Raw genomic sequence first — 56949 nt, forward strand, 5'->3', positions numbered from 1 at the left:
CGTCACCAGTGGCAGCACCGCATCCGTCCGTACCACCCGGTCGCCGCGCCACCGCGCGCCGACGCCGAACAGCGCGTCCGTCACCGGGTTGTCCAGGCTCTGCAGATTGCGCCCCCGCGAGGTCCAGCCGCCGCCGAGCGCGGCCAGCGTCTCCGTCAGCACCGTGGGCGTGTGGCTGCTGTAGTACGCGGCGCCCTGGCCGCCGAAGAGCATCGGCTCGTTGCCGGTGATCTGCTCACGGCCGGAGTCGGTGCGGTACGCGGGCCAGCCGTCGGCCTCGGCGAGTGCCTCCGTGCGCTTCCGCTGCTCCGCGCCCCACGCCGGATAGTCGTCGAGCCGCCCGAGCCGCTCCCGGTCCGCGTACGCCGTGGTCGCGGCCGCCTGCCCGACGAGCGCCGCGGCCAGCAGCGCCGCCGCCACGACGGGGACCTTCCCCCGCGCGGCCAGCCACAGGCCCCCGCAGGCTCCCGCGAGACCGAGGGCGAACAGCGGGTACGACCAGCCGGTCACCAGCTCGCTGGCGATCGCGCCGACCCCGACCGCCGCCACCACGCCTACTCCGCCGAGCAGCGCCCGTCGCCCGGGCCAGCCGTACGAGAGGACGGTCCAGGCGACGAGCACCAGGACGCCGGAGAAGACGAACGTCTGCCGGAACGGGCTGCCGTTCGGAGTGGCGAAGACATGCCACACCAGATGCGTCGGCCCCCACTGCAGCGACGCCCCGACCGCGACCGCGAACCCGGCCCACAGCCACCGCTCCCGGCGCGGCACCTTCCGGTGGAAGAGCAGCGCCCCGGCGAGCAGCAGGGTTCCGGTGCCCAGGAACGCGGCGGGGGTGTAGAAGCCGTACGTCGCCGGGAGCAGCCGCGCGAGGAAGTCCGGCCAGCCGGCGGGCCGGAAGGTGTTCGTCCAGCCCGGGTACGCGTGCGTGGAGCCGAGGAACACCGGCACGAGGACCGGGGCGGCGAGCCCGATTCCCAGCAGCACGGTCGCCGCCCCCCGTACCACCACGCGGACACGCAGTTCGCGAGCCGCCGCGAGCCGGACCAGGAGCACGAGCGCCGCCCCGATGGTGGCCATGTATGCGGTGTAGAAGTTGCCTACCCAGCAGAGCGCGACGACCAGCGGACCGAGCAGCGGCCGGCGGGCCTGCCGTGCCCACTCGCCGACCAGGACCAGCAGCGGGAAGGCGATCAGACCGTCGAGCCACATCGGGTTGTAGGTGGCCTCGATGACCGACCATCCGCACAGCCCGTACGAGGCGCCGAGCACCGCCGCCGCCCACCAGGGGCCGGGCCGCAGCCGCAGCAGCGTCACGGTCATGGCGGCCGCCGCGGCCGCCGTCTTCAGGAGCGTGACGGCGTAGACCGCGTACTCGATGTCGTCGCGCGGGAAGAGCGCCACGAGGAGGGCGAACGGGCTGCCGAGGTAGGTCCCGAGGTCGGGCAGGAAGCTGGTGCCCCAGCCGGACTGCCAGTTGAGGAGCAGCCCGCCGTCCCCCCGTCCGTGCAGCAGGTCCCACAGGTGGGCGTGGTACGGGACGAACTGGTTGGCCAGGTCGTTGACGCTGCGGCGCTCCGGACCGAAGGGGAAGGTGCGGGCGACCGCGTCTCCCGCGCAGACCGCGAGGACGGTGAGGAACGAGGCGAGGCCGGCGGAACGGCCCACGGCCGGTCTGGTCTGAGCAGGCATGATGGTGCGAATATGCCAGTACGGAACACGAATTGGTGATCGAGCGGGGCCAGTTCACCGAATGGTCGCCTGTCGGTCATGTTTCGAATCGGCCGGGGACATCCACGTCGGCTGTCGTGTCCTTCGTGCTGCTCTCGATCGTGGTTCCGTGTTTCAACGAAGAGGAGATCATCGGTCGCTTCCACGACCATGTGACCGCAGAACTCTCCGGTTTCGACGGAGAATTCGAGCTGGTCTACGTGGACGACGGAAGCCATGACCGGACCCTCCCTCTCCTGGAGGAGATCGCCGCCTCCGACCCCCGTGCCCGCTACGTCTCCTTCAGCCGGAACTTCGGCAAGGAGGCCGCGATGCTGGCCGGCCTCCAGCACGCGGAGGGCGACGCGGTCGTCATCATGGACGCCGACCTCCAGCATCCGCCGGAGCTCGTGCACCGCATGGTGGCCCTGCACCGTGAGGGGTACGACCAGGTCATCGCGCGGCGCACCCGCAAGGGCGACCGGGTCACCCGCACCATGACCGCGCGCCTCTACTACTGGGCGATCAACCGGCTGGTGGACGTCGAGCTGGTGGACGGAGTCGGCGACTTCCGGCTGCTCTCGCGCCGTACCGTCGACGCGATCCTCGAACTCACCGAGTACAACCGCTTCTCCAAGGGCCTTTTCGCCTGGGTCGGATTCCGCACCACCACATTCGAGTACGAGAATGCGGTGCGTGAGCAGGGCCGCTCGAAATGGACGTTCGGAAAGCTGCTCAACTACGGGCTCGACGGGCTGCTCTCCTTCAACAACAAGCCGCTGCGGGCCGCCGTCTATCTGGGAATGATCCTGGTCTCCGTGGCGCTGGCGTACGCGGCGTGGATCGTCGGCGACGCGCTGGTGAACGGCGTGGACACCCCCGGATACGTCACGCTGCTCGTCATCGTGACGGCGCTCGCCGGCGTCCAGATGGTGATGCTCGGGCTCGTCGGCGAGTACGTCGGGCGCATCTACTACGAGGTGAAGCGGCGCCCGCACTTCCTGGTGAAGGCCACGAACGCCGATCTTCCGCGGCCCAGGACCGACACCAGCCGAACCGTTCCGTCGTTGGTCGAGACAGTCACGACGAAGTAGTGGCCGCGAAGGAGTGGCCCCGGCTCCGGTGACTGCCTAACATCGATCACCGCAAGGTCGTTCTACTGACGCACGACCCACGCCGGGAGGCTCCTTTGCACCGCCGCACTGCGCTCTCCGTCTCCGCCGCGCTCCTCGCCGCGGCCCCGTTGCTCACCGCCTGCGGTGGTGAGGCCCACCCAGGGGCGGCGGCCGTCGTCGGCGGCGAACGGATCGAGGTGTCCAGCCTCCAGGCGCAGGTGGCCGACGTACGGGCCGCGCAGCAGGCCTCGCCGCAGGCGGAGCAGCTGATCCAGGCGACCGGCGACCTCAGCCGCGAGAAGCTCAACGTGATGATCTTCGACCGGGTGGTGGACCGGGTCGCCGAGGACAACGGCATCACGGCCACGCGCGGCGAGATCCAGCAGGCCAGGGACGAGTTCACCCAGCAGAGCGGCGGCGCGGAGCAGCTCGCCGCCACCCTGCTCCAGCAGCAGGGCGTCGCCCCGGACCAGATCGACGGGGTCGTCCGCCGTACGGTCCTGATGAACAAGATCGCCGCCAAGCTGGGCATCGCGAACACCCCCGAGGGCCAGAAGAAGCTCACGGAGGTCTTCACCGCCGCGTCCAAGGACCTCGGCATCGACGTGAACCCGCGCTTCGGCACGTGGGACGACGCCAAGATCCAGCTCGGCACCTTCCAGGCTCCCTGGCTGCGCCAGATCACCCAGGACCCCGCCTCCGCCGAAGCGGGTGCGTAGCCCGTTCCCCCGGCCACGTAAGGTCGAAGGGTGAACGCTGAATCACCCGTCGACCCCGGCCGTGTCGTCCTGCTCACCGCCAGCCACCGCGTGGCCCCCGGGCTGCTGTCCTGGCCCGCGTGGCAGGCGCTGCACGGCGCCGACCGGGTGCTGTGCGCCGACGAGCACCACCCGCAGCTGCCCTACCTCCGCGAGGCCGGGGTCGCCGTCGAGCACACCAGGCCCGCCGCGCAGGACCTCCTCGACGCGTGCGCCGGGGGACGGACCGTCGTCGTGCTGCCCTCCGGCGAGGGCGACCGGGCGCTCACCGACGGGCTCGCGCGGCTGGCCGGGTCGGGCCGCGTCACGATGCCCGACCTGGAGCTGCTGCCCGGCTCGTACGACCTGCCCGGCGCCCGTCTCCTCGACCTGGTGCAGGTCATGGACCGGATCAGGCGCGAGTGCCCCTGGTCCTCGCGCCAGACCCACAAGGGGCTCGCCAAGTACGGCATCGAGGAGGCGTACGAACTCGTCGAGGCGATCGAGACCGGCGACCGCACCGAGCTGCGCGAGGAGCTCGGGGACGTCCTGCTCCAGGTCGTCTTCCACGCCCGGATCGCGGAGGAGGACGAGGAGGAGCCGTTCTCCGTCGACGACGTCGCCGGGACGATCGTGGAGAAGCTGATCCACCGCCACCCGCACGTCTTCGGCGACGCCGAGGCCGAGACGCCGGAGGAGGTCAAGGAGCACTGGATGCGCACCAAGGCGATCGAGAAGCAGCGCGACTCGGTCACCGAAGGGGTGCCGCTCGGCCAGCCCGGTCTCGCGCTCGCCGCCAAGCTGGCGGGCCGGGTGCGGACGGCCGGCCTGGACGTGGAGCTGCCGAAGGGCGAGGGGATCGGGTACGAGCTGCTCGGCCTCGCGGCACGGGCCGAGGCGGCCGGCGTCGACGCGGAGGCCGCCCTGCGCGCCGCCGCCCGCGTCTACCGCGACTCGATCCTCGCGGCGGAGAACGCGGCGAAGCAGGACACCGGGACCGCGCCGGACCCGACGGGGTCCTGATCAGGGGCGGTGCGGAGCCCGGGCCGCCGGATCGTGCCAGGGGACTTCCGGCGGGTCGATGAACCACTCCGCCGGGCCGGACGGACGGCCGCGCAGGCCGGCCGGCGCCGGCAGCCGGTCGTGGTGGACACGGGCGGCGCCCAGGTGGTCCAGGACCGGGAGACACTCGGCGAGGAAGCCGGGCGGACCCGCCAGATACACCTCGTGGGCCCGCCAGTTGCCACAGGTGTACAGCGCGTGGAGCAGGCGCTCGGTCGCCTGGTCGCGGGGGTGGCGGGGCGCGGAGGTGATGTACGTGACGCGGAGCCCGGGTATCCGTTCCCGCAGGCGCTCGGCGTCCACCCTCCCGTACAGGTACTGCTTCGCGCGCGCGACGAGGAAGAGCCGGGCATCGACGCCCTCCGGGCTCTCCGCCAGCTCTTCGAGGAGTGCCTTGACGGGCGCCCAGCCGGTCCCGGCGGCGATGTAGCTGCGCGGGGCGCCCGGCGCGGTCCGCGCGGTCAGCGCGCCGCCGGGCGCGCTCATGCGCAGCGACTCGCCCTCCCGCGTCCCGTCGACGAGCGCCGTGCTCAGCGCACCGCCCGGGATCCGGCTGACGTGCAGGTCCACCGTCCCGTCCGCGCGAACGGCGTTGGCCAGGGAGTACGTCCGCCACACCCGGGGGACCCGCAGCGAGCTGACGCCGGCGTACTGCCCGGGCAGATGGGCGAAGGGCCTGCGCGGTTTGAGGGTCAGGACCGCCAGGTCCTCGCCGAGCCGCTCGTGGCGGACGACGACGGCGTCCCACCAGGCCGGCTGCCCGTCCGCCTCGGCCTCGCCGGCGCCCCGCATCATGAGCTCGGCGACGTACCCGTACGCCTCGGTCCACGCCTTCTCGGCCTCGATGGTCCAGGCGGCTCCGGCGGCGTGCGCGAGCGCGGCGCCGAGGCTCGACCCGACGGCGGCGTAGAGCGCGGGCGTGGCCATGAACTTGCGGTGGTCACGCCCCAGATGGGCGAGGTACGCGGGCAGCGCCGGGTCCTCCAGGTGGGTCACGACATGGGTGAGCGCGGCGAAGAGACGGTCGCGCTGGGCCCGCATGTCCTCGGGGAAGAGCTCACGGACGCCCGGGTTGTGCCAGAACAGATGGGAGTAGAAGAAGGTGACGGCGTGTTCGGCCCGTCTCTCGACGACGGCGAACAGGCTTCTGAGTAACTGGGCGTCCACGCGGAAGAATCTAGGCCACGCGTCTTCACAGGACGATCACATTCGGGACGGTCGCGGGCCCGGAGGCCGGTGCGGCGGTGACCTTGTACCGTCTCAGGGTGAGCACGACCCCCGCCGACCAGCCCGCCGAGCCCCCGGCCCGGACCCCCGCTCCCGAGCTCTTCACCTGGGAGTTCGCGACCGATCCGTACCCCGCCTACGCCTGGCTGCGCGAGCACGCGCCCGTGCACCGGGCGAAGCTCCCCAGCGGGGTCGAGGCCTGGCTGGTGACCCGGTACGCCGACGCCCGGCAGGCCCTCGCCGACCAGCGGCTGTCGAAGAACCCCGCGCACCACGACGAGCCCGCGCACGCCAAGGGGAAGACGGGGATCCCGGGGGAGCGCAAGGCCGAGCTGATGACACATCTGCTCAACATCGACCCACCCGACCACACCCGGCTGCGCCGGCTGGTCTCCAAGGCGTTCACCCCGCGCCGGGTCGCCGAGTTCGCCCCCCGGGTCCAGGAGCTCACGGACCGGCTGATCGACGCCTTCGCGGCGAAGGGCGAGGCCGACCTCATCCACGAGTTCGCCTTCCCGCTGCCCATCTACGCGATCTGCGACCTGCTCGGCGTGCCGCCCGAGGACCAGGACGACTTCCGGGACTGGGCAGGGATGATGATCCGGCACGGCGGAGGGCCGCGCGGCGGGGTGGCACGCTCGGTCAAGAAGATGCGCGGGTATCTGGCGGAGCTGATCCACCGCAAGCGGCTCGACCCCGGCGACGACCTGATCTCCGGGCTCATCAAGGCCTCCGACCACGGCGAGCACCTCACCGAGAACGAGGCCGCCGCGATGGCCTTCATCCTGCTCTTCGCCGGCTTCGAGACGACGGTCAACCTGGTGGGCAACGGGGTCTACGCCCTGCTGCGCAACCCAGGACAGCGCGAGCGTCTCCAGGCCTCGCTCGCGGCGGGGGAGCGGGGACTCCTGGAGACCGGCGTCGAGGAGCTGCTGCGCTACGACGGGCCGGTGGAGCTGGCGACCTGGCGGTACGCCATGGAGCCGCTGACGATCGGCGGACAGCGGATCCCGGCGGGCGACCCGGTCCTCGTCGTGCTCGCCGCCGCCGACCGCGACCCGGCGCGCTTCGACGAGCCGGACACGCTCGACCTCTCCCGTCGTGACAACCAGCACCTCGGCTACGGGCACGGCATCCACTACTGCATCGGCGCGCCGCTCGCCCGGCTCGAAGGGCAGATCGCGCTCGCGACGCTGCTGACTCGCCTTCCGGACCTGCGACTTGCCGTGGATCCGGCCGACCTGCGGTGGCGCGGAGGGCTCATCATGCGCGGATTGCGCACACTTCCGGTGGAGTTCTCCCCTTTGGGTGACTGACAGACCGTCAATATTGTGACTTTCGCGTGATCTCCGCTGCATCGACTTGTTACTGACGTTCGAATGCCGCTACGTTCACCGTCACCTCAGCAGTCACGCGAAAGGCCCTCCCCATGCGCTCCGGGAACGGACGACACCGCAGACCCCGCCAGGCCCCCGCCATCGTTGTCGCCGCAGGCGTGACGGGATCGGCCCTGGCGCTTCCCCTCCTCGGTGCGGGCTCGGCGTCCGCCGCCGACGCCGCCACCTGGGACCGGGTGGCCGAGTGCGAGTCGGGCGGCCTGTGGAGCGCCCACTTCGGCAACGGGCTCTACGGAGGTCTGCAGTTCACCCAGGAGAGCTGGGAGCGTCACGGCGGTCTCGACTACGCGACCAGTGCGGACCTCGCCAGCCGCGCCCAGCAGATCGCGGTGGCGGAGAAGGCGTTCGCCGCGGGCGACACGCAGTGGGCGACCTGCGCCCCGATCGCCGGCCTGACGAAGGACGGCGCCAAGCCGGACGTCGACCCGGGCCCGGCGGTGAAGCCGGTGGAGCCCACGGGCCCCCTCCCCGAGTCGAACCGGACCGCGGGCCTGCCGACCGGTTCCGAGACGACGTCGCCCGACGCCGACGCCTCCGAGACCGCCACGCCGGGCAGGGGCAACGGGAAGGGGAACGGAAGCGGTGACGGGGCGGGTGAGCCGTCCGCCACACCCGAGACGTCCACCACGCCCACCGCGCCGAGCACGTCGGAGACCCCGGGCACGGGGAAGCACCGCGGTGACGCGGCTCCGGAGGAATCGGTCAATCCGGGCGAGAGTGGCGAAAAGGGTCGCCACGCCGCGCCGACTGACACCCCGACATCCGACGCGGACGCCGAGGCGGGCGTGCCGGAGCAGGGCAACAAGGGCGAGAAGGGCAACAAGGGCGAGAAGGGCAATAAGGGCTCTTCCGGCAGTTTGGACAACACCGCTGCTCAGGACATATCCGGGGCGATCGGTGAATACACCGTCAAGTCGGGCGACAGTCTCTCCGAGATCGCCCAGCAGAACGAACTCCCGGGCGGCTGGGGCGCCCTCTACGACGCCAACCGTTCGACGGTCGGTGCCGATCCGGACCTGATCCTCCCTGGCCAGAGCCTCGACCTCGGCCTCGGTTCGGCTGCGAACCAGGGGTAGTTCAGGGCCGTATGTCCGGTTCTGCGCCAGTGAGACATGGGTCTCTTTGTCTCAACTGGCGCGTCCCGTCCATAAACTCGGCTTCCGTCACCTCTCACCTGCGTAAACACCCTTCGTCCCCTGGCGAGTAGGGGTGAAATGTCCGACCTGGGCCTCTTTGAACTTCCCCCGGGTCTGTGTCTACGGTCAGGACCGCTCGCCACCGCGGGCCCCGTCGACCGAAACGCCGAATCCTGCCGTCGGCCGATGGGAACAGTCGTCGCGTCAAGCGCCGTAGGCAGGAGCGGGGGACCCAAGGTAAGTGCCGCCCCCGGCCGTTGAGACAGACGGCCGGAGGACCGGCTTGGGGTGAAGCCGCGCGCAAGGTCGCGCGGCCGGGCAACTCACATGGCCCGAACCCGACAGCTCACCTCGCAGGCGTCGGTGAGGAGAAGTTCCATGCTGTTTTCCGCCAAGGGCAAACACCGTCGTGCCTCCAAGGCCACCCGCGCCGTCGCTCTCGCCGGTATCGCCGGTGTCGCCGTCGCCGCCCCGCTGATGACCGCCGGTTCGGCCTCGGCCGCCACGGCCTCCGAGTGGGACAAGGTCGCCCAGTGCGAGTCCGGTGGCAACTGGTCCATCAACACCGGCAACGGCTACTACGGCGGCCTGCAGTTCTCCGCCTCCACCTGGGCCGCCTACGGTGGCACCGCCTACGCCGCCACCGCCGACCAGGCCTCGAAGTCGCAGCAGATCACCATCGCCGAGAAGGTCCTCGCCGGACAGGGCAAGGGTGCCTGGCCGAGCTGCGGCGTCGGCCTCTCCGGTGCCGCCTACACCGGTGGTGCCGCCGAGAGCGCGCCGGCCGAGCCGGCCGCCCCGAAGCAGGAGCGTCAGGCCGAGCAGCCGACGACCCGCAGCGAGACCCGGACCGCGCCGAAGAAGGCCGAGTCCAAGAAGACCGTCACCACCCCGACCGGCAAGAAGGTCAAGAAGGGCGACGGCGAGTACAAGGTCGCCGCCGGCGACACCCTGAGCACCATCGCCGCCGCCCACGACGTCAAGGGCGGCTGGGCGAAGCTCTTCGAGCTCAACAAGGACGTCGTCGAGGACGCCGACCTGATCTACCCGGGCCAGCAGCTTCACCTGAAGTGAGGCCCGCGGCCCGCGTGAGTCCGGCGGCTCACACGGGTCCGACGACCCTCCCGCGGTGACCACCCCGGTCCGGAGCGCTCTTCCCCCGTGCGCTCCGGGCCGGGGTTCCGCGTTCCCGGGCCCGGGGGCGGGGCCCCGCGGAGTTACCGCCGAGTAGTTCTGGGGCGCTTTGGCCGTGGATGCGTGCCCTTGGGTCCTTTTTCGTCCCACGGGGCGGGCGCCCGGCGGGCGGGAGCCCCGGAGCCGGTTAGGCTCTTGTCGCAAGGCCAAAGCGACCCTGCACCGCAAGCGTCACATCTAGCGTCACATCCCAGAAGGAGATGCTCGTGCCGTCCATCGACGTCGTCGTAGCCCGGGAAATCCTGGACTCCCGAGGCAACCCCACGGTCGAGGTCGAGGTCGGCCTCGACGACGGCAGCACCGGCCGTGCTGCCGTTCCGTCCGGTGCCTCCACCGGTGCGTTCGAGGCCATTGAGCTCCGTGACGGAGACAAGAACCGCTACCAGGGCAAGGGCGTCGAGAAGGCCGTCCTCGCCGTGATCGAGCAGATCGGCCCGGAGCTCGTCGGCTACGACGCCACCGAGCAGCGCCTCATCGACCAGGCCATGTTCGACCTGGACGCCACGGACAACAAGGCCTCCCTCGGCGCCAACGCCATCCTCGGCGTCTCCCTCGCCGTCGCGCACGCCGCGTCCGAGGCCTCCGACCTCCCGCTCTTCCGCTACCTCGGCGGCCCGAACGCGCACCTGCTGCCCGTTCCGATGATGAACATCCTGAACGGCGGCTCGCACGCCGACTCCAACGTGGACATCCAGGAGTTCATGATCGCGCCGATCGGCGCGGAGTCCTTCTCCGAGGCCCTGCGCTGGGGCACCGAGGTCTACCACACCCTCAAGTCCGTCCTGAAGACCAAGGGCCTGTCCACCGGCCTCGGCGACGAGGGCGGCTTCGCCCCGAACCTGGACTCCAACCGCGAGGCGCTCGACCTCATCCTGGAGGCCATCAAGCAGGCCGGCTACGTCCCGGGCAAGGACATCGCGCTGGCGCTCGACGTCGCCGCGTCCGAGTTCTACAAGGACGGCTCGTACGAGTTCGAGGGCAAGTCCCGCTCGGCCGCCGAGATGACCGAGTACTACGAGGAGCTCGTCTCCGCGTACCCGCTCGTCTCCATCGAGGACCCGCTGTTCGAGGACGACTGGGCCGGCTGGAAGGTCCTCACCGACAAGCTGGGCACCAAGGTCCAGATCGTCGGCGACGACCTCTTCGTCACCAACCCGGAGCGCCTGGCCCGCGGCATCGAGGACGGCGCCGCCAACGCGCTGCTCGTCAAGGTCAACCAGATCGGTTCGCTGACCGAGACCCTGGACGCCGTCGAGCTGGCCCAGCGCAACGGCTTCAAGTGCATGATGTCCCACCGCTCCGGCGAGACCGAGGACGTCACCATCGCCGACCTCGCCGTCGCCACCAACTGCGGCCAGATCAAGACCGGCGCCCCGGCCCGCTCCGAGCGCGTCGCCAAGTACAACCAGCTCCTGCGCATCGAGGAGATCCTCGACGACGCGGCCGTCTACGCCGGCCGCAGCGCCTTCCCGCGCTTCAAGGGCTGATCGCCGAGAACCCTCGGTTCCGTACGTCCCCGCACCCGGTCCCGTACCGTGTGCGGGGACGCACGCGTTACGGGACGACACAGGGGAGGCGACTGGAGATGGCCGCGAAGGACCGGGACCGGTTCTCGACCGCGACCAGGATCAGGCTGCTCGGCGAGCAGACCGCCGCCCGTGTCTACCGCTCCCAGACCCGCCGTCAGGCGCGCCGCTCCCGGCTCACCGGACGGGCGGCCTTCCTCGCCCTGGTGGTCTGCTCGCTGGTCGTCGCGCTCGCGTACCCCATGCGCCAGTACGTCTCCCAGCGCGGCGAGATCGCCGAGCAGGAGCGCCAGGCCGACGACGCCGCCGCGCGGGTCGAGAGGCTGCGGGACGAGAAGGCCCGCCTCCAGGACCCCGCGTACGTCCGCCGGCTCGCCCGGGAGCACCTCCACTACGTGATGCCGGGCGAGACCGGCTTCACCGTGAACGACCCCGAGGCCGAGCGGGCCCGGCGCGCCGAGCAGGGTGCCGCCGAGCAGCCCTGGTACTCCGATCTCTGGGACGGCGTCGACCGCGCGGACACGCGCCGCTAGCGCGCGCCGCCCGGCGGCCCCGGCCCCACGACCGACCTCCACCACCGACGACACTCCGACGAGAAGACAAGACGCAACGATGGAAACGCCCCCTCCGCAGACCGCACGCACCGAGCCGACCGAGGCGGACGTCGCCGCCTTTGAACAGCAGCTCGGCCGCCCGCCCCGGGGTCTGCGCGCCATCGCGCACCGCTGCCCCTGCGGCAACCCGGACGTCGTCGAGACCGCGCCGCGGCTCCCGGACGGCACCCCGTTCCCCACGACGTACTACCTGACCTGCCCCCGCGCGGCCTCCGCGATCGGCACCCTGGAGGCCAACGGGGTCATGAAGGAGATGCAGGCCCGGCTCTCCACCGACCCGGAGCTGGCAGCCGCCTACCGGGCCGCGCACGAGGACTACATCGCCCGCCGTGACGCCATCGAGGTCCTGGAGGGCTTCCCGAGCGCCGGCGGCATGCCCGACCGCGTCAAGTGCCTGCACGTCCTCGTCGGCCACTCGCTGGCCGCGGGACCGGGCGTGAACCCGCTGGGCGACGAGGCGATCGCGATGCTGCCCGAGTGGTGGGCCAAGGGCCCCTGCGTCGCGCCGTGCACGGACGAGAAGGAGACGGACCGGTGACCCGGGTCGCGGGCATCGACTGCGGTACGAACTCCATCCGCCTGCTGGTCGCCGACATCCACCCCGAGACGGGTGAGCTGATCGAGCTGGACCGGCGGATGACGATCGTCCGGCTCGGACAGGGCGTCGACCGGACCGGCCGCCTCGCGCCCGAGGCGCTGGAGCGCACCTTCGCCGCCTGCCGTGAGTACGCCGCCGTCATCAAGGAACTGGGCGCCGAGAAGCTCCGCTTCGTGGCCACCTCCGCCTCCCGTGACGCCGAGAACCGCGACGAGTTCGTCAGCGGCGTCCTGGACATCCTGGGTGTCGAGCCCGAGGTGATCACCGGCGACCAGGAGGCCGAGTTCTCCTTCACCGGCGCCACGGGCGAGCTGCCCGCCACCGAGCGGTACCTGGTCGTGGACATCGGCGGCGGCTCGACCGAGTTCGTCGTCGGCGACAGGCACGTCGAGGCCGCCCGGTCCGTCGACATCGGCTGCGTACGGCTCACCGAGCGCCATGTGCGCAGCGATCCGGCGGCCCCCGCGGAGATCGACGCGATCCGCGCCGACATCCGGGCCGCGCTCGACCAGGCCGAGGAGACCGTCCCGATCCGCTCGGCCGGGACCCTCGTGGGGCTCGCGGGTTCGGTCACCACGGTCGCCGCGATCGCGCTGGGGCTGAAGGAGTACGACTCCGAGCGGATCCACCACTCCCGCGTCCCGTACGAGAAGGTCGCGGAGATCGTCGACCTGCTGCTCCGCTCCACGCACGCCGAGCGCGCCGCGATCTCCGTGATGCACCCGGGCCGGGTCGACGTCATCGTCTCCGGGGCGCTCGTCCTGCTGGAGATCATGGAGCGGACCGGGGCCCGTGAGGTCGTCGTCAGCGAGCACGACATCCTCGACGGAATCGCACTGTCCGTGGCATAACGGGCACTCGGCGGGGCGTCCGGAATCGGTCCGCCGAGAAAGTTCGTGAAGTTCTTCACAAGGAAAAGGGCCCTGAGGGGGGCTGCGGAGGGCCATTGGGGCCTCCGGCGCCCCTGTCGGGGCTCTTTCGTAGGCGTGGAGCCCGGTTCGCTCGATGTTTCCATCGTGTGAATGCACCCCGTGGTTCTGCGTTAACGGGGGCTCTCCAGACCAGTTCAGTAGGGGTGAACAACGTTCACCCCTGCACCTTGGTTCCTTTGCACGACCATGACCTGGGTCACGTGGGCGGCGGAGTGTAGCAGAGGTGCCCCAGGAGCTTGTGAAGGGGCGCACGAGCGACCCCCCTGGGAGGGGTGGATACTCGGATGCATGAGCACCACGGAGCGTCCCAGGATCCTCGTAGTAGGCGGTGGGTACGTAGGCCTGTACGCAGCTCGACGCATCCTCAAGAAGATGCGTTATGCGGAAGCGACCGTCACGGTCGTCGACCCGCGCTCGTACATGACGTACCAGCCCTTCCTCCCCGAAGCCGCCGCAGGCAGCATCTCGCCGCGCCATGTCGTCGTCCCGCTGCGACGCGTCGTGCGCGGAGCCGAGGTGCTCACCGGTCGCGTCACCAGCATCGACCAGGACCGCAAGGTCGCCACGATCGCGCCGCTCGTCGGCGAGGCGTACGACCTGCCGTTCGACTACCTGGTCATCGCGATGGGCGCGGTCTCCCGTACCTTCCCGATCCCCGGCCTGGCCGAGCAGGGCATCGGCATGAAGGGCGTGGAGGAGGCCATCGGCCTCCGCAACCACGTCCTGGAGCAGCTCGACAAGGCCGACTCCACGACCAACGAGGAGGTCCGCCGCAAGGCGCTGACCTTCGTCTTCGTGGGCGGCGGCTTCGCCGGTGCGGAGACCATCGGCGAGGTCGAGGACATGGCCCGCGACGCGGCGAAGTACTACACCAACGTGAAGCGCGAGGACATGCGCTTCATCCTGGTCGACGCCGCCGACAAGATCCTTCCCGAGGTCGGCCCAGAGCTGGGCCGCTGGGGCAAGGAGCACCTCGAGGGCCGCGGTGTCGAGATCTACCTCTCGACGTCCATGGACTCCTGCGTCGACGGTCACGTCGTGCTGAAGAACGGCCTCGAGGTCGACTCCAACACCATCGTGTGGACCGCCGGCGTCAAGCCCAACCCGGCGCTCGCCCGCTTCGGCCTCCCGCTCGGCCCGCGCGGCCACGTGGACGCCCAGCCGACCCTCCAGGTCACCGGCACCGACTACATCTGGACCGCCGGCGACAACGCCCAGGTTCCGGACCTCGCCGCCCGCAAGGCCGGCGTGGAGAACGCCTGGTGCCCGCCGAACGCCCAGCACGCGCTGCGTCAGGCGAAGGTCCTCGGCGACAACGTGGTCTCCGGCATGCGGGGCTTCCCGCAGAAGGAGTACAGCCACTCCAACAAGGGCGCTGTGGCGGGCCTCGGCCTCCACAAGGGCGTCGCCATGATCGTCATGGGCAAGATGAAGATCAAGCTCAAGGGCCGGCTCGCCTGGTACATGCACCGTGGCTACCACGGCATGGCCGTGCCGACCTGGAACCGCAAGATCCGCGTCTTCGCCGACTGGACCCTCGCGATGTTCCTGAAGCGCGAGGTCGTCTCCCTCGGTGCCATGGAGACGCCGCGCGAGGAGTTCTACGAGGCGGCCAAGCCCGCCCCGGCTCCCGCCACCCCGGCGCAGGAGAAGGCCAAGGCCTCCTGACGCGCTGAGAGCAGGACCCGACGTCACCGAAAGGGCCGTCCGCCATCCGTGGTGCGGACGGCCCTTTCGCGTGTTTTTGCCGAGTCGTTGTGCGGCGGCGGGACTGTATTCGCCTACGGACGGTGTTTACGTGGTCACGAGCATTTCTGGGGCACGACATCACGGAGGTGTGCACCATGGCCGACGCCGCATCGCGGCTGACCACTCTCGCGGAGGACCTGCTGGGGTCCCCGCTCCCGGTGCGTCTGCGAGCCTGGGACGGCAGCGAAGCCGGACCCGCGGACGGCCCCGTCCTGATCGTCCGGGAGCGGCGCGCCCTGCGCCGGCTTCTGTGGAAGCCCGGCGAACTGGGCCTCGCGCGCGCCTGGGTGGCCGGTGAGATCGACGTCGAGGGCGATCTCTACGAGGTCCTGGACCGGCTGGCGGGGCTGTTCTGGGAGCGTGGCGAGGAGACCAGGAGCGCCCTGGCGTCCGTACGCGACCCGAAGCTCCGCACCGCGGCCGCGGCGTTCCTGAAGCTGGCCAGACCGCTGCCGCCGCCCGCGCCGCCCGCCGAGGAGGTGCGCCGGCGCACCGGATCGCGCCACAGCAAGCGCCGCGACAAACAGGCGATCAGTCACCACTACGACGTGGGCAACGACTTCTACGAACTGGTCCTCGGGCCGTCGATGGTCTACTCGTGCGCGTACTGGACCGAGGACGGGACCCTGGAGGACGCCCAGCGCGACAAGCTGGACCTCATCGCCCGCAAGCTGCACCTGAAGGAGGGCGACCGGCTCCTCGACGTCGGCTGCGGCTGGGGCTCCATGGCCATGCACGCGGCCCGAGAGTACGGCGCGCGGGTCGTCGGCATCACCCTCTCCCGCGAGCAGGCGACGTACGCCCGCAAGCGGATCGCCGAGGAGGGCCTGACGGACCGGATCGAGATCCGGGTCCAGGACTACCGCGACGTCAAGGACGGGCCGTACGACGCGATTTCGTCCATCGGCATGGCGGAGCACGTCGGAGAGACCCGCTACCGCGAGTACGCCGACATGCTGCACGCCCTGCTCAAGCCCGGCGGCCGGCTGCTCAACCACCAGATCTCCCGCCGCCCCGAGCCGGACGAGGAGGCCTACCGGATCGACCCCTTCATCGACGCGTACGTCTTCCCCGACGGCGAACTCGCCCCGATGGGACGCACGCTGACGACGCTGGAGGACGCCGGCTTCGAGGTGCGCGACGTGGAGGCGATCCGCGAGCACTACGCCCTGACGCTGCGCCGCTGGGTGGGCAATCTGGAGAGCGACTGGGCCCGGGCCGTACGGAGCACGTCACCGGGCAGGGCGCGGATCTGGCGGCTGTACATGGCGGCCTGCGCGGTCTCCTTCGAGCGCAACCGCATCGGAGTGAACCAGTTCCTCGCCGTGAAGACACCGGAGTCGGGGACCTCGGGCGTCGCGCTGCGGCCGCGGGTGTGGAACGAGAAGGCGTGACCGGCTCAGCCGCTGAGCCGCTGGGCCGCTGAGCCGCTGACACGCGAAGGGCCGGGCCCCCAGGGGAGCCCGGCCCTTCGCGTCACGTGCGCTGCTACTCGGTCTTGATGGCCGTCAGCATGTTGAGCTTCGCGGCGCTGCGGGCCGGCCACAGGGAGGCGAGGACGCCGACCAGTCCGGCCAGGACCAGGAAGACCCCGATCCGGTCCCAGGGCAGCACCAGCGCGTAGCCCGGCAGGCTGCTCTTGAACGTCTCGCCGATCGCCCAGCCGAGGAACGCGCCGAGACCGATGCCGACCACCGCGCCGAAGAGCGAGATGACCACGGCCTCCAGACGGACCATCCGCTTCACCCGGCGCCGGTCGAGGCCGATCGCCCGCAGCATGCCGATCTCCTGCTGGCGCTCGAAGACGGACATGGCCAGGGTGTTCACGACGCCCAGGACCGCGATGATCAGGGCCATCGCCAGCAGGCCGTACATGATGTTCAGGAGCATGTTGATCTGGCCGCCGAACAGGTCACGGATGTCCTTCTGGTCCATGACCGTGATGGCCGGGTTGTCGCCCATGGCCTTCGCGATCGCCTTCTCGTTGGCCGCGGAGGCGCCGCCGTCCATCGAGACGAAGATCTGCGGGATGTACGACTGCTGCTCGTGGGCCGTGATGGCCTTCGCGTCGATCAGGACCGGCGAGACGAACTCGCTGTCCTCGTAGATCGCGCCGACCGTCAGCATGCCCTTCTTCTTGTCGCCGAACTCGACCGGCAGCGTGTCGCCGACCTTCCAGCCCTGCTTGGTCGCGGTCTTCTCCGCGATCGCGATCTGCCCCTCGCCGAGCGAGCCCAGCGAGCCCTTCACGGTGTTGAGCTTGATCAGCTTCTCGATGTCGCCGGGGGTGACACCGGACGCCGAGACGTCCTTGCCCTTCAGCGTGAACCAGCCGGCCAGCTGCGGCGAGACGGCCGTGGCACCCGGGGTCTTCTCGATCGCGGCGAGCGCGTCCCTGTTCATGCCCTCGCCGCTGGCCATGGAGATCATGTAGTCGGCGCGGATCTGCTCGGTCGTCATCCTGTCCAGCGCCGCGCCGACCGTCGTACCGAGCACGGACAGGCCGGTGACCAGGGTCAGGCCGATGGCGAGCGCGGAGGCGGTGGCGCCGGTACGGCGCGGGTTGCGGACCGCGTTGAGTCCGGCGAGCTTGCCGGAGACCCCGAAGAGGCCGACGAACAGCGGGCGGATCAGGGCGATCACCGGGCGGGAGAGCAGCGGGATCAGCACGATCACACCGATGAGGGTGACGAAGGCGCCGCCCGCGATGTACATCCGGCCGTCGTCGCCGCCGGTGCCGGCGCCGAGCACGATGAGGACCACACCGAGCGCGGTGAGCGCGGCGCCGATGGAGTTGCGGACCACCAGCGACTTGGTCGTCGCCGCCGCGTGGACGCTGCTCATCGCGGCGACCGGCGGGATCTTCGCGGCACGGCGGCCGGGCAGCCAGGCGGCGAACATGGTGATCTTCACACCGACGGCGAGTGCGGCGATGAGCGGGGCTGCGGTGAGGACCAGCGGGCCGCCCGGCACCTTCAGGTCGAAGGCGTTCATGCCCGAGCGCAGTCCGGCGGCCATCGCGATGCCGAGGCCGTAGCCGACGACCGAGGCGACCAGGCCGACCAGTCCGGCCTCGACGAGGACGGAGCGGGTGATCTGCCGGCGCGAGGCGCCGACGGCGCGCATCAGCGCGAGTTCCCTGGTGCGCTGGGCGACCAGCATGGTGAAGGTGTTGGCGATCAGGAAGACGCCGACGAAGAGGGCGATGCCGGCGAAGCCGAGCAGCACCTGCTTCAGCGCGCCGAGCCCGGCCTCGATGTCCTCGGCCTGCTTGTCCGCGAGCGCCTGGCCGGTCTGGGCCGTGGCGGCCTTGGGGACGACCTTCAGGACCTCGTCCAGGAGCTTGTCGGCGTCCGTGCCGGGGGTCGCGGCGATGGTGGCGCTGCGGTAGAAGCCCTCCTTCACGAACTGCTTCTGCGCGACGGAGTTGTCGAAGAGGACCAGGCTGCCGCCGGCGCTGACCGCGCCGTCCTCGGTGGTGAAGACACCGGAGAGGGTGTACTCCTTCACCGGGCCGTTGGTGGCCACGCGGACACGGTCGCCCACCTGGTAGCCGCCCTTGGCCGCGGTGTCCTTGTCGAGCGCCACCTGGCCGTCCTCGACCGGGCCGGCGCCCTGGACGAAGTCGTACGCCCGGTCCTTGCCGTCGGCGCCCGGGGCGAAGTTGGTGCCCTTGTTGGACCAGCCGACGCCGATCAGCTTGCCGTCCCTGTCGGGCACGCCGGCGAAGCCGTCGACCCGCCCGGTGACGGAGGCGACGCCGTCGAGCTTGCCCAGGCGGTCGATGACGCCCTGGGAGAGGCCGGGCTCCTTGGCGGCCTCCTCCGGGTTCGGGTAGTGCTCGACGGCGACGGCCACGTCGTCGTAGCTCTTGGCCGACTGGCTGCGGAAGGCCTGGGAGAGGGTGTCGGTGAAGACCAGGGTGCCGGAGACGAAGGCGACGCCGAGCATGACGGCGAGCACGGTCATCAGCAGCCGGGCCTTGTGCGCGAGCACGTTGCGCAAGGCGGTACGGAACATGTGTGTGTCCTGGGGTGGGAGCCCCCGTGTCGGGGGCGGAACGTCGAAGGGCCGCGGACCGGGGCGGAGCCCCGGGGGTGCCTCAGCTCGTGCGGCCCTTGGCGTCGAAGGCCTTCATGCGGTCCAGCACGCCGTCCGCCGTGGGGGCGATCATCTCGTCGACGATCCGGCCGTCCGCGAGGAAGATCACCCGGTCCGCGTAGGACGCGGCGACCGGGTCGTGGGTGACCATGACGACCGTCTGGCCCAGTTCCCGTACCGAGTTGCGCAGGAAGCCCAGGACCTCGGCGCCCGAGCGCGAGTCCAGGTTTCCGGTCGGCTCGTCACCGAAGATGATCTCGGGGCGGGAGGCCAGCGCGCGGGCCACGGCGACGCGCTGCTGCTGGCCGCCGGAGAGCTGCGTGGGACGGTGGCTCAGCCGGCCGGACAGGCCGATCATGTCGATGACCTTCTCCACCCACTGCTTGTCGGGCTTGCGGCCCGCGATGTCCATCGGCAGCGTGATGTTCTCCAGCGCCGTCAGCGTCGGCAGCAGGTTGAACGCCTGGAAGATGAAGCCGATCTTGTCCCGGCGCAGCTGCGTCAGCTGCTTGTCCTTGAGGGTGCCGAGCTCGGTCTCGCCCAGGCGCACCGATCCGGAGCTGAAGGAGTCCAGGCCCGCGACGCAGTGCATCAGGGTCGACTTGCCGGAGCCGGAGGGGCCCATGATCGCGGTGAACTCGCCCTGCCGGAAGTCCACGGTGACCCGGTCCAGGGCGACCACCTGGGTCTCGCCCTGTCCGTAGACCTTCGAGAGATCCGTGGCGCGGGCGGCCACCGCGGTGGCGCGGGAGACGGTGGGGGTGGTGGTCACGAGGGACTCCTGTCACTGCGAGGTGTTCGGGAACCACTCCATCGTGTCGAGCGTTGAGGCCCGGGTCGTCCGCCCACATGCCCGTTCCCGGGGGCGACTGGAGTCGGACCGGGAGGGCGGGCCCTCCTCCTGAGGTATGACGGGACCCCCGAGACCCCGGTACCCCGGGGGAGTGTGCCGCTCCTGGCGTGTCCGGGCGGCGACTTTCCGTCATTCCGGTGGCCGGGCCTTTGCGGCCGCGAGCCCTGTCACACTCCGTCAGACCAGGCCCCACCTGCGCTGACGCACACTCAAGCGCCAATAAAATAAGACAACATCGGGTCGGCGTTCCGCTGAACGAGCGACGCATCCCGATAGGCTCATGTGCCGACGCGGAGCCGCGCGCCATGCCCGGATGGTGGAATGCAGACACGGCGAGCTTAAACCTCGCTGGCCTTCGGGCCGTACCGGTTCGAGTCCGGTTCCGGGCACAGCTCACCGCCGTCGCCCCCGGCGCCTCCCTAACGATCTCGGAAAGATCCTCCCCGAGCACTAGGGAGTTTCTTTTGCTTCCCGATTACTCTTGACGCAAGGCCGCGCAGTGCGGCCATGGAGGAGTGAGATGAGGAGCAGTAACCCGGTCTTCTCGCGACGGGGGTTCAGCCGCGACAACGGCCACGCCGGCTTCACACCGCCGCCGCAGCCGCAGGCCGGGGGCCCCGCCGTCGGAACCAACCCGTACGCACAGGGCGCGGCGAACCCGTACGCGACCAACCCGTACGCCCAGGACACCCAGCTCGGCGCCCCGGAGCAGGCCCGCGGCAACGTGATGACGATCGACGACGTCGTGAGCCGTACGGCCATGACGCTCGGCACGGTCGTGATCTTCGCCGCCCTGTCGTGGATCGTCATGCCGGTCGACCCGGAGAACCTCGGCAAGTCCTACGGGGTGGCCATCGGCGCCGCCCTGGTGGCCTTCGTCCTGGCGATGATCCAGTCGTTCAAGCGCAAGCCGTCGCCTGCGCTGATCCTTGCCTACGCGGCGTTCGAGGGCTTCTTCCTCGGCGTCATCTCCGCCGCGGTCTCGACCTACATCTCTCCCGGTGTGGTCGCGCAGGCGGTGCTCGGCACGATGGCGGTCTTCGCCGGTGTGCTGATCGCGTACAAGATGCGCTGGATCCGCGTCACGCGCCGTTTCTACGGCTTCGTGATGGCGGCCGCGATCGGCTTCATCCTGCTGATGGCGGTCAACGCGCTCTTCTCGCTCTTCGACGGCGCCGGTGACGGCCTGGGCTTCCGCAGTGGCGGCCTCGGCATCCTCTTCGGTGTCATCGGCATCATCCTCGGTGCCTGCTTCCTCGCCCTGGACTTCAAGCAGGTCGAGGACGGCGTGACCTACGGCGCCCCGCGCGAGGAGTCCTGGCTGGCGGCCTTCGGCCTCACCATGACCCTGGTGTGGATCTACCTGGAGATGCTGCGTCTGCTGTCGATCCTGCAGGGCGACGACTGACGCACGAGCCGTGCGCACACCCGTGCGCACCCGCGAGTGTGACGAAGGGCCCGTCCGGCATCCGCCGGGCGGGCCCTTCCGCGTCTGCGGGCGCGGAGGTTCGGGCGGGCACGGTCAGCTCTTGAGCGCCGCCTCCAGGAGGACCCGGGCCGCGTCCTTCGCCTGCGCCGCCGGATCGGGCGTGCCGTCGATGCCCGCGACGACCATGGCGCCGTTGGCGAGCAGCGCCAGCTGGTCGGCCAGCTCCCCGGGCGCCCCGAGAGCGGCGGTCTGCTCCGCGAAGTACCCCCGCAGGGCCTGCTTGTGCCCGCGGGCGATGGCGGCGACGTCCGACGAGATGCCACCCATCTCGCCGAAGGTGTTGATGAAGGCGCAGCCGCGGAAGCCGGGGTCGGCGAACCGCTCGCCGAGGTGGTCGAAGACCGCCAGGACCCGCTCGTACGGGGTGGTGGCGTGGGCGGCTCCGTGAGCGGCGATGGCCTCGCGCACAGCGCCGTCGCGGCGGTTCAGGACGGCCCACACCAGGTGGTCCTTGGACGGGAAGAGCTGGTACAGACGCTTGAGGGAGACTCCCGACGCGGAGCGGATGGCGTCCATGCCGACCGCCTGCACCCCGCGCTCGTCGAACAGCTCCTCGGCGGCCTCCAGCAGCCGCGCCTCGGCGGTCTCGGCGTCCATGGTCTGCATGGTCCGATCACCCCTCGCGTGGGAGAACCATCGTTCTCCCACTCTAGCGGGGGTGAGGGGCCCGTGCCGGGCCCCTCACCGGACGTCAGAGCAGTCTCCGTGCCGCCCGTCGAAGGTCGTACTCGTGGATGATCGCCTTCGCGTGGCCGTACGCGAGGTCGTGCTCGCCCCGGAGCCAGCTGACCTTCTCCTCGAAGCGCACGAGGGAGGGGCCTTCCTCGACGGTGCGGAGCCAGTCGGAGATCTCACGACCGGTGCAGTGCGGGATACGGGCGAGCAGGTTGCGGTGGGTCTCTTCGGAGAATGCGTGGGACATCGGCGCCTCCGGACGCGTGTTGCCGTGTGCTCCTTCCCGACACCGTGCCCGAGCGTCGGCGCGTTGGCAACAGTGCGTGGAGGGCGCGTAGGGTCGCGGAGTGCTCGATACGACTGAACTGACCGCCGCCGTCGAACGGTTCGCCGACCGGCTGCGGGCCGCCCCGCAGAGCCGCCTCCAGCGCGGCGCGGCCGCCGAAGGGCTCGAGCTCGCCAGGCGGTTGGCGCTGTGGGCGCAGCGGATCGAGGAGCCGGAGGCGGTGGGGGGCGAGAGCGGCCGGATCATGCCGGACGCGGGTGTCTTCGCCGTCGCCGACCAACTGCTCGTCGCGGGAACGGATCTGGCCGAGGCTCTGCGAACGGCCCCGGCCGGCTCCCGGGAAGGGGAACTGGGCGAGGCCGTGAGGCTGGTGCGGGACGCGGCGGCACGCTCGGGGCTGTAGACCGCTGCGGCCCCCCGGCGCGACCGCCGGGCGGGGTCAGAGCGAGGCGATCACACGGTCGGCGAGGATGTAGACGTTCTCGTCGTCCGCCTCCCCGAAGGAGAACGTCAGGGCGTACGCGCCCGAGACGCCGGAGCCGCCGAGGAGGACCGGAGTACGGCCGGCGCGAAGGGCCTCGGCGAGGCGCTCCGCGGTCTCCCGGTGGCCGGGCGTCATGCAGAGCGTGGTGCCGTCGGCGAAGACGTACACGTCGAGCGTGCCGAGCGGGCCGGGGCGTACGTCGGTCAGCGCGGTGCCCGTGTCGGCCAGCTCCTCGAGGCGCGACACGGTGCGCTCGTGGTCGGTGACGACCGGCGTCTGGACCGGGACGAAGTCCGGGTGCGAGGGGTGGCGACGGCGGGCCGCGGCGAGCTCGGGGGAGTCCTCCGCGTACTCGGTCAGCTCCGGGAACTCCTCCAGGACGCTGTCGACACCATGGCCGTCGAGCGCGGCGGCCTCGGCCTCCATCGCCTCCAGGGCCATGGCCTCCAGACCCGCGAAGTCCGCCTGGCGCGGCACGTAGAAGGGGCCGCCGTCCTCGGCGGGGCCGCCGAGGCCACCCAGCAGGGAGGGTGCGTCGGCCGCGTCACGGGCCTCCTGGGCCGCCCAGAAGGCACGCGCCTCGGCGAGCTCGCGCTCGCGCTCCTCGGCGAGTGCCTCGGCGACGGCGGCGCGTATCTCCGCGGCGGGCGTCTCCCTGGCGTGCGGGACGGACACCCCGCGCGCGGCGGCGAGTTCGCCACGCAGGGCGACGACCTGCTTACGGAGACCGTGGGCAGCGTGCAGGGCGGCGGCGCCCACGGCCGTGGCGGCGGCCGTGGTCACCAGCAGGGCAAGAGACATGGCGCTCACTGACGTACTCCCGATTCCGAGTCGATCCCCCGACTTCCTACATCAGCTTGTCCCGGGAGTGCGCCCCCTGTCAGTGCATTACGTCACGAAATGGACAGGTATTTGGGCCGGGTGTTTAGTCCCGAAACTACTGTGACCTGCGGGAACGACTCTCCCCCGGGACATAGGTCACATCCTGGGGGAGATTCGGTCACGGCTGGGACGCGGGGCGGTTGGATCCCGCGTCAGATGGCTATCGGAGCGCCGCCGCGCGGCCCTGGCAGGTTCAGCTCAGTCGCTCGCGTCTGCGCTCGCGATTCGCTTCGCCTCCGCTGCGGCTCAGCTCAGTCGCTCGATGACCATGGCCATGCCCTGGCCGCCGCCGACGCACATGGTCTCGAGGCCGAACTGCTTGTCGTGGAACTGAAGGCTGTTGATCAGCGTGCCGGTGATGCGGGCGCCGGTCATGCCGAAGGGGTGGCCGACGGCGATGGCGCCGCCGTTGACGTTCACCTTGTCCAGATCCAGACCCAGGTCCTGGTAGGACGGGATGACCTGGGCGGCGAAGGCCTCGTTGATCTCGGCCAGGTCGATGTCGTCGATCGTCAGGCCGGCGCGCTTGAGGGCCTGCTTCGAGGCCTCGACCGGGCCGAGGCCCATGATCTCGGGGGAGAGGCCCGAGACGCCGGTGGAGACGATGCGGGCGAGCGGGGTCAGACCCAGCTCGCGGGCCTTCGTGTCGGACATGATCACGAGCGCGGCGGCGCCGTCGTTGAGCGGGCAGCAGTTGCCGGCGGTGACCAGGCCGTCGGGGCGGAAGACGGGCTTGAGGCCCTGGACGCCCTCCAGCGTGACGCCGGCGCGCGGGCCGTCGTCCGTGGAGACGACCGTGCCGTCCGGGGTCGTCACCGGGGTGATCTCGCGCTCCCAGAAGCCGTTCTTGATGGCCTGCTCGGCGAGGTTCTGGGACCGCACGCCGAACTCGTCCATCTCCTGGCGGCTGATGCCCTTCCAGCGCGCCAGGTTCTCGGCGGTCTGGCCCATGGCGATGTACGCGTCGGGGACGAGGCCGTCCTCGCGCGGGTCGTGCCAGCTGGAGCCCTCGGAGGCGGCGACGGAGGCGGTGCGGGCCTCGGCGTCGGCGAAGAGGGGGTTGTGCGTGTCGGGCAGGGAGTCCGAGTTGCCCTTCGCGAAGCTGGAGACCATCTCGACACCGGCCGAGATGAAGACGTCGCCCTCGCCCGCCTTGATGGCGTGCAGCGCCATGCGGGAGGTCTGGAGCGAGGAGGAGCAGTAGCGGGTGATCGTGCAGCCGGGGAGGTGGTCCATCCCCATCTGGACGGCGACGATCCGGCCCAGGTTGTTGCCCTGCTCGCCGCCGGGGAGGCCGCAGCCGAGCATCAGGTCGTCGATGTCGCGCGGGTCGAGCTCGGGGACCTTGGCGAGGGCGGCCTGGATGATCGTGGCGGTGAGGTCGTCGGGACGCAGGTCCTTCAGGGAGCCCTTGAAGGCCCGGCCGATCGGGGAGCGGGCGGTCGAGACGATGACGGCTTCGGGCATCACGGCTCCAGGAGGATGCGGGGTGGACGGACTGAAAGGGAAGTTACCTGCACGTACGGCACGGGTCACCGCCCGGGCGGTGTGACGCGGACCTCTTTTCTAAGCGCCCGCTCAGCCCTCTGATGGCCATCTCCCCCACCTCACCCCTCCCCGAAACCCCACAGGGGCCTTCCCGGCCCGGCAGGGGGCCTTCCCGGGCCTGCCGGGGGCAGGGGGGCCGCCTTCGGCGCCCCTCCCTGGCCTCCCTGCCCTCCGAGGCCCTCAGGGCCTGTGGACCTCCTCCGGGGAGGTGGCCGGATCCGGTGCCGTGGCCGGCTCCGCGAGGCGCCGGCGGCGGCGGTGCTTGAGCAGGGCCCATGGCGCCCGCGCCCCGGTGACCTCTGTACCGGCCTCCCTCGCCGCCTCCGCCGCGGCCTTCGCGACCGGGAGCATGTCCTCGTGGCGGTCCGGCTCCAGACGGTCGGTTTCCGGCCACACGCCGAGCACCGCACACACCGTCGGCAGCACGGCCATCGCCGCCGTCGCGTACCCCTCCGCCGACGGGTGGTAGTTGTCCGCCCCGAACATCTCCCGCGGGTTCGCCGCGAACTCCGGGCCCAGCAGATCGCCCAGCGACACCGTCCGGCCGCCCTGCTCGACCACCACGATCGTCTGCGCCGCCGCCAGCTGCCGCGACACCCGGCGCGCCAGCCACCGCAGCGGCTGGTAGACCGGCTCGATCGTCCCCAGGTCCGGGCAGGTCCCCACGACCACCTCCGCCCCCGCGGTCCGCAGTCGCCGCACGGCGGCCGCGAGCAGCCGCACCGACTCCGTCGCGGGCATCCGGTGCGTGACGTCGTTCGCGCCGATCATGATCACGCCCACGTCAGGCGGCCCCGACGGGGAGGACAGCAGCAGCGACACCTGACGTTCCAGATCGTCCGAGCGCGCCCCCGGCAGAGCCACGTTCCGCAGCACCACCGGCCGCTCCGCCACCGCCGCGAGCCCGGAGGCCAGCAGCGCGCCCGGGGTCTGCCCCGCGCGGCGCACCCCCTGGCCCGCCGCCGTCGAATCACCCAGAAGGGCCAGCCGAAGAGGTGCCGAGCCGGGATCCGAGGCCGCGAACGAGCGCCCGTACAGCCCGTCCGCCCCCGGCGGCAGCGGCGCCACACCGCCCCCCACGTTCCGCTTCGCCAGCTGCACCTCGGCCAGGAGCACACCCACCGCCGCCGCACCGAGCAGCCCGATGCTCCCGCCTCCGTACGCCGCGCCCGCCGCGATCCGCCGTGCCACCCTCGCCCTCGACATGGGGGCAGTCACCTCCTTCAAGCCGTTCAGGATCTAACTGCCCCGTAACCCGCTCCGACTACGCATACGCTGGACGCACCATTACGGAGACCCCGGAGATTACGGTGCAATTCCACGACTCGATGATCAGCCTCGTCGGCAACACCCCGCTGGTGAAGCTCAACAACGTCTCGGCGGGAATCCAGGCGACCGTCCTGGCCAAGGTCGAGTACTTCAACCCCGGCGGCTCGGTCAAGGACCGCATCGCCCTGCGCATGATCGAATCGGCCGAGGAGAGCGGGGCGCTCAAGCCCGGCGGAACCATCGTCGAGCCCACATCCGGGAACACCGGTGTCGGTCTTGCGATCGTGGCCCAGCAGAAGGGCTACAAGTGCATCTTCGTCTGCCCCGACAAGGTGTCCACCGACAAGATCAACGTGCTGCGGGCGTACGGCGCCGAGGTCGTCGTCTGCCCCACCGCCGTCGACCCCGAGCACCCCGACTCGTACTACAACGTGTCCGACCGCCTCGTCCGTGAGACCCCGGGCGCCTGGAAGCCGGACCAGTACTCCAACCCGAACAACCCCCGCTCCCACTACGAGACCACCGGTCCCGAGCTGTGGGAGCAGACGGACGGGAAGATCACCCACTTCGTCGCCGGCGTCGGTACCGGCGGCACCATCTCCGGCACCGGCAACTACCTCAAGGAGGTCTCCGGCGGCTCGGTGAAGGTGATCGGCGCGGACCCCGAGGGCTCCGTCTACTCCGGCGGCTCCGGCCGCCCGTACCTGGTCGAGGGCGTCGGCGAGGACTTCTGGCCCACCGCCTACGACCGGAACGTCGCCGACGCGATCGTCCCGGTGTCCGACAAGGACTCCTTCCAGATGACCCGCCGCCTCGCCAAGGAGGAGGGCCTGCTCGTCGGCGGCTCCTGCGGCATGGCGGTCGTGGCCGCGCTCGAGGTCGCCAAGGAGCTCGGCCCGGACGACGTCGTCGTCGTGCTGCTGCCGGACTCCGGCCGCGGCTACCTGTCCAAGATCTTCAACGACGAGTGGATGGCCGACTACGGCTTCCTGGAGGACACCTCCTCCGCCACCGTCGCCGACGTGCTGCGGCACAAGGAGGGCGTCATGCCCTCCCTCGTCCACATGCACCCGGAGGAGACGGTCGGCCAGGCCATCGAGGTGCTGCGGGAGTACGGCGTCTCCCAGATGCCGATCGTGAAGCCGGGCGCCGGTCACCCGGACGTCATGGCGGCGGAGGTCGTCGGCTCGGTCGTCGAACGCGAGCTCCTGGACGCCCTGTTCACCAAGCGGGCGTCCCTGGAGGACCCGCTGGAGCGCCACATGAGCGCGCCGCTGCCGCAGGTCGGCTCGGGCGAGCCGGTCGCCGACCTGATGTCCGTGCTCGGCGAGTCGGCGGACGCGGCGATCGTGCTGGTCGAGGGCAAGCCGACGGGTGTGGTGAGCCGTCAGGACCTGCTGGCGTTCCTGGCGAACGGCGGTGCGAAGGGCGTCGCGAAGTAGCGCGAGGCGTGCCCGGGCGGGCGTTCGCGCAAACGGTACGAGCGCGACACGTCCGCGCAGCACCCGCTTAACACGCGTCCGGCACATTGTTCCTTGTCGGCGTCGAGGACTACGGAGCGGCTCCCGGACCTCCTGACGACGCCTTCCGGACGCGAGACCGGCCCTGACCCGGGCCCGTGTCCCCCGCGGGGACCGCCGTCGTCCCGCCCCCCAGCGATGGGGGTGCGGCGGTCCCCGCGTCCTCTTCTTCAGGCTCGTTCGCCTCCGGGCGCTCGTGCGGCTGTCGACGGTCGATCGTGCTCGCCCGCTCGTTCCTCGCGGCCTGCGCGCGTTCTCCCTCTCGACAGCCGCGCGCCCTCCGGCTCACTCGCCGGCGTCCCTCTTTTTCGAGGCTCCCCCCGCCTCGGGTGCTAGAAGCCGTCCCGGTCGTCGGCGCGCTTGGTGCCGAGCGGGAGGCGGCCACGGGTCGCGTGGACGAAGTTCACGCCGACGATGCCGAGCCAGGCCACGATCAGGCCTTCGAGGTCCGCCTGGGTGACGGCGATCGCGGAGAGCGGGATCGCCAGGAGCAGCGAGATGATGCCGAAGCCGTAGCGCTCGCCGAAGCCCTCCGGCCCCGAGCCCGGCGGGCGGACGCCCCGGGCCGTCGCCACCTGCTGCTCGGCCGTGCGACGGCGGACCTGGCGGTCGATCGTCGTCTCCAGGCTCTGTTCCACCTTGCCGAGGAAGGACTCGATGAGCGCGGACTCGTACTCCGCGCCCAGCTCCCGCCGGACGTGCAGTGTGGCGTCCAGCTCGTTCTTCAACTCGTCGGTGCGGGCGGGGTCGCGGCTGTCCATAATCGTCACGGTAGGGAGCGCCGGCCCCACGTGTCAGTAGGGGTACCCCCCGCATTTCTTGCCCTCCTGCATATCTTCATGCAGAGTTCAAGGCGAATGAATAGGCGGAAGGGGACGGCGTGAGCGACAGCCCGGCCGGACGGCTGCAGGCGCTCTTCGAGGGGCATCGGCTGACACCGACACAGCGGCGGATCGCGCACTGCATGGTGCGCCGCGCCGGCGATGTGGCGTTCCTGTCCAGCGTCGAGCTGGCCGACCTCGCGGGCGTCAGTCAGCCCTCCGTGACCCGGTTCGCCGTCGCCCTGGGCTTCGACGGCTACCCGGCCCTCCGTCGCCATCTGCGCGAGGTCGCACCGGCGGGGGAGGCCTCGGCGAAGGCCGGCGAGCACAACGAGTACCAGCAGGCCGTCCTCGCCGAGATCGAGAACCTGCGCCACCTCGCCGAGCTCCTCGCCGACCCCGCGCCCGTCGCCCGCGCCGGCCGGCTGCTCGCCGCCTCGCGGCCGCTGCCCGTCCTCGGGCTGCGGGCCGCCTCCTCGCAGGCGCGTGGCTTCGCGTACTTCGCCGCCAAGGTCCACCCCGACGTCCGCCTCCTCGACGAGGGCGGCTCGATGCTCACCGACCGGGTCGACGCGGCGGTACGGGCCGGGGCCACGGCCCTGCTCTGTTTCGCGCTGCCCCGCCACCCTCGTGAGGTCGTCGAGGCCCTGGAGTACGCCCGGGGCGCCGGACTGACCGTGGTGACGGTCGCCGAGTCGGCGTTCGCGCCCGTCGCGGCCCACAGCGACCTGCTGATCCCGGCCGCCGTCGGCACCGGGCTCGCCTTCGACACGGCCTGCGCCCCGATGCTGCTCGGCCGCGTGCTCCTGGAAGCCATGGCGGACGAACTGCCCGACGCCCAGGCGCGCCTGGAGGAGTTCGACACCAAGGCGGCGGCTCGCGGCCTCTTCGTGGACTGAGCCGCTCAGATCTCCAGGTCGTTCTCCAGTTTCTTCAGCTGGTGGCGGGCCATCGCCAGGTTCGCCCGGTCCTTGAACAGCGCCAGGTACAGGAACAGTCCGTTCTTCCCCCGCCCCTTCAGCAGCCGGATGATGTGGTACTGGGTGCCGAGCGTGATCAGGATGTCCTCGATCTCTTCCTGGAGCCCGAGCATCTCCATCGTCCTGACCTTAGCGCGGACCACGTCCGTGTTGCCGGCCGCCGCCACGGTGAGGTCGAGGTCCTTGCCGCCGCCGATGGTGCCGAGCGCCATTCCGCTGGTGTAGTCGACCAGGGCGGCGCCGATGGCGCCTTCGATGGACGAGGCTTCCTTGAGGATCGTCTCGGTGTTCGCCATGGGTGTTGCACTTCCTTTTCCGGTTTCGGTTTCGGTTCTCGTTCGGTTTCGGTTCTTCGATCGGTCTTCGGGTCGGGTCCCGCGGCGCGGCTACGTCTGGTGCCGGTTCAGGTCCTTGCGCTCCAGCGCCCCGTCGACCAGCTCGCCTATCCGGGTGCTGGACCGCCGGGCCTCCAGATGGAGCCGGCCCACGTTGATGCGGGGCTCGGCCAGCAGCGTGAGCACGGCGGAGCCGCCGGCGGCGTATGTGGCGACGTAGCCGTTCTCGCCCCGGACGAGCAGCTCACGGAAGCCGCCCTGCCCGGTGGACTCGCACAGCCGCTGGGTCACGCCGAGAGCCGCCGCGGTCAGCGCGGCCACCCCCTCCGCCTCCGTGGAAGCGGTGTCATGGGCGAGCACCAGGCCGTCGGCGCTCGCCGCGAGCGCCCCGGTCAGCTGGGGCAGCCGGGCCCGCAGCCGTCTCAGCTCGCCGAGTACCTCGGCTTCTGCCGACATCAGTTGTCTCCTCTCGGCGCGCAGGCGCAGGGCACGCCTCATCACAGACTTGCCTCCAGGGCGTCGCGGAGCCGGCGCAGCAGGGTGATGTCCGGATCGGCCGTGACCTCGCCGACCCAGGCGGGTAAGGCGGGCGGTGCGGCCTCTTCGGGGTCGGGCGGGGTCTCCACGAGGCCGGCGGCGGCGAGCCGGCGGACGTCGAGAAGCGTGTGGAAGGCCGGGCGGCCCAACAGGCGGGCGATGTCAGCGGGCGTACGCGTCCCGTCGGCCGCCGCGAGCAGCGCCCGCTGACGCAGGCTCACCGTCTGCCCCGGGGCGGGGGCGCGGACGACGACCGGGGCCGAGTCCACCGCCGCGTACGGCCAGACGCTGTCCAGCAGTTCGCGGCGGCGTACCGTCTCGCGCTCGACGGCCTCGGTCGAGACCGGGCGCACCGGACCGAACCAGTGGGACACGCCGTAGCGGAAGCGGGTCGGGCCGGTGGCGGGGGCCAGGGCGAAGAACGCCGCGTCGAAGACCGCGCCGAGGTGACAGATCTCCAGCTCGCCGTCGTGCAGCCGGCCGCTCTCCACCAGGAACCTGCCGACCTCGCGGCGCGCCCCGGCCCGGTTGACGGCCTCGTCCCAGCGCTCGCGGGCCAGCCGTCCGCCGGCGGTCAGCAGGACGTCGAGTCCGGGGGCGGCCGGGCTCTCGGCGTGCACGACGCGGCCGTCGACGAGGTAGAGCGTTCCGTGGTCGCGCAGCAGGGCGCCGGTCGCGCGCTCGGCGGCCAGCCGGACGAGCATCGGGGAGACGGTCATCCGAGCACCAGCCTCTCGGCGAGGTCGCGGAGTCTGAGTCGGGCGAGCGCGAGGTTGCCGGTGTCCCGGTCCAGCCAGATGTGGAGGAAGACGCTGCTGTCGAAGGCGGTGTCGACGAAACGCAGGACGTGGTAGCCGCTGCGGGTGCTGACGATCAGATCCTCGACGGGCGGACCTTTGGTCAACCCGCCGTCGGCGGGGGCGGTTTCGGTACGCTGTCTCACGACTGGGGCGGACGCCGCCGGGGCGGCGGTCGCGCCGGTGCCCGGGACGGTGGCCGCGTTCGTGCGCGGCGCCAGGACGACGGCCGTGGTCGGTGCGGCGATACCGGCGAAGGAGTCGTACTCCGCCGCCGCGCGGGCCAGTTCGGCCGCCTCCGCCGCCGTCGTCTCGTGGTCGCCGACCGGCGACTCGCCCGCCGCGCCGAGGGCGAGCCCGCTGGTCCAGTCGACCAGCCAGGCTCCGCGTGCGCCTGGCAGGCTCATGGCCTCCAGCAGGCACTCGTCGATTCCGGGCACGCGGATTCCCCTCCCGATGCGGCGTGCGGGCGTACGGCAGTGACCGTGACGCTACTCAACGTTCCGGTCGGGGGGAGGAGTTCTGGCATTTTCCATCGGAACATGCCGCTCGCTTGCTTGAATTCGCCCCTGGGTCCGCGGCGCTCCTCCCCAGGAGTCCCGTCCTGTCCGGGTGTGCGGCCGCACGTCCCTACGGGCGTAGTGGCGAACGTATGTACGAACGACGGTCAGTGGCGGCGCTCCACCGAGGCCGCCACGTCGTCCAGGTCCTTCGCCAGCGCCCGGCTCGCCGCCTTGGCTCCCAGGCCGCTCAGCAGCTTGGCGACGAACCCCAGGCGGTTCCCCTCGGCCGGGCTCCCCGAGAACGTCATCCGCACCATGGTCCCCCCGTCCCCCTCGGGGCGCAGCGCGATCTCGGAGACGTAGTGCATGCCGTGCGAGTCGGCCACCGTCACATAGCGGTCCGGCGCCTCGGCCTCGGTCACGGTCATCTCCTCCGTGGCCTGCTTGCCGAACATGGTCCGCGTCTCGCGCCAGCGCGTGCCGACCCCGAAGGTGCCTTCGGTGAGCACCTCGACCTTGTCCACGCCGCTGAGCATGCGCTCCATGCCCCGCAGGTCCGTCATCGCCTCCCAGACGGGTCCGGGGGGCGCCTGGATCCGGCGTTCGACGACGATGCTCTTCATGGCCATGGATCCATGGAAGCACCGGGGTCCGGCGATCGCCTCCGTTGCCGGTCCAGGAGGGGGTCCGTCAGTCCAGGAGCGCGTCCGCCCGGCCGCCGCCCGCCTCGGCGACGATCTCGTCCGTGCTCTGCGCGGGCCGCACGGCCGAGAACGAGACACCGCCGTCGCCGTCCCGGACGGTGAAGCCGTGGACGGCCGGCCGGGGCAGGCTGTTGTACGCGTAGTGGTGGGCGAAGTAGTACGCGCCGGTGTCCGGCACCGCCACGACGTCGTCCGGCCCCAGCAGCGGCAGCGGACGCGCGGTGGCAATCAGGTCCCCCGCGAAGCAGGCGGGACCGGCGACGTCCTGGACGGTCTCCTCCCCGGCGTGGGGCCGGCCCTCGGAGTCGTACGCGAGGACGCGCAGCGGCCAGGAGGCCGGGTCGTAGACGGTGCGGGTGGCGACCTGGACCCCGGCGTGGGTCACCGCGATGGGGCGTCCGCCGGAGGTCTTGGTGTACTCGACGCGGGCGAGGATCGTGCCGTGCTTGGCGAGCAGCGAGCGGCCGAACTCGGTGACGAGCCCGTAGCGCCCGTCGAGGAGACCGGGTGCCGTCTCGGCGAGCAGCGCCGCGTACTCGCCGTAGGTCGGCGTCTCCTCGTCGGAGGCGAAGTTCACCGGCAGTCCGCCGCCGATGTCGACGGTGTCGATCTGCCGCCGCCCGGCCTTGGCGTTGATCTCCTCGGCCAGGTCGTACACGGCCGCGACGCCCTCCGCCATCAGCGAGAGGGGGACGCCCTGCGAGCCGGAGTGGGTGTGCAGCCGGGTCAGCCAGGGCCGGTCCAGGTACGCCTGGACGACGGCCTCCCGCGCCCCCTCGTCCCGGAGGGCCACCCCGAACTTCGAGGTGGCGGTCGCGGTCGAGAGAGCACCGATCGAACCGGCTCCGACCTGCGGGTTCACCCGGATCCCGATGGGGGAGGCGGTCGGCGCGGAGGCGATCAGCGCGTCCAGCCTGGCCAGCTCCTGGAGGTTGTCGGCGTTGACGGCGATCCCGAGCGCGAGGGCCTGGCGCAGCTCGGCGGGCGTCTTGGCGGGCGAGTCGAGCACCGTACGGGACGGCGCCACGCCCGCCGCGCGGGCGAGGGCCAGCTCGCCGGGGCTCGCGACCTCGGCGCCGAGCCCGCACGCGTCCAGCAGGCGCAGGACGGGCACGAGCGGGCAGGCCTTCACGGCGAAGGCGTGCAGGACCGGGGCGTCGGTGACGGCGGCGAAGGCGGAGACGAGGGCGGCGGCCGAAGCGCGGATTCCGGCGGTGTCGAGGAGCGCGACGACCTGCCCGGACGAGGGCGTGAGGAGGCCCTGCTCGACGGCGGCGCGGACGGCCTGATCGCGACGGTGGGATCCCATGGATCCATGGGACCACCGGGACGGGTGGCGCCGCAGCTGTTGACTACAACTATTCATCAGGCCAGGATGTGAATAGTTACGTCACATCGGAGGAGGCACCCATGTCAGGACCCCGCCCCGTACGGGCCCCGCGCGGTACGGAACTGAGCACCCTGGGATGGCAGCAGGAGGCCGCCCTCCGGATGCTGCAGAACAATCTCGACCCCGAGGTCGCCGAGCACCCCGACAAGCTCGTCGTCTACGGCGGCACCGGGAAGGCCGCGCGCGACTGGCGCTCCTTCGACGCCATGGTGCGTACGCTGCGGACCCTGAAGCAGGACGAGACGATGCTCGTCCAGTCCGGCCGCCCGGTGGGCGTCATGCAGACGCACGAGTGGGCCCCGCGCGTGCTCATCGCCAACTCCAACCTGGTCGGCGACTGGGCCAACTGGGAGGAGTTCCGGCGCCTGGAGCAGCTGGGGCTGACCATGTACGGCCAGATGACGGCCGGTTCGTGGATCTACATCGGCACCCAGGGCATCCTCCAGGGCACCTACGAGACCTTCGCCGCCGTCGCCGCGAAGAAGTTCGGCGGCACGCTCGCGGGCACCATCACCCTCACCGCCGGCCTCGGCGGCATGGGCGGCGCCCAGCCGCTCGCCGTGACGATGAACGACGGCGTCGCGATCTGTATCGACGTCGACCCGCGCGCCATCGAGCGCCGCATCGAGCACCGCTACCTCGACGTGAAGGCCGACAGCCTCGCCCACGCGCTGGCGCTGGCGACCGAGGCGCGCGACGCCCGCCGTCCGCTCTCCATCGGCCTCCTCGGCAACGCGGCCGAACTGCTGCCGCAGATGCTCGCCGAGGGCGCCCCCATCGACATCGTGACCGACCAGACCTCGGCCCACGACCCGCTCTCCTACCTGCCGGTCGGCGTCGACTTCGACGACATGGCGAGCGCCGCCGCCAAGGACCCGGCCGGCTTCACCACCCGCGCCCGGGAGTCCATGGCCAAGCACGTCGAGGCCATGGTCGGCTTCATGGACGCCGGCGCCGAGGTCTTCGACTACGGAAACTCCATCCGCGGCGAGGCCCAGCTCGCGGGCTACGACCGCGCGTTCGCCTTCCCCGGCTTCGTTCCGGCCTACATCCGCCCGCTGTTCTGCGAGGGCAAGGGCCCGTTCCGCTGGGCCGCCCTCTCGGGCGAGGCCTCGGACATCGCGAAGACCGACAAGGCGATGCTCGAACTCTTCCCGGAGAACGAGTCCCTCCACCGCTGGATCAAGATGGCGGGCGAGCGGGTCCACTTCCAGGGCCTCCCGGCGCGCATCTGCTGGCTCGGCCAGGGCGAGCGCGACAAGGCGGGCGACATGTTCAACGACATGGTCGGCAACGGCACCCTCGCCGCGCCCCTCGCGATCGGCCGCGACCACCTCGACTGCGGCTCGGTGGCCTCCCCGTACCGCGAGACCGAGGCCATGCTCGACGGCTCCGACGCGATCGCGGACTGGCCGCTCCTGAACGCCATGGTGAACGTCGCCTCCGGCGCCTCCTGGGTCTCCATCCACCACGGCGGCGGCGTCGGCATGGGCCGCTCCATCCACGCGGGCCAGGTCTCCGTGGCGGACGGCACGAAGCTGGCCGGCGAGAAGATCCGCCGCGTCCTGACGAACGACCCGGGCATGGGCGTCATCCGCCACGTCGACGCGGGCTACGACATCGCGGAGCGGGTGGCGCAGGAGAAGGGCGTACGGGTCCCGATGCGCGAGGGTGACTCCGCGTGAGCGAGACGTTCCACGCCATGTGGCGTTCGCTGCGGCCCAACGGCCGCAGCGACGCCTCGGGCGGCTACCGCCGCTACGCCTGGACCGGCGCAGACGCCGACTGCCGGCTCTGGTTCCGGATGCAGGCCGAGGCCCGCCGCCTGAACTACGAGGTCGACCGGAACGGCAACCAGTGGGCCTGGCTCGGCGACCCCGCGGCCGGTGACGCGGTCGTCACCGGCTCGCACCTGGACTCCGTGCCCGACGGCGGCGCCTTCGACGGCCCCCTCGGCGTCGTATCGGCCTTCGCCGCGCTCGACGAACTCCGCTCCCGCGGGGTCCAGTTCAAGCGCCCCTTCGCCATCACCAACTTCGGCGACGAGGAAGGCGCCCGCTTCGGCCTCGCCTGCGTCGGCTCCCGCCTCACCGCGGGCCGGCTGACGAAGGAGCAGGCGTACGAGCTCCGCGACGCCGACGGCATCAGCCTCCCGCAGGCCATGGAGGCCGCCGGTCACGACCCGGACGCCATCGGACCCGACGCCGAGCGCCTCGCCCGGATCGGCGCCTTCGTCGAGCTCCACGTCGAGCAGGGCCGCGCCCTGGACCTGTCCGGCGACGCCGTCGGCATCGCGTCGGCGATCTGGCCGCACGGACGCTGGCGGTACGACTTCGCGGGCGAGGCCAACCACGCGGGCACCACCCGCCTCGTCGACCGCCGCGACCCGATGCTCACCTACGCCGAGACCGTCCTCTCCGCCCGGCGCGAGGCCGAACTCGCGGGCGCCGTCGCCACCTTCGGCAAGATCGCCGTCGAGCCGAACGGCGTCAACGCGATCCCCTCCCTCGTCCGCGGCTGGCTCGACGCCCGCGCCGCCGACCAGGACGCCCTGGACACCGTCATCGCCGGCATCGAGACGGCCTCCCGGGACCACGCGGCCCGCCACGGCATCGACCTCACGGTCGTACGGGAGTCCTTCACGCCCGTCGTCGAGTTCGCCCACGCCCTCCGGGACGAGATCGCCTCCGTCCTGGGTGAGAAGACCCCGGTCCTCGGCACCGGCGCCGGACACGACGCGGGCATTTTGTCCGAGTCGATCCCGACCGCCATGCTGTTCGTACGGAACCCCACGGGCGTCTCGCACTCCCCGGCCGAGTTCGCGGCCGAGGACGACTGCGTGGCCGGAGTGCTCGCGCTCGCCGACGTACTGGAAGGACTGGCGTGCAGGTGACGACGTACTGGCTGGAACACGCCTGGCTCGACACGAACGTCGAGCCCGGCGTGGTGCTGGAGGTCGCGGACGGCCGGATCACGGCGGTCCGTACGGGAGCCGACGCGGGAGCGGGACCGGGAGCCGGAGCCGGCGCGGAGACCACCGCGCGGGCCACCTCGGGGGCGGGCGGCACCACCCCGCCGCCCGGCGCCGTCGTCCTGCGCGGACTGACGATCCCCGGCCTGGCCAACGCCCACTCGCACGCCTTCCACCGCGCCCTGCGCTCCACCGTCCAGGTCGGCTCCGGCACCTTCTGGACCTGGCGCGAGATCATGTACCAGGTCGCGTCCCGGCTGACTCCGGAGTCGTACCACGCGCTCGCGCGGGCCGTGTACGCGGAGATGGCGCTCGCCGGCATCACGGCCGTCGGCGAGTTCCACTACCTCCACCACGCCCCCGGCGGCACCCCGTACGCCGACCCCAACGCGATGGGCGAGGCCCTCGTCCAGGCGGCGTCCGACGCGGGCATCCGGATCACCCTCCTCGACACGGCGTACCTCTCCTCCGGCTTCGGCGCCGCCCCCGACCGCCATCAGCTCCGCTTCTCCGACGGCACGGCCGACGCGTGGGCGGAGCGCGTCTCCCGGCTGAAGGAGCGCGAGGGCGTACGCATCGGAGCGGCGATCCACTCCGTGCGCGCCGTCCCGGCCGACCAGCTGTCGACGGTGGCGAGCTGGGCGCAGGAGCGGGGCGTACCGCTGCACGTCCATCTCTCCGAGCAGACGGCCGAGAACGACGCCTGCCTCGCGGCCCACGGCCGCACCCCGACCCAGCTCCTCGCCGACCACGGTGTCCTCGGACCGCTGACGACCGGCGTCCACAACACCCACCTCACGGACGGGGACATCGCGCTCATCGGCTCCTCGACGACGGGCACCTGCATGTGCCCGACGACCGAACGCGACCTCGCGGACGGCATCGGCCCGGCCGTCGCCCTCCAGCGCGCGGGCTCCCCGCTCTCGCTCGGCAGCGACAGCCACGCGGTCATCGACCTCCTGGAGGAGGCCCGGGCGATGGAGCTCAACGAGCGCCTCCGCTCCCGCACGCGTGGCCACTGGACGGCCGCCGCGCTGCTGCGGGCCGCGACCGCCGACGGACACGCGGCCCTCGGCTGGGACCGGGCGGGCACCCTGGAGCCCGGCGCTCTCGCCGACTTCACGACGATCGCCCTGGACTCGGTCAGGACAGCGGGACCGGTTCCGCGTCTGGCAGCCGAGACGGCGGTATTCGCAGCGTCGGCAGCGGATGTGCGGCATACGGTCGTGGGCGGCCGCCATGTCGTACGGGACGGGGTCCACCAGTCCGTACCGGACGTGCCCCGCGCCCTCGCGGACTCGATCGCCGCCCTGCGCGGCTGAAGCGGCTGAAGGAGACATCTCGCATCATGAACACCGGACCCGCGACGAGGAACAGCCCGGCGGCGACCTCCGCCCCCACGAGCGCGAACAGCGCCGTGGCGACGGCCGCCACCGCCATCGTCAACATCGCAAGCCTGGTCACCAACGATCCCTCCCTCGGTGATGGAACGCCCCTGGGTCTGATCCAGGACGCGGCCGTCGTCATCGAAGGCGACCGTGTCGTCTGGGTCGGTGGATCAAGCAAAGCACCCGCCACTGACAACCGGGTCGACGCCGGCGGCAGGGCCGTGATCCCGGGGTTCGTGGACTCCCACTCGCACCTCGTCTTCGCGGGCGACCGCACGGCGGAGTTCAACGCGCGGATGTCGGGCCAGGCGTACAAGGCGGGCGGCATCCGCACGACGGTCGCGGCGACGCGCGCGGCGAGCGACGAGGCGCTCTCGGCGAACGTCGCCCGCTATCTGCGCGAGGCCCTCGCCCAGGGGACGACCACCTTCGAGACGAAGTCCGGCTACGGACTGACGGTCGAGGACGAGGCGCGCGCGCTGCGCATCGCCGCCGCGCACACCGACGAGGTCACCTACCTCGGCGCCCACATCGTCGCGCCGGAGTACGCCGACGACCCGGGCGCGTACGTGGACCTCGTCACGGGCGACATGCTCGACGCCTGTGCGCCGTACGCCCGTTGGGTGGACGTCTTCTGCGAGAAGGGCGCGTTCGACGGGGACCAGGCGCGGGCGATCCTCACCGCCGGCAAGGCGCGGGGCCTCCACCCCCGGGTGCACGCGAACCAGCTCTCGTACGGCCCCGGTGTCCAGCTGGCGGTGGAGCTGGACGCGGCGAGCGCGGACCACTGCACGCACCTCACGGACGCCGACGTGGACGCCCTGGCGCAGTCGTCGACGGTCGCGACGCTCCTCCCGGGCGCGGAGTTCTCCACCCGCGCCGAGTGGCCGAACGCCCGCCGCCTCCTGGACGCGGGCGCGACGGTGGCCCTGTCCACGGACTGCAACCCGGGCTCGTCCTTCACCTCGTCCGTGCCGTTCTGCATCGCGCTGGCGGTCCGGGACATGGGCATGACCCCGGACGAGGCGGTCTGGTCGGCCACGGCGGGCGGCGCGGCGGCCCTCCGCCGCGCGGACGTCGGCCACCTCACCCCCGGCTCCGCCGCGGACCTCACGATCCTGGACGCCCCGTCCCACGTCCACCTGGCCTACCGCCCGGGCGTCCCCCTGGTGACGGAGGTCTGGCGCCGCGGAACGCGCGTGATCTGATCACGGCCCGACTGCGACCCGGCCTGACCTCGCCAGGGAGACCTGGTGAGGTCAGGTTCTCACCCCGGACGACCTGCCGCTTCAGATAACCGGCGGCCTCCAGCTCCCTCAGAGCCCCGGCGATCCGGGACTCGCCCTCGCGGAAGCGATGCGCGAGCACCTTGATGCCGACGAGAGCGCCGTCGGGCAGCGACTGGATGTACACCCCGACACCGATCGCGCAGGCGGAAAGGTCCTTGTGCTGGGCGAGATGGTTGCCCACGACGGTGAACTTCTCGTCGTGACGGTGACGTACGTGCGTCACACCGGCGCGGGAGGGTGCGGGCGCACTAAGCTGCGTTGCAGTCATGGGGAAGGTCTGACTTCCTTGATGATCAGGCCCTCGTTCGGGATGCCAGTCCCGGCGGGGGCCGAATTCGTTTGCGGCATATGCAAGTTGGCGCGACCGTACCGCGCCGACCGGCCGTTCTGTCACCTTGTCACCTGATGGTGTGAGTCGTCGGGTTTGGGTGGAAGCGGTTCTTACCCCCGTCCTTTTCAACGGGATGTCGTGGAACGCCGGTTCACCCACGACCGGGTCGCGTCCGGCCGCGATCCAGGTGTCCCATCGGTCGCTTGATCATCATGAGTCCCCCTCAGTCACAGATAGGCCGAGTGCCCTGTCCCGGAGGGTTTTCGACCGGTACCGTCCTGTAGCGGCAGGACTCAGGGGGGAAGACCGGGGGGTCGGAGTTGAGCGCTGTCCGTCATCAGGCTGTCCGCGAACAGGGCGGCAGCCGCAGGCAGTTCGTGCAGATCGTGAAGCCGGGGGAGCTGACCGACCGCGAGGACGAGGCGTGGCGGGAGTTACGGGGGAAGTCCGGGGCTCCCGAGAACCCGTTCATGGGGCCCGAGTTCACGCGGGCCGTCGCCGAGGTGCGGCCCCGCGTGCGGGTGGCCGTCTGGTGGGAGGACGGGGAGCCCGTCGGGTTCTTCCCGTACGAGAAGGCGTCGTTCGGGCGCGGGAGGGCCGTCGGGCTCGGGGTCTCCGACTGCCAGGGCGCCGTCACCCGCCCCGGCCTCGCGCCCTCGCCCCGCGCGCTGCTGCGCCTCTGCGGGCTCTCCGCCTGGGAGTTCGACAACCTGGAGGCCGGGCAGGCTGCCTTCCTGGGCGAGGCCGCCGAGTCGTTCGGCTCGCCCGTGATCGACATCGGCGAGGGCTACGCCGCGTACGAGGACGTCCTGCGCGCCCAGTCGCCCAAGTTCCTCAAGACCACCCTCGCCAAGGAGCGCCGCCTCGGGCGCCAGGTCGGCCCCACCCGGTTCGTCTTCGACGAGCGCGATCCGGCCGCCCTGCGCACCCTCATGGCGTGGAAGTCCGCCCAGTACCGCAGGACCGGCCGGCGCGACCGCTTCGCCAAGGAGTGGATCAACACCCTCGTGCGACGCCTGCACGAGCTGCGCGCGCCCGGCTGCTCCGGTGTCCTGTCCGTCCTCTACGCCGGCGACCGGCCCGTCGCCGCCCACTTCGGGCTGCGCTCCCGCACGGTCCTCTCCTGCTGGTTCCCCTCCTACGACCCCGAGTTCGCGAAGTACTCGCCCGGCCTCGTCCTCCATCTGCGGATGGCCGAGGCCGCCGCCGCGGCCGGGATCGGGATGCTCGACCTCGGCCGCGGCGACGCCGAGTACAAGGACGCGCTGAAGACCGGCGAACTCACCGTGTACGAGGGGTCGGTGACCCGGCCCGGGTTACGCGCCGGGCTCCACTGGCTCTCCCGCGAGCCCTCCCGCCGCGCCCACAGCTTCGTACGCAACCGGCCGGCGCTCGCCGCGCGCGGCCGCCGCACGCTCAACCGGATCGCCCGCCTGCGCGGCAGCGCCGGCGGCGGCGACACCGGCCGGGCCTGAGCCGACAACGGGGACACGCACATGCGACCACCACACGCCCTCTCCGTCGCCGACCTCGACCTCGGCTCGCCCGACGGACCCGTCCTCTCCCTCCGCCCGGCCCCCGGCGGCCCGCCGCCCGGGCCCGGAGACGTCTACGCGCTCGTCCGGCTCCGGGGCAGGCCCGCGGCCACCGTGCTCGGGCACGTACCGGACGGGGCGGACCCGGCGAACACGCTCGCCGCCCTCGCCCGCCCCCGCCTCGGCGAGGCCCGTCCCGAGGAGACCCTCCTCGACGACGCCCCGCGCCCCGGGCACCGCCCCGCCCCGCCCCGCGCGAGCGTCGTCGTCGCCACCCGTGAGCGCGCCGACCAGCTCGCCCGCGCCCTGGACTCGCTCCTCGACCAGGACCACCCCGACTACGAGATCGTCGTCGTCGACAACGCGCCCGTCACACGCGCCACCGAAGAGCTGGTCACAGGCGCGTACGGCGACCGCGTCAGGTACGTCCGCGAGGACACCCCCGGGCTCGCCGTCGCCCACAACACCGGCCTCGCGCACACCCGCGCGGACGTCGTCGCCTTCACCGACGACGACGTCGTGGCCGACCCGCACTGGCTGACCGCCCTCACCGCGCCCTTCGCCGCCGATCCGCGGCTCGGCTGCGTCACCGGCCTCATCCTGCCCGCGCGCCTGCGGACCCCCGCCCAGATCCTGCTGGAGTCCCACGGCGGCTTCGCCAAGGGCTTCGCGCCCCGGCTGTACGACCCGGTGCGCCCGCCCGCCGACGAACCGCTCTTCCCGTTCACCGCGGGCAGCTTCGGCTCCGGCGCCAACATGGCGTTCCGGACCCGGGCCCTGGAGGCCGCGGGCGGCTTCGATCCGGCCACCGGTACCGGGACGACGGCCCGGGGCGGGGACGACCTGTACGCCTTCGTCGCCGTCCTCTCCGCCGGATTCCGGCTCCGCTACACCGCCGACGCCCTCGTCTGGCACCACCACCGCGAGAGCTGGCAGGACGTGCGGAACCAGGCGTTCGGGTACGGCGCCGGTCTCACCGCGTACCTCACCGCCACCCTCGTACGCCGACCCGCCCTGCTGCCCGCGCTCCTCGCGCGGCTGCCCCGCGGGCTCGCCCACGCCAGGAACATGACCGCCAGCCGCCATGCCGAGGGCGGCGGGGTTCCCGGCGAGCACGGCACCCACACCCATCCCTGGCCTCGCAGCCTCTCCCGACTGGAGCGACGCGGCATGCTCTACGGACCGCTCGGTTACGCCAAGGCCCGGCTGCGGATGCGGGGTACGAGATGAGCGCGCCCGCCCACACCCGTATCCCGGTCCTCCTCTACCACGCCGTGATGGAGGAACCGCCCGCCTGGATCGCCGAATTCACCGTCACGCCCAAGGAGTTCGAGGCGCAGCTCGACGCGATCGTCGACAGCGGACGGACACCCGTCACCATCGGTGTCCTCGCCGACCACTTCACCGGGCGCGCCCCGCTGCCGCCCCGGCCGGTCGTCCTCACCTTCGACGACGGGTTCGCCGACCTGCCCGGTCCGACGGCCGAGGCCCTCGCCGCCCGCGAGCTGCCCGCCACCGCGTATCTGACCACCGGCGCGATCACCCCGGGGCAGGTCTGTCTGCTGCCGCCCGCGCCGATGATGGCGCTGAGCCAGGCACCTCTCCTGGAGCAGTACGGGATGGAGGTCGGGGCGCACACCGCCACCCACCCACAGCTCGACACGCTGCCGCCGAAGGAGCTCAGGCGTGAGCTGCGCGAGCCGAAGGCCGCCCTGGAGGACGTCCTCGGCCACGAGGTCCGGCATCTGGCCTACCCGCACGGCTACAACAGTCCGGCCGTACGCCGGGCCGCCGCGACCGCCGGATACGCCTCGGCCGTCGCCGTCCGGCACGCGCTCAGCTCCGAGACCGACCAGCGGTACAGGATCGCCCGGCTCATCGTGCGCCGCGGGCACACCGTCGCCGACGTGGAGGACTGGATGGACGGCCGGGGCGCCAAGGCGGCGCCGTACCCGGACTCGCTGCCGACGGTGGGCTGGCGGATGTACCGCAGGGCCCGGGCGCTGGTCACCGGGCCGGAGTTCGCGGGCTGACGACGGGTGGGAGGCGGTCGAGGCGGCCGCCGGGGCCCGAGGGGCGTGACCTGATGGCGAAGCGTTCGAAGGGGAGTTCCACCGTGCAACAGCGTGTGCCCGCACCGGCCACCGGAAGCGACGTGCCGCTTCCCCCCGCCCGGCGACCGGAGGCGGAACCGGATGCGGAGCCGGATGCGGAGCCGCGTACGGAACCGCGTACGGAACCGCACGCGGAGGCGGACACATCCGCGCGGAGCCGCAGACCCGGTCTGCGCACCCGCCTCCGCCTTCCGGGTCCGCAGACCGTCCTCAGCGCGCTGCCGCTGCTCGTGGCCGCCGTCCTCTGGGCGTACGCGCTGCCGCGGATCGGTTTCCGCGACATCGGCGACTACGGCCTCCTCGACCGCTTCCCGCTCGCGTTCTACGCCTCCCTCGCCGTCCTGACCGGCGGTTTCCTGGTCGCCCTGCGGCGGGCCGGTACGGCCCCGTGGTGGCCGGCGGCGTACAGCGTCGCGATGCTCGTGGCGCTCAAGGCGCCGCCCGCGATCCTGTACGACTCCGTGCGCTACGCCTGGGCCTCCAAGCACGACGCCGTGATCAGCCGGCTCCTCGTCGAGGGCACGGTGCACCCGCAGCGCGAGCTGTCCGGCGGGATGTCCGCGTACGACCAGTGGCCCGGGTTCTTCTCGCTCGACGCGGCGCTCGTCCGCGCCTTCGGCGTGGAGTCGGCGGCCTCGTTCGTCAACTGGGCGCCGATCGCCCTGGGCGTGCTCACGCTCCCCGTCCTGCTGCTGATCTACCGCACCTTCAGCGACGACTGGCGGCTCGTGTGGACCGGGGTGTGGATCTTCCAGCTGGCGAACTGGGTCGGCCAGGACTACCTGTCGCCGCAGGGCTTCTCTTACCTCCTCTACCTGACCGTCCTCGCCGTCGTCGTCCGGCACTTCGTCCGGCCCGGGTCGGCGGGACGGCTGCGCGACCGAACGCTCCTCGACCCGGCGGCGGCCGCCGTACCGCCGCCCACGACGCCGAAACAGCGCGCGATCTGCGTACTGATCATCGCCCCGCTGATCGCGACCATCAACGCCTCGCACCAGCTGACGCCGGTGATGCTCTGCGCGACGCTCTTCGCGCTCTGCCTCACCCGCCGCTACCGCAACGTCGGGCTGCTCCTCGTCACCGGACTGATCATGCTGGTCTGGGACCTCACCATGGGCCGGGTCCTCTTCCTGGAGACCATGAGCACCCTGAAGGACTCGGCGGGCGACCTGCTCTCCAACTCCCGCGCCGGGTACGCGGGCGAGCCCACCGGGCCGGGACCCGAACTGGTCGGCGCAGCCAACATCCTGATGGTGCTCGCGCTCGCCGTGCTCGCCGGCACGGCCGTCCTGCTGCGCCGCAGACTCGTCCGCAGCACGCTGCCGCTGCTGCTCGCCGCGGCCGCGCCGGTGCCCATGTTCGCCGTCAACGACTACGGCGGCGAAATGCTCTTCCGTGTCTACCTGTTCGGGCTCCCCGGCACCGCGTTCTTCGCCGCCGCCGCGCTCGTCCCGGCGGCGGGCGCGGCCGGCCGGGCCGCCAGGGTGGCCCGGCGCACGGCCGCCGTCGCGCTGCCGCTCGCCGTCACCGCCCTGCTGGCCGGATTCCTGCCCTCGTACTACGGCAAGGAGGGCATGCACTACGCCCCCCCGGCCGAACTCGCCCTCACCCGCCGTGCCTACGACCGGGCACCGGACGGTGCGCTGATCCTCGCCACCACCGGCTCCTTCCCGGGCGCGTACTACCGCTACGACCACTACGAGCGCTGGTTCTTCACCGAGCAGGAAGTACCCGAGAACCTGAAGATGCTGAAGGACCCGGCCGGCTATCTCGCCCGGGGCATCCCCGAGGGCCGCCCTGCGTTCGTCGTCCTCACCCCGACGCAGGAGAAGGCGGTCATCGGCGAGGGCTACCTGCCGCCGGGCAGCTTCCGGACCCTGAGCGAGGACCTGAAGCGCTCGCCGCTCTTCCGCGTGGTGGAGGAGAGCGAGCACGGGCTGGTCCTGGAGTACCGCGGCGCACGGCCGGCATCGACGCCCTGACCACCGCACCACCCGACCGATCCACGGGAGTACGCACGCCATGGCACCCGCACACCTCCGGCTCAGAATCGGCCTCGCGGCGTCCGGCTGGGTCGCGCTCGGCGCCGCCGCGCTGCCGGGCGGCTCCCCACTGCGCTGGATCCCCGTCCTCGCCTTCGTCGCCCTCGCGCCCGGTCTGGCGCTGCTCCACCCGCAGCCGACCGGGCTGCGCCCCGGCGCCCGACTCGAAGCGCTCGCGCTCGCCGCGCCCGTCAGCCTGTCGCTCGCGACGCTCGCGGCGACCTCCCTCTTCCTCCTGGAGGGTTTCTCCACGACCGCGTTCCTGGTCTCGCTGGCCGTCTTCGTGACCGTCGTCGCCGCGCTGCCGGGCGTCCCGCTGCCGGCGGCCACCCGGGGCGCCGTCGAGCGCGAGAGCACGGGCGTGCGCGTCCGCTTCCGGGCCAAACGAAAGCCCGGTGACGGGCGATGACGGGGCGGCATGCGGTACCGCAGCGGCGCGCCCACATGGCCGTCGCCCTCGCCGCCGTCGGCGCGCTCGCCGCCGTCATAGGGGTCTACAGCAGCCGGACGGGCGGCGCCGACGACCGCTGCGCGCCCGATGCCAAGCTCGTCACGCCGTGCGGCGCGTGGTGGGGTGCCTACGTCCCGTACGACAAGAACAGCTCGCTCACCGAGCCGGTGTACGCCCTGGAGAAGAAGATCGGCCGCAGGCTGGACCTGGTCTACACGTACCACGACATGTCGGGGAACCCGGTCGACGGCGAACTCCTCACCGCCGACGAGCGGGAGCTGGGACGTGACCGGCTGCTGATGCTGGCCTGGGAGTCCACCGTCTGGAAGGAGAAGCACCACGCCGGCTGGACCGAGAACCAGCTCGGCTGGAAGAACATCGCCTCCGGGATGTACGACGAGTCGATCATCGATCCGCAGGCGAAGCGCATCAAGGCGTACGGCAAGCGGGTCTTCTTCTCCTTCGACCAGGAGACGGACTTCCGCATCAAGGAGGGTGCCGGGACCCCGGCCGAGTACGTCGCCGCCTACCGCCACCTGCGCGACCGCTTCGAGAAGCTCGGCGTGACGAACGTGGTGTGGGTGTGGACCGTGTCCGGTTACCTCGGCCACAAGGACACGATGAAGGCCCTCTATCCGGGAGACGCGTACGTCGACTGGATCGGCATGGACCAGTACAACTACTACCTGTGCCACAAGTCGCCGAACTGGCTGGACTTCGAGGCCAGTCAGCGGCCGAGCTACGAGTGGCTGCGCGCGAACGTGTCCGCGAACAAGCCGGTCATGCTGTCGGAGTTCTCCACCGCGCCCGACCCGAAGCGCCCCGAGCGTCAGCGGGAGTGGTACGCCGAGATCCCCGAGGTCGCACCGAAGCTGCCGAAGGTCCGCGCGTACGTCCACTGGAACCGGCCCGTACCGGGCCCGAACTGTGATCTGACCGTCAACTCCGGCCCCGCGCTCGAGGGGTACAGACACGCCGGTTCCGCCCCGTACTTCAACCAGCCGGTGCCGCGCGGCTAGTCCGGTTGCCTATGCTTCTGCGGTGGTGATCACGCGGGTCGACCTGCGGAAACACCCTCAAACACGCACAACAGGCGGAAAGCAACGGGGATATGAACAAGTACACAGTGATGGCCGCGGGCCTCGTCCTGTCGCTCGGGCTCGTCGCGGGCTGCGGGTCCTCCGATGGTGCGGAGGGCGACAAGAAGCCGGAGAAGGGGAGTTCGGAGGCGCCCAAGGACGCCCCGAAGGCAGAGGGACCGGTCTACCGCGGCGTCGCGATACCCGGCCTGGCCGCGAAGCAGGCGTGGAGCCTGCCGCCCGCCCACGCCGTCGACCTCGGCGCCACCCTCCTCTTCGTCAAGAGCGCCACGGGCGAGTACGCCCGGAGCGGGTACTACGAGGACGACCCGGTCGACGGCACGACGGGCATCCTCCACTCCAGCGATGAATCGGCGCCCCTCACCCTGGAGTTCCGCGACGTGAAGAGCGGCGCTGTCCGGAAGACCCTCAAGGTGACGGCCGACCACGTCGCCGCCACGACCTGGCGCGACGGCGTCCCGGCACTGGAGGTGCGCACCAGCACCACCACGGAGTCCGACGGACTGAGCGCGGAGGGCACGACCGCGACGGTCACCGTCTACGGGGCCGACGGTGCCGAGCTGGGCAGGGCCGCGCACAAGGGCGACACTCCCTTCCACGTCCACGAGGGCCACCTGATCGAGCAGGCCGAGGACGACCGGGCGACCCTCGTGCTCACCCCGATCGGCGGCGGGCAGCCCCGCCAGGTCACCTGCGCCGGGACCCAGGCGAGCTGCTCGTTCGACCCCCGTAACAAGGACATCGACGGCGGCCAGGGCCACGCCCCGCTGATCACCGGCGCGTACACCTTCCACGTGGAGAACGGCTCCACGTACGAGACGGCGCCGGAGGAGCTCGTCATGTCCGAGCTCTCCTCCGGCAAGAAGGTCTGGAGCACCGCGGACGTCACTCCTCCCAAGGGCGTGGAGCTGGACGACAAGGGCGTGCGGACCAGCGGCAACGTCCGCGTCCTCGACGTCCGCGACGGCCGGATCCTCACCGCGTGGGGTGCCGGTGCCCTCTCGGGCGACACGTGGATCACGGCGACGTACGACCTGGCGACCGGCAGGCAGATCGGCGGCTCCACGACGTACGCCTACGCCGACATCCCCGGTGACACGATCAACACCGAGGGCTCGTCCCTCTTCTCCCCGGACCGCAGGCTCGCCGCTGCGGCCACCGAGCGCGGCACGGCCGTGTGGCAGGTCGCGGACGGCACGGAGGTCTGGGCGCAGAAGGAGGGCGAGAAGCGCATGACGCCGCTGCGCCTCTCGAACGGTGTGGTGTACGGGACGACGGAGGACAGCAGGGAGACCGTGCTCGCCGTCGACGCGACCACGAAGAAGGTCCTTGCGAAGGACCTGCCCGCGGACAGCGTGCCGCAGTTCTCCAGGACGTCCGGCTACGGCTACGTCAGCACGGAGGCCGGCTTCTTCGTCTTCCCGGCGGCGAGCTAGCCGACTGCCGCGGCCCGTCCCGCTCCGGAGCCCGTCCCTCTCAGGAGCCGTAGGGCTCCGGAGCGCGTGGCTCCGGAGCCCGTCCCGCTCCGGGCGGTCGGGTGCTCGAGGTACGGAGCCTCAGCGGCGGCGCAGGCCGCGTACCGCCACCGCCGTCATCGTGGCCCCGCACAGGGCCAGGAGGACCGGCAGCGGCGCCGATGCGAAGGCGTGCTGGGCCGCCCAGCCCGCCCACACCAGGACCCACACCGCGCACGCCGTGATCCGGACGCCCGCGCCGAGGACGCGCAGCAGGACGGCCGCGAGCGCCAGGCACAGCGCCTGGAGGGCGATCGGCAGGGCCTCCAGGGCGGCGGCGGGCACGAGGGCGGCGCCGGGGCCCGCCGCCGCGTCCGGGCGGAGGCCGAGCAGCGGCGGCGCGGTGTGCAGGGCCAGGAACGTGGCCAGCAGGACGGCCGCGGCGAGCACGGGCCGGACCCGGCGCGGCGACACCACCGCGCCGTGCAGGACGACCAGCAGGATCCCGGCGGCGAGGGTCACCGGAGGCAGCGCGGCGATCAGTTCCGTACCGGACAGCCGGCCCGGGCCGAGGGTCTCCGCGCGGGCGAGCGGGATCCAGAAGAGCCCGGTCGTCAGACCGAGGAGCAGCCAGAGCCAGGTCCCCGCACCGTCCTCCCCGGCCCGCGGATCCGGGCGCGGCGGCTTCGGCACGTACACCGGGAGACCGAAGGCCGGGGTCACCGTGTCCGCCGAGGCGCCCCGCGGCGTCCACTCCCGCTCGGCGGCGCGCCGCGCCCAGCTCGTGCCGTACTCGGTCTCCTCCCGGCCTCCCCGCAGCGCCGCCCGCAGGCCGGGCGCCGAGGCCGCCGCCATCAGCGTCATGGAGCCGAGCATCGCGAGCCCGGCGCCGGAGATGCCGACCGGGCCGAGGAGCAGCGCCGCGGAGCCGAGGACGAGCAGGCACATCGCGCCCTGGAGGACGGCGAGCGCGCCCGTACGCCCCTGGACGCGCAGGACGCCGATGTACAGCTCGACCGCGACGCGGGGGAGCGCGGCCGCGGCGAGCAGGCGCAGGACCGTCGTGCCGTGGTCGGCGTAGTCCGGGCCGAAGGGGGCGAGGATGTACGGCGCGAAGACCAGCAGGACGAGGACGACGGGGACGAGCAGCAGCGCCATGCGCCGCAGTGCGCCGCGTACGCCCTCGGCGAGCGACTCCGGGCTGTGGGAGGCGTGCGCGGTGAGCGAGGAGGCCATGTTGATGGCCATGAACTCCATCGTGCCGCCGACGGTGTACGCGGTGTAGAAGAACGCGTTGTGCGCGGCGTCGAAACGGACGGCGACCATCACCGGCAGCAGGTTGATCATCGCGAGGCTGAACAGCGCGCCGACCGAGTCCCCGGCCATGAAGCGGCCGATCTCGCGCATGGCGGGCGGCTCCCGGTCGTGGTCGGCGCGGGCCTGCCGGGGGATGAGGCGGCGGAAGACGAGCCAGCCGAGCGGGACGACGGAGAGGGCGATCGCCGCCGACCAGGACACGAAGACGCCGAGGACGGGCATCGTGGTGGCGAAGGCGGCGAGCAGGAGCAGCTTGCCGATGGAGAAGCCGGCGTTGCCCACGGGCACCCAGAAGGCGCGTCTGAGGCCGGTGAGGACGCCGTCCTGGAGCGTGAGCAGGGCCCAGCCGACGCAGGAGGCGGTGAAGAAGAGCCCGGCGGAGAGCGAGCCGAGCGGTGCGTACGAGGGGCCCCACCAGTCCAGGGTCAGCAGGAAGATCCCGCAGGCCAGGGTGACGACGACGGAGCTGACCAGGTAGATCCGCCCGACGAGGGGGCCGGTGGCGCGGCCGGCCCGGGGGACGTAGCGGACGACCGCGCCGATCATGGTCGTCGCGGTGAGGGAGGCGAGCAGGCGCTGCGCGGCGATGGCGGCGGAGCCCTGCCCGACGGCCTCCTCCGAGTAGTACCGGGCGGCGACGAGCCAGAATCCGAGCCCGAGCGCGGCGGAGACGCCGGTGGAGAGCATGAGCGCGTACGCGTTGCGGAACATCGAGTCCCCGCCGGAGGCGCCGTCGGGCCCTGGGGGCCCAGGGGACCCATGGGCCACGTCGGTCCCCTCGGGGCCGGTCCCGGGCACGGAGCCGTCGTCCCGTCCCGGCTCCCGTTCCTCCCCCTTCGGCCCCTCCCCCTTCGGCCCCTCCGCCTTGTGCAGCCGGACGGCCTCAGCCACGGTCGTCGCCGTACCGCACCGGCCGGACGCCCGCGGCGCGCAGCGTCTCGATCACCTCACCGGCCCGCCGTGGGTCCACCGGCAGCGCGTGGCGGGCGAACCAGGACGCCGGTCCGGGGTCGGGGGAGAGGTCGGTGAACAGCTCGCCCGCGTAGGTGTCGAGCGGCGGGTCGTAGAGGTAGCCGGTGACGATCCGGCGGCGGGCGAGTGCGGCGATGGCCGCGTCCCGGTCCTCGACGAGCAGCGGGACCCGGAAGAGCGGCTGGACCTCCCCGGGCTCCCCTCCCCTCGGTTCCCTCGCTCCCCGTGCCCTCGCTCCCGGTTCCGCCTCCCCGCCGCCGCGTGCCCATTCGGTCCCGAGCAGCCGTTCCGTTCCGGTCCTGTGCGCGGCGAGCGTGGCATCCAGGCGGGCCAGGAGCCTCTCCGTACGGCGCAGCCGGCCCGGTCCCGGCCCGAGGCGGTAGTCGTGCATGTCGACGCGGACCCAGGAGTGGAAGGGCGCGAGTCCCGGCGCGGCGGCGAGCGCCTGCTTCAGCTCACCGGCCCGCAGCGGCATCCGGATCTCCTCGCGCTCCTGCTGCCCGAGCAGCCGCAGCGTCGCGTGCGCCGCCTTCACCAGGCGCAGTCCCCGTACGGTGGCTTCGGCGTACGGCCTTACGAGATAGGCCAGTTCGGCGCTCGTACGGGACGGATGGAGCAACTCGTCCCGAGCGGCAGTCAGTTCGCCCCGCAGGGCGGGGTCGTCGAAGGCCAGGAAGCCCCCGGTCTTCGCCCCGGTGTGCTTGGAGAGGCTGAAGACGGAGGCCTCGCCCCAGGTGCCGACCGGGCGGCCGCCGACCGTCGAGCCGATGGCGTGCGCGGCGTCCTCCAGGAGCGGGATGCCCCGGGCGTCGCAGTGGGCGCGCAGTTCGGGAGCCGGGTCGGGATTCCCGTACAGATTCGTGGTCAGTACGGCGGAGAGTCCGCTCCAGAGGGACTCGGGCACGGCGGCCGGGTCGATCGAGCCGTCGCGCGGGTCGAGCGGCGCCTGGACCGGGCGGAGCCCGGCGGCGAGGACCACGAAGAAGATCACGTCGTCGTTGACCGGCGACATCAGCACACGGCCGCCGGGTCTGCACCAGTGGCGCAGCGCGAGATAGAGACCGAAGCGGCACGACGGCACATGGAGGCACTCCCTGCCCCCGAGCCGGCCGCGCATGCGCTCTTCCAGTTCCGCGTACGCAGAAACCATGCGATTCCCCCCTGAACCCCGGCCTCAATGTGTCCCATTCCGGGCGGCCCGTCAATAACGCGGAAGGGCCCGTCCCGAGGGGAACAGGCCCTTTCCACAAGGCTCTTGGAGGCGCTCAGGGGGAGCGGAGAACCACTCGCCCGGGGGCAGGAGGCTCACTCCTCCAGGGTCAGTCCCTTGCGCAGCCGCCCCAGCGTCCGCGAAAGCAGCCGGGAGACGTGCATCTGGGAGATGCCCAACTCCTCGCCGATCTCGGACTGGGTCATGCCGGCGACGAAGCGGAGCGAGAGGATGCGCCGGTCCCTGGCCGGCAGCGAGGCGATCATCGGCTTGAGGGACTCGATGTACTCGATGCCCTCGATGCCGTGGTCCTCGTAGCCGATCCGGTCGGCGAGCGCGCCCTCGCCGTCGTCCTCGTCGGGCTGGGCGTCCAGCGAGCTCGCGGTGTACGCGTTGCTGGCGGCCATGCCCTCGACGACCTCGTCGCGGCTCAGGTGCAGTTCCTCGGCGAGTTCGCCGACGGTCGGCGCCCGGTCGAGCCGCTGGGACAGGTCGTCCCCGGCCTTGGCGAGGTCGAGGCGGAGTTCCTGGAGCCTTCGCGGGACACGCACCGACCAGGAGGTGTCGCGGAAGAAGCGCTTGATCTCGCCGACGATCGTCGGCATCGCGAAGGTGGGGAACTCGACGCCCCTGGCCAGCTCGAAGCGGTCGATGGCCTTGATGAGACCGATCGTGCCGACCTGGATGATGTCCTCCATCGGCTCGCTGCGGGAGCGGAACCGGGAGGCGGCGAACTTGACCAGGGCGAGGTTGAGTTCGACCAGGGTGTTGCGGACGTACGCGTACTCGTGGGTGCCCTCTTCGAGGGCGTCGAGCCGGGCGAACAGGGTCTTCGACAGGGCCCGCGCGTCCAGCGGGTCCACCTGGTCGAAGGGCCCGATCTCGGCGATCTCGGTGATCTCCGTGATCCCGGGAAGTTCTGCGAGGGTGGGGGGCGGAGTTGCTTCTGCCGACGGCGCGTCGGGGGTACGCGGGGCGTCGAGCCGGGGTGACATGGTCTCCTCCATCGTGTCTTCCTGCTGCGGTTTGCGGCGCCTCCAAGCCGGCCGTTTCGAATGTCCTCTACTAGCCCTACCCGCTCGACGCACCTGGTTGCAAGTGTCAATTGTCCGTTTTGCAACAGTATGTTGCGGTGTTCGGGTGCAAGCCTTGGCCTTGCGCTTGTATGGTTCAGGCACGTCAACCGGCATCCGCGAGAGCGAGAAGAGGCACGGGCATGGACCGCCAGCACATCGGCAGCGCGCAGCCAGGACGGCTGCGGGTCGAGGTCCGCACCGTGGGGGAGACCGAGATCCTCACCCCCACGGGTGAGCTCGATCACCACACGGCGGAAGTGTTGCGTGCGCCACTCGACCGCGCACTGGATGCGGGCAGGTCACGACTCGTGGTCGACTGCTCACGACTCGAGTTCTGCGACTCCACGGGCCTCAACGTGCTCCTCGGGGCCCGGCTGAAGGCGGACGCCGCAGGCGGAGGCGTGCATCTGACGGGGATGCGGCCGGTGGTGGCCAGGGTCTTCGAGATCACCGGTGCGGACGTCGTCTTCACCGTGCACGCATCGCTGGCGGCGGCACTGCCCGACTGAATGCGGCGGGTGTCGTCGGCCGAGGACCGGGCAGAAGAGCCCCGGTTTGGTCCGTTGTCTGGTGAATCTGTCTGGTGAATCGGTGAGGTGAAAGCGCTGATGGACACTGCTGCCGGTGGCAGGGAGATCGAGGAGTCGGTGGGTCCGGTCGTGGACACCGCCGCTCCGGACGTACGCACGCTCGCGCTCGGCGCCACCAGCGGCACCGTTCCGCTCGCCCGCGACTTCACCAGGACCGCGCTGTACGACTGGGGCTGGCTGCCGGCCACGTCCGCCGACGCCAGGGCCGCCGCCGAGGACGTCCTGCTCGTCGTCTCCGAGCTGGTGACCAACGCGTGCCTGCACGCCGAGGGCCCCGAGACGCTGCGCGTGGTACGCCGGGGCAAGGTGCTGCGCCTGGAGGTCGCCGACCGCGGGGCCGGCCAGCCCGCGCCCCGCACCCCGCACCGCGCCGGGCGGCCGGGCGGACACGGCATGTTCATCGTGCAGCGCCTCTGCCTCGACTGGGGGATCGACCGCACGACGGGCGCTCCCGGCAAGACGGTCTGGGCCGAACTGGCCGCACCCGCCTAGGACCTCCGTACGGATCAGGCCATCAGGGGAGCACTTCGGTGCTCCCTTTGTCTTCCCTCCTCAACGCCCCAGGCGTACCTTGACGCGCAATCTGATAAGCCGTCAGTAACTTCGCGGTGAGGGGTGCTTGGATCGTGCCGTACCGGAGGAGAGCAGCGTTCACGCTGGCAGCGGCCGTGGCGGGCTCGGCGGTCCTGGCCTCGGCCCCCGCCGCACAGGCCGCCGTCGTCGACGTGAACTACGCGTGCGAGACGAAGATCGGGCCCAAGGGCGCGGTCTCACCCGTCGACATCAAGGCCGTCAAGAACGGCTCCTCGTACACGATCACCATGTCCTTCGAGAAGGGCGTCTCGGACAGCCCGATCGAGCTGCCCAAAGGGGTCATGACGCCGCGCGCCGAGCTGAAGCTCGGCGGCGCCGACGAGGGGACGCTCAAGGTCAAGGGGACGCCGAACACGGCGGCCATCCCGCCCAACACCCCCATCAAGATCGGTCAGCTGACGGGCACGTACACACCGAAGAAGAGCGGCAAGGTCACCTTCACGGCCGGGCTGCTCACCGTCCACGCGCTCGGTATGGACGCGGCCGTCTGCACCCCGAAGAACAACCCCGCGCCGTCGCTCGAACTGGACGTCACGGCGCCCGGAGGTTCCCCGGACACCGGCTCCGGCTCCGGGGGTGCGCAGTCCACGAGCGGGGGCGAGCTGCCGAAGACCGGCCCGCTCGACTCCGCCACGGCGCTCGGCACCCTCGGCGGCACGGTGCTCCTGACCGGCGCGGCCGGCGTGCTCTGGCTCACGCGGCGCACGGCGCGCTGATGCGCGGGGCGTGGGCCGGGTCCCTCACCGCCGTCGCCGCGCTGCTCGGGGTGGTGGCGGCGGCGCCCCCGCCCGCGCCGCCGCAGTGGACGGCGCAGGCCGCGGCGGGGCGGCCGTACGTCTACCTCGAAGGCGCGGCGGGCAGCGTCCTCCAGGACACGCTGTCCGTGAGCAACCCGGGCGCGCGACCGCTCACCGTACGGCTCGGCGGGCAGGGCGCCCCGCTCGCCTTCGCCGCGCGAACGGTGACGGTCCCGGCGCGGACGCGGGCGGACGTGCCGTTCGCCGTCACCGTCACGGCGGACACCGCCCTCGGCGACCACCGGGGCTCGGTGACGGCGGCAGCGGGCGGACGCGAGGTGCGGGTGCCGGTGCATCTGCGGGTCAGCGGGCCGAGCCTCGCGGCGCTCACGGTCGAGGAGGTACGGCTCGACGGCTCGGGGACCGTGCACTACACCCTGGTCAACCGGGGCAGCACGGTCCTCGCGCCACGTCTGTCGCTGCGTGCCGACGGCGCGTTCGGGACGGTGCTCGACCGCCCGGCCCGGCCCCTCGGGCTCACCCTCCGCCCCGGCGAACGCCTCACCCGCACCGAAGCCTGGTCCGACCCGCCCGCCCTCGACTCGGTCACGATTCGCGTCCGCGCGACGGCCCCCGGCGCACCGGCGGCGGAAGCCGGCGCCGAGCGCGTGTTCGTCTCCGGGGGTGCACTCGCCGCCGGCGCGGGTGTCCTGGTCGCTGCTGCGGCGGCGGCGCTCGCGGCCCGGGGGCGCCGCGCCCGGGCCGTGTCCGAGCGGCCCGGACTCCCTGTGGAACAAGCCCAGTTGGTCGACGTGACGGCAGGAGCGGACCGATGAGGACGAGCGGTACGGGACGGACGGCGGCCCGGAGCCTTCGTGCGGTGGCGGGCGTGGGACTGGTCCTCGCCGCGCTCGCGCTCTCCCTCCTGCCGGCCGCCCCCGCCCGGGCGGCCGCTCCGGGGCCGACCGTGGCGCTGTCGCAGTCCGAGGGCGGCAAGGGCGGCGAGATCACCGTCAGCGGCGCCGGGTGGAAGCCGGGCGCGCTGCTCATGCTGCTGATCTGCGGTCAGGGCGAGCCGGGCAAGGGGGTCATCGGCGGCACCAACTCCTGTGCCAACACCCTCGGCCGGGCCGCCACCGTCGACGCCAAGGGCGCCTTCAGCCAGAAGATGCCGGTCGCCGAGCCGCCGAAGCCGTGCCCCTGTGTCGTGCACGTCGCCGGGGTCACCGGGCAGCAGGACGTCGTGGACGTGGCGTTCACCGTCGCCGGCCATCCGACCGCCCCGCTGCCCGAGGCCTCCGGCGTCGGCAGGCTGGCCGTGCTCGCCTCCGTACGCCTCGAAGGCTCCAGCGGCGTCCTCGTCTGGTTCGGCGCGCCCGCCCGCCGCGAGGTGGTCTTCACCGTCGGCAACCTCGGTCAGACGCCGGTCAAGGATCCGGTGTTCCAGGTCGGCACGCGGCACGGCGTCTTCTCGCCCCGGTACGAGGAACGGCAGTGGCGCGGCACGATCGAGCCCGGCAGGAAGGCCCAGATCAAGCTGCCCGTCGAGCTGTCGGCGGGCGCGCACGGCGACTACGAGGTGTCGGTGAGGTACGCCAGCAAGGTCC

Annotated in this window: 51 protein-coding genes, 1 tRNA gene and 1 riboswitch (2 of these 53 cut by a window edge); of the genes, 33 read left to right on the plus strand and 19 right to left on the minus strand. The window is 71.8% G+C overall.

Going from position 1 to position 56949, the window contains the following annotated elements:
* Positions 1-1692: the 5' portion of a YfhO family protein gene (locus tag ACFVGW_RS19605; RefSeq protein ID WP_385852871.1), read on the minus strand. 699 nt of this gene lie to the left of the window's left edge; the window shows 1692 of its 2391 coding nt (coding positions 1-1692); it begins with the start codon at positions 1690-1692; its stop codon lies off the left edge, out of view.
* 125 nt (positions 1693-1817) lie between these two features.
* Between ACFVGW_RS19605 and ACFVGW_RS19610 the strand changes: the two genes are divergently transcribed.
* From ACFVGW_RS19610 to ACFVGW_RS19620, 3 genes are all read left to right on the plus strand, one after another.
* Positions 1818-2804 (plus strand): glycosyltransferase family 2 protein, encoded by a 987-nt coding sequence (locus ACFVGW_RS19610; RefSeq protein WP_383228149.1) that lies wholly within the window; start codon positions 1818-1820, stop codon positions 2802-2804.
* A 95-nt stretch (positions 2805-2899) separates the two neighbouring features.
* Positions 2900-3544, plus strand: a complete 645-nt coding sequence (locus ACFVGW_RS19615; RefSeq protein WP_383569762.1) for a SurA N-terminal domain-containing protein — start codon at positions 2900-2902, stop codon at positions 3542-3544.
* Between the two features lie 30 nt (positions 3545-3574).
* Positions 3575-4585: a nucleoside triphosphate pyrophosphohydrolase gene (locus ACFVGW_RS19620; RefSeq protein ID WP_385852872.1), complete on the plus strand. Its 1011-nt coding sequence runs from the start codon at positions 3575-3577 to the stop codon at positions 4583-4585.
* On the opposite strand, the gene ACFVGW_RS19625 is transcribed toward ACFVGW_RS19620, so the two are convergent.
* Entirely contained in the window at positions 4586-5791 is a 1206-nt protein-coding gene (locus ACFVGW_RS19625; RefSeq protein ID WP_385852873.1) for a globin domain-containing protein, read from the minus strand.
* A gap of 98 nt (positions 5792-5889) precedes the next feature.
* Here ACFVGW_RS19625 and ACFVGW_RS19630 point away from each other — a divergent pair, with 98 nt between their 5' ends.
* The 9 genes from ACFVGW_RS19630 (at position 5890) to ACFVGW_RS19670 (ending at position 16391) form a co-directional block, all read left to right on the plus strand.
* The gene (locus ACFVGW_RS19630) at positions 5890-7167 is read left to right on the plus strand and encodes a cytochrome P450 (RefSeq protein ID WP_385852874.1); all 1278 of its coding nucleotides are present in this window, start codon (positions 5890-5892) and stop codon (positions 7165-7167) included.
* A gap of 179 nt (positions 7168-7346) precedes the next feature.
* A complete protein-coding gene (locus ACFVGW_RS19635) occupies positions 7347-8324 on the plus strand; it encodes a transglycosylase family protein (RefSeq protein ID WP_385852875.1) in 978 nt (325 codons plus the stop codon).
* A gap of 259 nt (positions 8325-8583) precedes the next feature.
* Positions 8584-8759: riboswitch (cyclic di-AMP (ydaO/yuaA leader) on the plus strand.
* Between the two features lie 3 nt (positions 8760-8762).
* Positions 8763-9458 carry a transglycosylase family protein gene (locus tag ACFVGW_RS19640; protein WP_385852876.1) on the plus strand — a complete coding sequence of 232 codons (696 nt, stop codon included), beginning with the start codon at positions 8763-8765 and terminating at the stop codon, positions 9456-9458.
* Positions 9459-9778: 320 nt separating this feature from the next.
* Positions 9779-11065 (plus strand): phosphopyruvate hydratase, encoded by a 1287-nt coding sequence (gene eno, locus ACFVGW_RS19645; RefSeq protein ID WP_352188521.1) that lies wholly within the window; start codon positions 9779-9781, stop codon positions 11063-11065.
* A 98-nt stretch (positions 11066-11163) separates the two neighbouring features.
* A complete protein-coding gene (locus ACFVGW_RS19650) occupies positions 11164-11637 on the plus strand; it encodes a septum formation initiator family protein (RefSeq protein ID WP_352188522.1) in 474 nt (157 codons plus the stop codon).
* A 79-nt stretch (positions 11638-11716) separates the two neighbouring features.
* Entirely contained in the window at positions 11717-12256 is a 540-nt protein-coding gene (locus tag ACFVGW_RS19655) for a DUF501 domain-containing protein (protein WP_385852877.1), read from the plus strand.
* Positions 12253-13167 carry an exopolyphosphatase gene (locus tag ACFVGW_RS19660; RefSeq protein ID WP_383228050.1) on the plus strand — a complete coding sequence of 305 codons (915 nt, stop codon included), beginning with the start codon at positions 12253-12255 and terminating at the stop codon, positions 13165-13167. Before ACFVGW_RS19655 ends, ACFVGW_RS19660 begins: the two co-directional genes overlap by 4 nt.
* A gap of 369 nt (positions 13168-13536) precedes the next feature.
* The gene (locus tag ACFVGW_RS19665) at positions 13537-14916 is read left to right on the plus strand and encodes an NAD(P)/FAD-dependent oxidoreductase (protein ID WP_383228048.1); all 1380 of its coding nucleotides are present in this window, start codon (positions 13537-13539) and stop codon (positions 14914-14916) included.
* A gap of 176 nt (positions 14917-15092) precedes the next feature.
* On the plus strand, positions 15093-16391 hold the full coding sequence (locus tag ACFVGW_RS19670) for a class I SAM-dependent methyltransferase (protein ID WP_385852878.1): 1299 nt from the start codon (positions 15093-15095) through the stop codon (positions 16389-16391).
* Between the two features lie 94 nt (positions 16392-16485).
* Here the strand turns inward: ACFVGW_RS19670 and ACFVGW_RS19675 are convergent, their stop codons facing one another.
* A complete protein-coding gene (locus tag ACFVGW_RS19675; protein ID WP_385852879.1) occupies positions 16486-19017 on the minus strand; it encodes an ABC transporter permease in 2532 nt (843 codons plus the stop codon).
* 82 nt (positions 19018-19099) lie between these two features.
* The gene (locus ACFVGW_RS19680; RefSeq protein WP_352188528.1) at positions 19100-19870 is read right to left on the minus strand and encodes an ABC transporter ATP-binding protein; all 771 of its coding nucleotides are present in this window, start codon (positions 19868-19870) and stop codon (positions 19100-19102) included.
* A 388-nt stretch (positions 19871-20258) separates the two neighbouring features.
* Here ACFVGW_RS19680 and ACFVGW_RS19685 point away from each other — a divergent pair.
* Together ACFVGW_RS19685 and ACFVGW_RS19690 are read left to right on the plus strand one after the other, a co-directional pair.
* Positions 20259-20340, plus strand: a tRNA-Leu gene (locus tag ACFVGW_RS19685).
* Positions 20341-20471: 131 nt separating this feature from the next.
* Complete coding sequence (locus tag ACFVGW_RS19690; protein ID WP_352188529.1) at positions 20472-21359, plus strand: Bax inhibitor-1/YccA family protein; 888 nt, start codon at positions 20472-20474, stop codon at positions 21357-21359.
* A gap of 114 nt (positions 21360-21473) precedes the next feature.
* On the opposite strand, the gene ACFVGW_RS19695 is transcribed toward ACFVGW_RS19690, so the two are convergent.
* Both ACFVGW_RS19695 and ACFVGW_RS19700 read right to left on the minus strand, forming a co-directional pair.
* Positions 21474-22037 carry a TetR/AcrR family transcriptional regulator gene (locus ACFVGW_RS19695; protein WP_352188530.1) on the minus strand — a complete coding sequence of 188 codons (564 nt, stop codon included), beginning with the start codon at positions 22035-22037 and terminating at the stop codon, positions 21474-21476.
* A 94-nt stretch (positions 22038-22131) separates the two neighbouring features.
* The gene (locus ACFVGW_RS19700; protein ID WP_352188531.1) at positions 22132-22362 is read right to left on the minus strand and encodes a DUF4287 domain-containing protein; all 231 of its coding nucleotides are present in this window, start codon (positions 22360-22362) and stop codon (positions 22132-22134) included.
* A gap of 100 nt (positions 22363-22462) precedes the next feature.
* Between ACFVGW_RS19700 and ACFVGW_RS19705 the strand changes: the two genes are divergently transcribed.
* On the plus strand, positions 22463-22804 hold the full coding sequence (locus ACFVGW_RS19705) for a hypothetical protein (RefSeq protein WP_385852880.1): 342 nt from the start codon (positions 22463-22465) through the stop codon (positions 22802-22804).
* A 36-nt stretch (positions 22805-22840) separates the two neighbouring features.
* Here ACFVGW_RS19705 and ACFVGW_RS19710 read toward each other — a convergent pair whose 3' ends face one another.
* The 3 genes from ACFVGW_RS19710 to ACFVGW_RS19720 form a co-directional block, all read right to left on the minus strand.
* Positions 22841-23686 carry a hypothetical protein gene (locus tag ACFVGW_RS19710; protein WP_352188533.1) on the minus strand — a complete coding sequence of 282 codons (846 nt, stop codon included), beginning with the start codon at positions 23684-23686 and terminating at the stop codon, positions 22841-22843.
* Between the two features lie 327 nt (positions 23687-24013).
* Complete coding sequence (locus ACFVGW_RS19715; RefSeq protein WP_352188534.1) at positions 24014-25234, minus strand: acetyl-CoA C-acetyltransferase; 1221 nt, start codon at positions 25232-25234, stop codon at positions 24014-24016.
* A 261-nt stretch (positions 25235-25495) separates the two neighbouring features.
* Positions 25496-26506 carry an SGNH/GDSL hydrolase family protein gene (locus ACFVGW_RS19720; RefSeq protein WP_352188548.1) on the minus strand — a complete coding sequence of 337 codons (1011 nt, stop codon included), beginning with the start codon at positions 26504-26506 and terminating at the stop codon, positions 25496-25498.
* A gap of 119 nt (positions 26507-26625) precedes the next feature.
* On the opposite strand from ACFVGW_RS19720, the gene ACFVGW_RS19725 reads away from it, so the two are divergent.
* Complete coding sequence (locus tag ACFVGW_RS19725) at positions 26626-28026, plus strand: cystathionine beta-synthase (RefSeq protein ID WP_385852881.1); 1401 nt, start codon at positions 26626-26628, stop codon at positions 28024-28026.
* A 410-nt stretch (positions 28027-28436) separates the two neighbouring features.
* On the opposite strand, the gene ACFVGW_RS19730 is transcribed toward ACFVGW_RS19725, so the two are convergent.
* On the minus strand, positions 28437-28865 hold the full coding sequence (locus ACFVGW_RS19730) for a hypothetical protein (protein WP_385852882.1): 429 nt from the start codon (positions 28863-28865) through the stop codon (positions 28437-28439).
* A 119-nt stretch (positions 28866-28984) separates the two neighbouring features.
* Here ACFVGW_RS19730 and ACFVGW_RS19735 point away from each other — a divergent pair, with 119 nt between their 5' ends.
* On the plus strand, positions 28985-29824 hold the full coding sequence (locus tag ACFVGW_RS19735) for a MurR/RpiR family transcriptional regulator (RefSeq protein WP_352188537.1): 840 nt from the start codon (positions 28985-28987) through the stop codon (positions 29822-29824).
* 5 nt (positions 29825-29829) lie between these two features.
* On the opposite strand, the gene ACFVGW_RS19740 is transcribed toward ACFVGW_RS19735, so the two are convergent.
* From ACFVGW_RS19740 to ACFVGW_RS19765, 6 genes are all read right to left on the minus strand, one after another.
* A complete protein-coding gene (locus ACFVGW_RS19740) occupies positions 29830-30201 on the minus strand; it encodes a hypothetical protein (protein WP_352188538.1) in 372 nt (123 codons plus the stop codon).
* 90 nt (positions 30202-30291) lie between these two features.
* Complete coding sequence (locus ACFVGW_RS19745; RefSeq protein WP_352188539.1) at positions 30292-30738, minus strand: roadblock/LC7 domain-containing protein; 447 nt, start codon at positions 30736-30738, stop codon at positions 30292-30294.
* Complete coding sequence (locus tag ACFVGW_RS19750) at positions 30738-31496, minus strand: transcriptional regulator (RefSeq protein ID WP_383228030.1); 759 nt, start codon at positions 31494-31496, stop codon at positions 30738-30740. The genes ACFVGW_RS19745 and ACFVGW_RS19750 overlap by 1 nt, the downstream gene beginning before the upstream one ends.
* A complete protein-coding gene (locus ACFVGW_RS19755) occupies positions 31493-32014 on the minus strand; it encodes a hypothetical protein (protein ID WP_385852883.1) in 522 nt (173 codons plus the stop codon). The genes ACFVGW_RS19750 and ACFVGW_RS19755 overlap by 4 nt, the downstream gene beginning before the upstream one ends.
* A 227-nt stretch (positions 32015-32241) precedes the next feature.
* On the minus strand, positions 32242-32706 hold the full coding sequence (locus ACFVGW_RS19760; protein ID WP_352188541.1) for an SRPBCC family protein: 465 nt from the start codon (positions 32704-32706) through the stop codon (positions 32242-32244).
* Positions 32707-32767: 61 nt separating this feature from the next.
* Positions 32768-34090 carry a diaminopimelate decarboxylase gene (locus ACFVGW_RS19765; protein ID WP_385852884.1) on the minus strand — a complete coding sequence of 441 codons (1323 nt, stop codon included), beginning with the start codon at positions 34088-34090 and terminating at the stop codon, positions 32768-32770.
* Between the two features lie 101 nt (positions 34091-34191).
* Here ACFVGW_RS19765 and hutU point away from each other — a divergent pair, with 101 nt between their 5' ends.
* From hutU to ACFVGW_RS19820, 11 genes are all read left to right on the plus strand, one after another.
* On the plus strand, positions 34192-35856 hold the full coding sequence (hutU, locus tag ACFVGW_RS19770; RefSeq protein ID WP_385852885.1) for a urocanate hydratase: 1665 nt from the start codon (positions 34192-34194) through the stop codon (positions 35854-35856).
* Positions 35857-35873: 17 nt separating this feature from the next.
* Complete coding sequence (locus ACFVGW_RS19775; RefSeq protein ID WP_385852910.1) at positions 35874-37064, plus strand: allantoate amidohydrolase; 1191 nt, start codon at positions 35874-35876, stop codon at positions 37062-37064.
* Positions 37055-38464: a formimidoylglutamate deiminase gene (locus ACFVGW_RS19780; RefSeq protein WP_385852886.1), complete on the plus strand. Its 1410-nt coding sequence runs from the start codon at positions 37055-37057 to the stop codon at positions 38462-38464. The genes ACFVGW_RS19775 and ACFVGW_RS19780 overlap by 10 nt, the downstream gene beginning before the upstream one ends.
* 26 nt (positions 38465-38490) lie before the next feature.
* Positions 38491-39738, plus strand: a complete 1248-nt coding sequence (hutI, locus tag ACFVGW_RS19785) for an imidazolonepropionase (protein ID WP_385852887.1) — start codon at positions 38491-38493, stop codon at positions 39736-39738.
* 789 nt (positions 39739-40527) lie between these two features.
* The gene (locus ACFVGW_RS19790) at positions 40528-41625 is read left to right on the plus strand and encodes a GNAT family N-acetyltransferase (protein ID WP_383291145.1); all 1098 of its coding nucleotides are present in this window, start codon (positions 40528-40530) and stop codon (positions 41623-41625) included.
* Positions 41626-41646: 21 nt separating this feature from the next.
* The gene (locus tag ACFVGW_RS19795; RefSeq protein ID WP_385852888.1) at positions 41647-42915 is read left to right on the plus strand and encodes a glycosyltransferase; all 1269 of its coding nucleotides are present in this window, start codon (positions 41647-41649) and stop codon (positions 42913-42915) included.
* Positions 42912-43718 (plus strand): polysaccharide deacetylase family protein, encoded by an 807-nt coding sequence (locus tag ACFVGW_RS19800; protein WP_383229165.1) that lies wholly within the window; start codon positions 42912-42914, stop codon positions 43716-43718. The genes ACFVGW_RS19795 and ACFVGW_RS19800 overlap by 4 nt, the downstream gene beginning before the upstream one ends.
* A gap of 83 nt (positions 43719-43801) precedes the next feature.
* Entirely contained in the window at positions 43802-45781 is a 1980-nt protein-coding gene (locus ACFVGW_RS19805) for a hypothetical protein (protein ID WP_385852889.1), read from the plus strand.
* A gap of 40 nt (positions 45782-45821) precedes the next feature.
* Positions 45822-46250: a hypothetical protein gene (locus tag ACFVGW_RS19810; RefSeq protein ID WP_385852890.1), complete on the plus strand. Its 429-nt coding sequence runs from the start codon at positions 45822-45824 to the stop codon at positions 46248-46250.
* Positions 46247-47311, plus strand: coding sequence for a glycosyl hydrolase (locus ACFVGW_RS19815; protein ID WP_385852891.1), 1065 nt, complete (start codon positions 46247-46249; stop codon positions 47309-47311). The genes ACFVGW_RS19810 and ACFVGW_RS19815 overlap by 4 nt, the downstream gene beginning before the upstream one ends.
* A 92-nt stretch (positions 47312-47403) precedes the next feature.
* On the plus strand, positions 47404-48828 hold the full coding sequence (locus ACFVGW_RS19820) for a hypothetical protein (protein WP_385852892.1): 1425 nt from the start codon (positions 47404-47406) through the stop codon (positions 48826-48828).
* 120 nt (positions 48829-48948) lie between these two features.
* Here ACFVGW_RS19820 and ACFVGW_RS19825 read toward each other — a convergent pair whose 3' ends face one another.
* The 3 genes from ACFVGW_RS19825 to ACFVGW_RS19835 all read right to left on the minus strand — a co-directional run bounded on the left by ACFVGW_RS19825 (position 48949) and on the right by ACFVGW_RS19835 (position 53352).
* A complete protein-coding gene (locus ACFVGW_RS19825; protein ID WP_385852911.1) occupies positions 48949-50961 on the minus strand; it encodes a lipopolysaccharide biosynthesis protein in 2013 nt (670 codons plus the stop codon).
* 85 nt (positions 50962-51046) lie between these two features.
* Positions 51047-52252 carry a DegT/DnrJ/EryC1/StrS family aminotransferase gene (locus ACFVGW_RS19830; protein WP_385852912.1) on the minus strand — a complete coding sequence of 402 codons (1206 nt, stop codon included), beginning with the start codon at positions 52250-52252 and terminating at the stop codon, positions 51047-51049.
* A 188-nt stretch (positions 52253-52440) separates the two neighbouring features.
* Positions 52441-53352 (minus strand): RNA polymerase sigma factor SigF, encoded by a 912-nt coding sequence (locus tag ACFVGW_RS19835; protein ID WP_352191969.1) that lies wholly within the window; start codon positions 53350-53352, stop codon positions 52441-52443.
* A 209-nt stretch (positions 53353-53561) separates the two neighbouring features.
* Here ACFVGW_RS19835 and ACFVGW_RS19840 point away from each other — a divergent pair, with 209 nt between their 5' ends.
* The 5 genes from ACFVGW_RS19840 to ACFVGW_RS19860 form a co-directional block, all read left to right on the plus strand.
* Positions 53562-53930 carry an STAS domain-containing protein gene (locus tag ACFVGW_RS19840; RefSeq protein WP_352191970.1) on the plus strand — a complete coding sequence of 123 codons (369 nt, stop codon included), beginning with the start codon at positions 53562-53564 and terminating at the stop codon, positions 53928-53930.
* 99 nt (positions 53931-54029) lie between these two features.
* Complete coding sequence (locus ACFVGW_RS19845; RefSeq protein WP_385852893.1) at positions 54030-54503, plus strand: ATP-binding protein; 474 nt, start codon at positions 54030-54032, stop codon at positions 54501-54503.
* A 134-nt stretch (positions 54504-54637) separates the two neighbouring features.
* On the plus strand, positions 54638-55321 hold the full coding sequence (locus ACFVGW_RS19850) for a peptidase (protein WP_385852894.1): 684 nt from the start codon (positions 54638-54640) through the stop codon (positions 55319-55321).
* Positions 55321-56178: a hypothetical protein gene (locus ACFVGW_RS19855; RefSeq protein WP_385852895.1), complete on the plus strand. Its 858-nt coding sequence runs from the start codon at positions 55321-55323 to the stop codon at positions 56176-56178. The genes ACFVGW_RS19850 and ACFVGW_RS19855 overlap by 1 nt, the downstream gene beginning before the upstream one ends.
* On the plus strand, positions 56175-56949 hold the 5' portion of the coding sequence (locus ACFVGW_RS19860; protein WP_385852896.1) for a hypothetical protein. Its footprint extends 308 nt past the window's final position; 775 of the gene's 1083 nt are visible here — the first part of the coding sequence; its start codon is at positions 56175-56177; its stop codon lies off the right edge, out of view. The genes ACFVGW_RS19855 and ACFVGW_RS19860 overlap by 4 nt, the downstream gene beginning before the upstream one ends.

The organism is Streptomyces sp. NPDC127129, assembly GCF_042671585.1.
Classification (GTDB): Bacteria; Actinomycetota; Actinomycetes; order Streptomycetales; family Streptomycetaceae; genus Streptomyces.

What these genes read in the sequence shown, in the direction of transcription:
- ACFVGW_RS19775 (WP_385852910.1), top strand. Translation starts at nt 35,874, where the DNA reads ATGTGGCGTTCGCTGCGGCCCAACGGCCGCAGCGACGCCTCGGGCGGC.
- ACFVGW_RS19700 (WP_352188531.1), bottom strand. Translation starts at nt 22,362, where the DNA reads ATGTCCCACGCATTCTCCGAAGAGACCCACCGCAACCTGCTCGCCCGT.
- ACFVGW_RS19670 (WP_385852878.1), top strand. Translation starts at nt 15,093, where the DNA reads ATGGCCGACGCCGCATCGCGGCTGACCACTCTCGCGGAGGACCTGCTG.
- ACFVGW_RS19690 (WP_352188529.1), top strand. Translation starts at nt 20,472, where the DNA reads ATGAGGAGCAGTAACCCGGTCTTCTCGCGACGGGGGTTCAGCCGCGAC.
- ACFVGW_RS19655 (WP_385852877.1), top strand. Translation starts at nt 11,717, where the DNA reads ATGGAAACGCCCCCTCCGCAGACCGCACGCACCGAGCCGACCGAGGCG.
- hutI (WP_385852887.1), top strand. Translation starts at nt 38,491, where the DNA reads ATGAACACCGGACCCGCGACGAGGAACAGCCCGGCGGCGACCTCCGCC.
- ACFVGW_RS19650 (WP_352188522.1), top strand. Translation starts at nt 11,164, where the DNA reads ATGGCCGCGAAGGACCGGGACCGGTTCTCGACCGCGACCAGGATCAGG.
- ACFVGW_RS19815 (WP_385852891.1), top strand. Translation starts at nt 46,247, where the DNA reads ATGACGGGGCGGCATGCGGTACCGCAGCGGCGCGCCCACATGGCCGTC.
- ACFVGW_RS19830 (WP_385852912.1), bottom strand. Translation starts at nt 52,252, where the DNA reads ATGCGCGGCCGGCTCGGGGGCAGGGAGTGCCTCCATGTGCCGTCGTGC.
- ACFVGW_RS19730 (WP_385852882.1), bottom strand. Translation starts at nt 28,865, where the DNA reads ATGGACAGCCGCGACCCCGCCCGCACCGACGAGTTGAAGAACGAGCTG.
- ACFVGW_RS19695 (WP_352188530.1), bottom strand. Translation starts at nt 22,037, where the DNA reads ATGGACGCCGAGACCGCCGAGGCGCGGCTGCTGGAGGCCGCCGAGGAG.
- ACFVGW_RS19840 (WP_352191970.1), top strand. Translation starts at nt 53,562, where the DNA reads ATGGACCGCCAGCACATCGGCAGCGCGCAGCCAGGACGGCTGCGGGTC.
- ACFVGW_RS19740 (WP_352188538.1), bottom strand. Translation starts at nt 30,201, where the DNA reads ATGGCGAACACCGAGACGATCCTCAAGGAAGCCTCGTCCATCGAAGGC.
- ACFVGW_RS19665 (WP_383228048.1), top strand. Translation starts at nt 13,537, where the DNA reads ATGAGCACCACGGAGCGTCCCAGGATCCTCGTAGTAGGCGGTGGGTAC.
- ACFVGW_RS19715 (WP_352188534.1), bottom strand. Translation starts at nt 25,234, where the DNA reads ATGCCCGAAGCCGTCATCGTCTCGACCGCCCGCTCCCCGATCGGCCGG.
- ACFVGW_RS19845 (WP_385852893.1), top strand. Translation starts at nt 54,030, where the DNA reads ATGGACACTGCTGCCGGTGGCAGGGAGATCGAGGAGTCGGTGGGTCCG.
- ACFVGW_RS19820 (WP_385852892.1), top strand. Translation starts at nt 47,404, where the DNA reads ATGAACAAGTACACAGTGATGGCCGCGGGCCTCGTCCTGTCGCTCGGG.
- ACFVGW_RS19765 (WP_385852884.1), bottom strand. Translation starts at nt 34,090, where the DNA reads ATGGGATCCCACCGTCGCGATCAGGCCGTCCGCGCCGCCGTCGAGCAG.
- hutU (WP_385852885.1), top strand. Translation starts at nt 34,192, where the DNA reads ATGTCAGGACCCCGCCCCGTACGGGCCCCGCGCGGTACGGAACTGAGC.
- ACFVGW_RS19810 (WP_385852890.1), top strand. Translation starts at nt 45,822, where the DNA reads ATGGCACCCGCACACCTCCGGCTCAGAATCGGCCTCGCGGCGTCCGGC.
- ACFVGW_RS19710 (WP_352188533.1), bottom strand. Translation starts at nt 23,686, where the DNA reads ATGTCTCTTGCCCTGCTGGTGACCACGGCCGCCGCCACGGCCGTGGGC.
- ACFVGW_RS19750 (WP_383228030.1), bottom strand. Translation starts at nt 31,496, where the DNA reads ATGACCGTCTCCCCGATGCTCGTCCGGCTGGCCGCCGAGCGCGCGACC.
- ACFVGW_RS19745 (WP_352188539.1), bottom strand. Translation starts at nt 30,738, where the DNA reads ATGAGGCGTGCCCTGCGCCTGCGCGCCGAGAGGAGACAACTGATGTCG.
- ACFVGW_RS19835 (WP_352191969.1), bottom strand. Translation starts at nt 53,352, where the DNA reads ATGGAGGAGACCATGTCACCCCGGCTCGACGCCCCGCGTACCCCCGAC.
- ACFVGW_RS19675 (WP_385852879.1), bottom strand. Translation starts at nt 19,017, where the DNA reads ATGTTCCGTACCGCCTTGCGCAACGTGCTCGCGCACAAGGCCCGGCTG.
- ACFVGW_RS19760 (WP_352188541.1), bottom strand. Translation starts at nt 32,706, where the DNA reads ATGGCCATGAAGAGCATCGTCGTCGAACGCCGGATCCAGGCGCCCCCC.
- ACFVGW_RS19855 (WP_385852895.1), top strand. Translation starts at nt 55,321, where the DNA reads ATGCGCGGGGCGTGGGCCGGGTCCCTCACCGCCGTCGCCGCGCTGCTC.
- eno (WP_352188521.1), top strand. Translation starts at nt 9,779, where the DNA reads ATGCTCGTGCCGTCCATCGACGTCGTCGTAGCCCGGGAAATCCTGGAC.
- ACFVGW_RS19795 (WP_385852888.1), top strand. Translation starts at nt 41,647, where the DNA reads ATGCGACCACCACACGCCCTCTCCGTCGCCGACCTCGACCTCGGCTCG.
- ACFVGW_RS19640 (WP_385852876.1), top strand. Translation starts at nt 8,763, where the DNA reads ATGCTGTTTTCCGCCAAGGGCAAACACCGTCGTGCCTCCAAGGCCACC.
- ACFVGW_RS19800 (WP_383229165.1), top strand. Translation starts at nt 42,912, where the DNA reads ATGAGCGCGCCCGCCCACACCCGTATCCCGGTCCTCCTCTACCACGCC.